A 57671-nucleotide genomic window follows, 5' to 3' on the forward strand; every position below is an offset into this window, starting at 1 on the left:
GCCTGTGATGACGATTCCGCTCCTAGTCTTGGCAGTGCTGAGCCTTATATCTGGCTTTGTATACACTCCTTTTGCGCCATGGCTGGAAGGATGGCTTGGGGTTGCCTCGTCAGAGGCACACGGTCCAGTCTGGATCATGATCGCGTCGACCCTGATGGGACTCATAGGTTTATTCATTGGATACTGGCGATACGGTCCCGCCCGCAAGCCGATCCCTACCTCTAGAACATGGGTGTATCGGATGCTTGAACGAAAGTATGGCGTGGATGAGTGCTATCGGTGGGTCATTATTCGTCCAGTTCATGCTGCAGCCAGCGTGTGTCTTGCACTGGACCGCTTCATCATATCTGGCTGCGTTCGGCTGCTTGAACGGGTGGTTATGCAGTTTGGCAGCGGGTGGCAGCGTATCCAGCAAGGACAGCTTCAAACGTATGGCGTTGTTTCCTTGTTTGGATTTGCCGTGCTTGCGGTGTTATTGTTCGCTTTGCGAAGGGGGTTCTGGTAAATGCTGCAGGAATGGTCGCAACTGCCGTGGTTGTCCCTCATCGTCTTCTCGCCAATCCTCGGTGTCATTGTATTGCTTCTTGTGCCGAAGGATAGACGTCGCTTCATTCAAGTCATTGGCGCAGGTACTGCTTTGATTTCGCTTTTGCTGTCTCTATTGGTCTATATCGGTACTCGTAATGCCGGTATGGTGCAGGCGTTGACTGAACGCTATGATTGGATATCCATTCCGCTTAATCTGGATCTTGCAAGGCCCCAGGGCATTGCTTCTTGGTCTTTTCAGATTCCGTATCATTTGGCGATAGATGGCTTGTCTCTGCCGCTGGTCCTGATGACGGCCATCATTGCCTTTGGAGCCGCATGTGCCTCTTGGAGCATTCGCCATCGCTTGAAGACATATATGATCTGCTTTTTGCTGCTGGAAGTAGGCATGCTCGGCGTGTTTATGGCTCGGGATTTGTTTTTATTCTTTATGTTCTTCGAGTGGACCCTCGTTCCGCTATTTTTCCTGATCGGAATCTGGGGAGGCATGAAGCGGGAGCAGGCGGCAAATCGCTTTCTAGTCTATAACGGCATAGGTTCTGCTTTGATGCTTGTTGCCTTTATGATCATTACAGCAACAGCAGGCTTTGGCATTGATCCTGCTGCATCTCACAAAGGGCAGTTTATCTACAGTGGGGAACTGCCTTTCTTGCTGCAGCAGCTTCAGCAGCAAGGCTCGCTTGCGATGATGCAGCTGCCAGACAATCCGTTCTACCTCTCTGAAGGCTGGAAGATGGGGGCATTTGTCCTGCTGCTCATCGCCTTTGGCATTAAGCTGCCGATGTTTCCTTTTCATACTTGGATGCTGCGTGTGCATGCGGAGGCCCCTGCTCCGATTGTCATGCTTCATTCAGGCGTACTGCTTAAAATGGGGGCTTATGGCTTGATTCAATTCGGCATGGTTTTGCTGCCAACACAGATGGCGGCATTCGCAAAGTTCATTGCGGTGCTGGGCGTTATCAACATTCTGTATGGAGCGCTCCTTGCGCTCGTTCAAAAGGAGTGGCGGCTTGTGCTCGCTTATTCCAGCATGAGCCACATGGGCTTTATCCTCTTTGGAGCAGCAGCCATGAATGAGATTGGGCTTCAAGGCGCGGTTCTGCAAATGGTATCCCATGGCTTCATATCCGCTCTATTCTTCCTGCTCATTGGCGCGCTGTATGAACGAACAAGCACGACTCGCCTTGGCGAGCTTGGGGGCTTGGTAGCTTCTGCGCCATGGCTAAGCGGTCTCTTGCTGCTGGCGGGTCTTGCTTCGCTCGGGCTTCCAGGCTTGTCGCAATTCCCTGCAGAACTGCTTGCTCTAATTGGCTTGTTCGACAGCATGCCGATCCCTGCGATCCTAGGAGCGCTCGGACTCGTCCTGAGTGCGGCATATGTTCTTCGCGCTGTCCTTCGCACGACATATGGAACGCCATCTCGGGGCAATGAGCGGCTCTATGATCTACGATCTATCGATGCGGTGCCAGCTGTCATGCTAGGAATCGGCATCATCATCCTTGGCATCTGGCCGGGACTCGTGCAGGCGCCTATCGAAGCAGGCATCGAGCAAGTCATACATGTACTAACGGTGAGGGGGTAAGGTTATGGACACCATCGTACAGCCGCTGCAGTGGTCGGATCTAGCTGTCCTTGCCCCTGAGCTGACTTTGGTCCTCGCAGCGATCATCATTACGTTGCTCGATCTGTTTGTACCGAAGAAATGGAATCGGGAATGGAGCGGGGTTCTGTCGCTGCTAAGCTTGGGTGCAGCCTTGGGGTTTGTCATCTGGACCATTGTGGATCGCATTGCTCTTGTACAGCAGGGCGGTACGCTAGAGACGATACAACTGCTTAATCATAGTTATCGTGTAGATGATTTTGCATTATGGATAAAGGTTCTGTTGCTGATAGGTGCAGCGCTTATCGTTCTCATGAGCCTCAAGGCTCCGGCAAACGCGAATCTCGGTCACCGCAGCGAATATTATTATTTGCTGCTCCCCGCTGTTCTTGGGGCAATGATGCTAGCGTCCGCTGGAGACCTCATTACATTGTTCATTGGGCTTGAACTGATAAGCATCACCACCTATATTCTAGTCGGCATCAAGAAGGACTCTCGGGGCTTAGAAGGGGCATTTAAATATCTGGTTCTTGGCGGAGCAGCATCAGCATTTATCTTATATGGCATGTCCTTCTTATATGGGATGAGCGGGAGCACCAATCTTATGGAGATTGGAAGAATGCTGAATCTGCATGCAGCAGCCTATGAGCCTCTCATCTATGTGAGCTTTGTGCTTCTCCTTGTGGGAATCGGATTTAAAATTGCATCCGCGCCTTTTCATATGTGGGCTCCTGAGGTATATGAAGCATCTCCTTCACCGATCGCCTCATTACTTGCAGTCATTGCTAAGGCAGCAAGTTTGGTGCTGCTGTTCCGATTGGCATTCAATGTATTCTTGCGTTTGACAGCTGCCGATGATCAAGCAAGCGATCAGCTTCTGTTTTTATATCAGGATCTATCCACGATTATGCTTGTCCTTGCAGCCGTATCGATGATCGTCGGTACGACGATGGCTCTGCGAGAGCATCGCGTGAAGCGCGTGTTGGCACTGTCTGGAATTGCAAATACGGGGTATCTGCTCGTACCAATTGCACTTAATATGCTAGGCGCGGGAACGCCGTATTCGGACAGCTTCGCTTCATTTTGGTATTATTTAGCTGCTTACTTGTTTGCGGTGATTGGCGCATTCGCCGTGTGGATCATCGTAGAGAGACAGTCTTCCATGAGAGAGCAGTCCACCTTTGCGGGTCTTTATCATCGCTCCCCTTGGCTGGCACTGGCAATGACCGTATTTATGCTGTCCTTGGCTGGCATTCCCATAACCGCAGGATTTGTTGGCAAGCTCTATATATTGCTCGGGGCTCTCGCAACGAAAGCGTTATGGATTGCGGTCGTGATGATGCTGACCAGCGCTGTCTCCTTCTATGTGTACTTTGGGTTTATGCGACAGATGTATATGCGTCAGGGAGAACGTGATAAGGTAGGCTTCGCTTTCCCACAGCAGGCTGTCGTTGTCTTGTGCCTGGCGGGCGTCATTGGACTCGGGCTGATTCCGAATCTACCGCTGAACTGGATTCATCTGGTCTTCTCTGTTCCAGCGGATATTTTTACGCAATAAGTACCAGTTGAAAAGGAAAAGATCGAACCGTAGTCCTAGTACTTCTGTGTTATAATATGACCGACTTATGAGCATCATTTGGAGGCTCGCGAGTCGGTCTGCTTTTTTTTGCGTATAACATGATGTACCATTAGGGGTGTGGCGATTGACTAATCTAAGAGATTAGACGATTGCAATACAGCTATGAATGAAAAGGCAATATGGAGTGAATGCGATGATAGCACGAGTGTCAAAAACGACTGCGAGTCTATTGATCGCCCTGCTCATCTGGACAACGACGGCGGGATGCAGTCCGCTGGGCTCTTCTTCTAACGTGCAGCCTCATGCTGAGGTAAGCATCGACGATGCGGCTAAGAAGGAAGAGCGGCCAGTGGAGCTCCTGACTTGGATTGTAAAATGGCGTAATCCTGATCAACCGGATCAAGAGATTCTAGATAAGAGTGTTATTGTGAATGAAATCCCAAAACTCGGGGTTACGGTCATGAAGCCTTCGAATCCTGATCAATGGGAACAATGGGTGGAAGAGCTGAGCGCTCATCCTGAGGTTGAATATGTGGAGCAAAACCAACAGGTCAATATTATGGCGAGCTCCGTTAAGCCAAATGATAAATTCGCGCCTCAGCAATCCTATCTGGAGACAACCGGTGTCGATAAGGCATGGAATCAAGTCACTAAAACGCCTGACATCACGATTGCGCTTGTTGATACTGGGGTGGATTTATCGCATCCTGACTTGGTCAGCAACCTTGTGAATGGCGTCAATTTGTTAGGCAGCGGCAAGCCACAGGATGATAATGGACATGGGACAAGTGTTGCTGGAGTGATCGCAGCAGCAGGCAATAACAAGCAAGGCATTGCCGGTATTACGTGGTCAGCGAAGCTGATGCCGATCAAGGCCCTTGATGCAAGAGGGTATGGAGATGAGGATAAGCTTGGAGCTGGCATCATGTACGCAGTAGATCATGGCGCAGATATTGTCGTCATGTCCGTAGGGTTGTATCGATATTCTAATTACATGCAGGACATTGTTGAATATGCAGAGAAAAAGGACGTGCTGCTCGTTGCAGCTACGGGGAATGACGGTGTGAGATTGCAGGATAAGGCAGAAGTCAAGTATCCTGCGGCTTATCCAAGCGTGCTTGCTGTTGGCGGAAGCACCGACCGTTTAAGTGTAGAGCCTGCTTCGAATAAAGGGCCTGAGGTGGATTTGGTAGCGCCATGGGATGTGTTTACTACCGCGCTTGGAGGCGGATATACGGTAGCCGAGGGCACTTCGTTGTCTGCTCCTCAGGTGGCGGGAATTGCCGCGCTGCTGTGGACCAAGTATCCGAAGCTTACACCGTATCAGATCCGCGCGCATCTTCAGGCCACCGCTCAAGACATTGGGCCTAAGGGTATAGATGCCTCAAGTGGATACGGTCTTGTCAGAGCAGACAAGGCGCTGTTGACTGAGCCGTCCTCTAATCCGTTTGGCAGTAATCGTACCCGGAGCGAAGCGCGTACATATCCGGTAAATACGATGGTTCACGGTATGCTTACTCAATCTAATGACGGCAGCTGGTATAAGGTGAATGTTCCGTATGATGGTGTGCTTGAACTGGCGCTTCATACGATCTCAGGCTCAGGCCAGCCGCATGTCGTAAGGTACGTTGGAGACGTGACTAAGGGAGAGAAGCTCTCTTTTAATAAGGGAAAAATGAAGCTTTCTGTTCGCAAAGGCGTCCATTATATTCATATTACAGGCGCGCAGGCTTCTGCAGCACATCCTTACAAGTATAAGCTCGCTTCACGATTCGTCTCTCAGCCAGATGCATTCGAGCCGAACGACAAGCAATATGAGGCTTATGCGCTGCCAGCTAATGTGAAGCAGGTGACAGGCACATTCAGCCATCGCCAAGATACGGATTGGTATCAGGTGGAGATGAAGCAAAAAGGAAGCTTGTCGGTCAAGCTGACGACCGATACAGCAAGGATTGATCCTAAGTTTGAGATTTATGGCAAGGAGCTGATTCGAAGTGTGGATAACCATTCGGAGGCTCATGCCGAGCAACTGGTGCTGTCTAATCTAGCACCGGGCAAGTATTATATTAAGGTGATGAATGCCGTCAATGATACTCCTGAGGCAGTAGCAGGTCACTATACGCTAACCGTTGAGACGACAATACCGCTTGTCGATGGGAATGAACCCAACGACAAGATGTATGAAGCTGTCACGATTGTGCCTGATGCGGATTATAATGGTGTATTCGATACAAACGCGGATAAGGACTGGTTCTCGCTTCAGGTCAGCGAAACGGCATATTATGATTTTGGCGTTAATTACATCCCAAGCAACCGAGTCGTGGATATGACGGTCTACAACAAGGAGAAGAAGCAGCTGCTTACAGGTTATAATGCCAAGGGGGCAACCGCCTTCAGCAAAGGACTCATTCTTAATCCGGGCACCTATTATATTCGCCTTGGAACAGATGAAGCCTTTGACAGCCAATATTATAAGCTTCGCGTGGAGCAGAAGCCGCTCGTGTCGGGGTATTATGATATTGGCGGACACTGGGCGAAGGATGCCATTATTCAAGCGACCAAGGCTGGATGGATGAGCGGTTATGGTCAGGGTGAATTTGCCCCGAATCGAACCATTACGCGTGCTGAGGCTGCTGCGGTGCTGGCAACCGCCTTTAAGCTTCCGCCTGCTCCTTCGCGCACGCCGATATTCAAGGATGTGCCCGCCACGCATTGGGCTCATCCATCGATTGCTCGAGTGTTTGAGGCAGGAATTGCCGCAGGCAAAGGCAAAGGAACCTTTGGACCGAGTCAGCCAGTTACACGCGCAGAGACGGCCGTCATGCTTGGCAATGCGCTGAAGCTGCAAGCATCGCCAATTTCCGTGCCGCCTTTTGCGGACGTATCGACTACCCACTGGGCAGCCCCCATGCTTACTGAGCTGAAGAGGCTTCATCTCATTGGCGGGTATCAAGACGGCACCTTTGCTCCACAGCGCAAGACGACAAGAGCAGAGTTTGTCGTGATGCTCGAAGCAGTGATGGCAGGCCAATAACAGCAAAGCAAGCTTGAAGGAGGCACAGCAGATTGGATATCGATCAGACATGGAATGATGTGACGCAAACGATCGGCTTGAGCGGATTGATGCAGATGTTGATAACGCTCGCCTGTATTGCGCTTGCATGGTGGTCTTTGCAGAATGTGAAGCTGGATCTGTTTATCAGGCATCCAAAGAGTGCCCAAGGAAGAATGCTGCAGCTCTTGCTCGCGATTATTGTAGGGCGAGCGATCTCAAGCTTTTTCCTGGACTACTGGGGCTGGTCCCAGTCCTTGATGCATTTATTTTAGATAGTGTTTGAGTATTGTCATAATCGGGTTATTGTAATGGGAAAGAAATGTAATAAAATCAGGGCAGATTATCGATTCATAAGGGATATGCGTCTATGTTGCCGAATAACATCGAATGAAGATGTCAACAATGGAAGATAGACCAAGGAAAATGTGGAATGATGCTGTCGAAATTAAACCTTGTCCATCGTTACAGAGGGATGGTATGATAAAGCTTGAGTGACCAAAAAACGTACCATTTTTTACAGTTTTTTAGTGGTTGATGGACGGAATAAAGGCGCGGAGGGAAACATGATGAGCAAATTTATCGTCCGCGGAGGCAAACGATTGTCGGGTACGGTACGCGTGAGCGGTGCCAAGAATGCAGTGCTTCCAATACTAGCAGCTTCGTTACTGGGGGAAGAAGGTTTCAGCGTCATTCATGATGCCCCTCCTCTTGAGGATGTTAAGACGATACACAATGTATTAGAACAATTAGGTGCAAAGGTAACCTATACCAACGAGACCGTACGCATTCAAGCGGAACAATTGAGTTCACATGAGGCTCCTTATGAGTTTGTTCGCAAGATGCGCGCGTCGTTCCTCGTGATGGGACCGCTGCTCGCTAGATTAGGTAAAGCACGCATTTCCTTGCCAGGTGGCTGTGCAATCGGCACACGCCCAATCGATCAGCATCTCAAAGGCTTTGAAGCAATGGGTGCTGAGATTGGTTTGGGTCAAGGGTATATTGAAGCTACGATTAATGGCCGATTAAAGGGCGCAAAGATTTATTTGGATGTAGCAAGCGTAGGCGCAACAGAGAATATCATGATGGCAGCAACGCTCGCCGAAGGTACTACGGTAATCGAAAATGCAGCACGTGAACCTGAGATTGTGGATCTCGCGAACTATCTGAATAAGATGGGAGCGAAGGTGCGCGGCGCAGGTACAGGTGTCATTCGCATCGAGGGCGTTGAACGACTTCATGGAACCGAGCATACGGTAATTCCTGACCGTGTTGAGGCAGGCACTTATATGGTGGCTGCAGCCATGACAGGTGGAGACGTATATGTTGAAGGCGCGATTGCTGACCATTTAGGTCCAGTCATTGCGAAGATGGAGGAGATGGGTGTAACCATCATTCCAGATGAGAATGGCCTTCGCGTAATTGCGGATAAGCCGCTTAAGGCAGTGGATGTGAAGACACTTCCTTATCCAGGCTTCCCAACTGATATGCAAGCTCAGATGATGGCTCTATTGCTTGCAGCAACAGGAACCTCTGTCGTTACAGAGACCGTGTTCGAGAACCGCTTTATGCACGTTGATGAGTTCAATCTTATGAACGCGAACATTAAAGTGGATGGTCGCGCGGCGATTGTATCGGGCAGTGCGAATCTGATTGGTGCTAAGGTATGTGCGACGGATCTTCGCGCAGGAGCTGCACTCATTTGTGCAGGGCTTGTGGCTGAAGGCACCACAGAAGTGGGCGGAACACAGCACATTGACCGCGGCTATGTTCATCTTGCAGAGAAGTTGTCCAATCTCGGCGCAGATATCTGGCGAGTAAATGCTGAACCTGCAGAGGCTGAGGAATCAGAAGAGACAGAATTGAACATCTTTAATGTACAACCAACTTGGGCATAACTCAAGACAGGTATTCGTTATAGCATAATCATGGCAAGGTCGTCTTCCTTAAGAAGGCGGCCTTTTTGTTGTTCCATGTGAAGATGCGTTAATGCCTGATATGTTGTCGAAGCAAGAATCATGGATCGTTCTATATCTCTTAATCTTGCATAAATTAAGAAGGAGAAGAGAAAGACTAGATATGAACATCAACGCACAAGGACGTTGAGCAACATATAAGTCTCAGTCTCATAAGCGGAATTACATGTTTAACTTTTAACCTTAAGGATTATTTAGGATTACAGCTTGAGCATCATTAATAGGTTGGAGATAGAGACGGGAGGGAGTAACATGCTGCTTGAATCGGCAAGGAGGCGAGCTCGAATCTTATCGATTCGATGGAAGCGGCGCAATCGCTCGCCTGGTGAACAAGGGATCTTGCGTGGAATGCTATGGACGGTGGGGTTGATGCTGCTAGCCCTGCTGCTGCCGCTCATTCTGGTTGGCAGGGAGGGAGCAGTGGAGGGGAGCCGCGCGAACAGCGAAGCTGCGCCGTCAACTCAGATTGCAAAAGCAGGAGGAGAGGTTGATCCCAAGCTGCTTCAGACCCCAGAAGCTGCTGAGCCCTACATTCATGTCTATCTTCATGCTGAGGGTAAGATCGAGCGAGTTTCTTTAGAGCAATATGTTCGAGGCGTGATTGCAGCAGAAATGCCAATTGAGTTTGAACTGGAGGCTTTAAAGGCTCAGGCCATCGCTTCAAGGACCTACATTGTTCGAAGATTGGAGCAGGGGCTGGCTGGGAAGGCCGAGCAAGGAGCAGATGTGAATGATACGATCTCCTATCAAGCCTATTTGTCGCAAAAAGAGCTTGCGAAGCGTGATGAAGTATCCATTCAGAAGCTGAATCGTGCTGTCAATGAAACGAGCGGTCAAATTCTTACCTATCAGGACAAGCCCATCGAAGCGCTGTTTTTTTCAACAAGCAATGGCTATACGGAAAATGCCGAGGATTACTGGAATCACGCCATTCCTTATCTTAAAAGTGTAGCGAGTCCGTGGGATCAAGCTTTGTCGCCGCGCTACAAGACAGTTATCACGATAAGTCCAAAAGAATTTGCAGCCAAACTAAATATACCAATGGATGCTGTTCCTGCTTTCAGCAAGATAGGAAGCAACCCATCTGGCGGAACCGAGCCTTCTTTGTCTGATGTGAAGATTATAGAGAAGACGAAGGGGAAACGAATTGGGGAGCTTAACATTGGCGGTTACACCTTTTCAGGACGGGAGTTTCGAGAGAAGCTGGGACTTCGATCGTCAGATGTGGAATGGAAATCGAAGGATGGCATGATAGAAATCACAACCTATGGATATGGGCACGGTGTGGGCATGAGCCAATATGGCGCTCAAGGCATGGCGCTCAAGGGAGCAGCAGCAGAGACGATATTGAAGCACTACTATCAAGGTGTAAAGCTATCAGCGTATAAGATGACAAAGTAATAGGCTAGTGGAAGCCAGCACCTCGTAATTGTCTACTGCGGACATGCAAACTCTTATTCTCAAAAATTAGTAATCTTGTGCGTATAAAAGTGAGAGGCCCGGTAACAATGGTTACTGAGGTGATCACAAATGAGTGAACAAAATCAAAACTCAAAAAACAACAAATCTACGACATCATCATCTACGAATAGTACGAACACGCCTGAAGCTCAAAAACTATCAGGGGCTCAAGCGGTTCAAACTTCGGGATGGAGAAAGCTGCTCGCTAAGAAATGGGTATTCCCAACGGTATATATTGCCGCAGCAGCTATCATTCTGACATTAGTATGGGTCTATCAAGGCACACAGCTCGACAAGCAAACCTCTACGACTGCCCATGAAACGGTCTCCGAATCTACTACGGATGTAACCAAAGAGACACAAGAGCAGGCGGAAGAGATGGTTGCGAACAATGAATCGCTGGGCTGGCCGGTCGAGGACGCGCAAGCCATCAATGTGGTAAAAGGTTTCTATGATGAGAAAGCCTCAGAAGAAGAGCGCATTGCAGCGACGGTAGAGTATAACCAGACGTTCTCTCCAAATACAGGCATTGATATTGCCCGCGAGGACAAGCAGGGCTTCGATGTGCTCGCAGCCATGACGGGTACCGTGACTCGCGCAGAACAGCATCCAATTATGGGAAGCGTTGTTGAGATTGAGCATCCTAATGGAATGAAGACGGTATACCAAAGTGTAGCAGATGTAACGGTGAAAAAAGGCGATGCCGTGAAGAAGGGCGAGAAGATCGCAACGGCTGGCCGCAGCGAGATGGAGAAGGACTTGGATGTGCATGTGCACTTCGAGCTCTATGAGAACAATCAGCTTGTGAATCCGACGAGCTACTTGTCCAAAAACTAAATTTGCATACATGATTTTGGCAGCGGAGGGAAACCTCCGCTTTTTTTTATTGCCCGGAAATCCTTGAAAAATCGGCTTGTTTTGAAAAATATCAGGTTCCTTGGGCTTGTCAGGCTTGGCTACAAAGCATAAGTGCCGAGACCCCTCATATAATGTACCAAACTAAACCGAGTAGGGGAGGCGGGAACGTGCACGATTACATCAAGGAACGAACCATTAAGATCGGCCGCTGCATCGTGGAGACGAAGCACACGGTGCGCACCATTGCCAAAGAGTTTGGCGTGTCCAAGAGCACCGTGCATAAGGATTTGACTGAGCGTCTTCCGGAGATCAACCCGGATCTCGCAGACCAAGTGAAGCACATTCTCGAATATCATAAATCTGTGCGGCACTTGAGAGGCGGTGAAGCGACGAAGATCAAGTATAAGAAGTCGAGCAGCAAGAAGCGGGAAGTACTGACCGCAGGCAAATCGTAGCTGCCTCTTAACGGGAAGGACATGGAAATAACTCTTCGTTCCGAAAAGTCGTATACGTTCTCAAAATCATTGAACCGAGAGCTCGTTCTATGCTATGTTTATTGACGAGTGACTTTTTTGCAGGAAATGGTCGGAATTCATCGCATTTTAGTCGAAATATGGATTATGGAGGCTCTCGAACCTATGTTTAGCAAGGATATCGGAATTGACTTGGGAACGGCGAATGTTCTCATCCATGTAAAAGGGAAGGGGGTAGTCCTGGATGAACCATCTGTAGTCGCTATAGAAAGCGATACGAAACGTGTGCTTGCTGTCGGTGAGGATGCGCGGAAGATGGTAGGACGTACCCCTGGCAATATTGTTCCTATTCGTCCCTTGAAGGATGGCGTTATAGCAGATTTTGAAATTACGGAAGCGATGTTGAAGTACTTTATTACAAGTGTCGGCGGCCGCAAATGGTACTCCCATCCGCGTATTCTTATTTGCGCCCCGACTAACATTACCTCTGTAGAGCAGAAGGCGATTCGAGAGGCGGCAGAACGCAGCGGCGCGAAGGAAGTCTTCCTTGAGGAAGAACCTAAAGCAGCCGCTATTGGTGCGGGAATGGATATCTTCCAGCCAAGCGGCAATATGGTCGTAGACATTGGCGGAGGAACCACGGATGTAGCTGTATTGTCAATGGGAGACATCGTTACCGCAACCTCGATTAAAGTTGCAGGGGACAAGTTTGATTCGGCCATTATGAAATATATTAAATCGAAGTACAAGCTATTGATTGGGGAACGCACGTCAGAAGACATCAAGATTAACATAGGTACCGTTCGCCCTGATTCCAGCGGACAACGGGAGATGGACATTCGCGGCCGCGATATGGTGTCCGGACTTCCATATACCATAACCATTACGAGCAGCGAGGTTCGTGAGGCCCTATGGGATCCTGTATCCTCCATTGTAGCAGCAGCGAAAAATGTGCTCGAACGCACGCCTCCTGAGCTGTCTGCGGATATTATCGACCGCGGCGTCATCTTGACAGGCGGTGGAGCACTCATGGACGGTCTGGACGAGCTGCTTGCCGAAGAACTTAAGGTCCCTGTCTTGATCGCCGAGGACCCCATGCATTGTGTCGTTAAGGGAACAGGCATTATGCTCGATAATTTGGACAAGGTCGTTAAGAAAAAGTTCGTTTGATCCGATAAACGATAATAGAGTGAATTTTATCGGTTAATCGGGAGGGTGCACCCATGCTAAGAGGATTATATACAGCGGCTTCGGGAATGATGACCCAGCAGCGCCGTCATGATACGGTAACGAACAATATTGCAAATATGAATACGCCTGGCTATAAGTCTGTGAACAGCGTACAGCGCTCATTTCCAGAGATGATGATTAAGCTCATGGGAAATGATGAAGCTTCGGGAAGTACGATTGGCAAGCTGCACACTGGCGTATTCGGAGAAGAAGCGCGGCTGATGTTTACGCAAGGAGACTTGATGCAGAGCAACCTGATGAGTGATTTTGCATTGGTGTCGGATATTCAGGTGCCAGGAATTCCATTTGACGCTTCGGGAAAGTATGTAGATGAGCAGGGCAATATTACGTATAAGCCGGAAGCTTTCTTTACGGTTCAAGCAGGCGAGGAGACACGCTACACGCGAGACGGCCACTTTCAACTGAATGCAAACGGAGAGCTGACGACGGCTGATGGTGCGTTGGTGCTTGGGACGAACAATCAAGCCATCGTTATTCCGAATCAACTGTCGATGTCGGACATCTATGCAGATGGTGCAGGACAGTTATATAACGTCAATACGGGAGCGCCTATTGGACAAGCGCTGCTCATAAGCCGGGTTGACAATCCGAATGACCTGCTCAAGACAGGCAATGGACAATATCGATTAAGCGAAAATGCCGCGCAGCCTGCAGCAGCAGGCGCACAGGACGCGCTCGTTAGGCAGGGGTACTTGGAGCGTTCCAATGTTGACCCGACTCAATCCATGGTCGAGATGAACATGGCCTTCCGTGCTTACGAGGCGAATCAGCGCGTGATCCAATATTACGATAAAACGTTGGAGAAAACGGTGAACGAGATCGGCCGCGTTTAAGCGGTGCGACTCGTTTTCCTGTTAAGGAGGAATAAGAGATGAATCAATCCATTATTACCGCATCGGTATCTATGAGCGGAATGCAGCGCAAGATCGATGTAATCTCCGACAACGTTGCGAATTTGGACACGTACGGATATAAGCGCAAGACGGCATCCTTTGCGGACGTATTGACGAATGTAACCGGACAGCATAACCATTTTGAACAGCCTGGACGGGCAACACCGCTTGGGTTCACCAATGCCTATGGCATGCGAATGACAGGCACGATGAGGGATTTCTCGATGGGAGAGATTAACCCAACGGATGTGCCAACAGACTTTGCCTTGATCGGTGAAGGATTGTTCGAGGTGGCCTCGCCTGAAGGTACTGCCTTTGTTCGCGAGGGGAACTTCCAGCTGATCCCTGCAGAGGGCGGGGAAGCCCTGTTGGCTACACAATTCGGCGCACCTGTTCAAGGTATGCTGGACGGTGCTCCTGTTGATTTTCGAATAGACGTTAAAAAAGGTTTTCAGATGCAAGTTGATGAACAAGGCCGTGTATTCGAAGTGAAGTCTTCAACTGGCGAGCAGTATTATTTAGGGTCACTGCGCATCGTTCGGCCAACGAAGCCTGAATTGCTGCTGCAGGTGGATGACAATCGTTATGTCATTCCTGAGGGCATTGACCGCAATAGTGTTGTGCAAGAATTGAACTTGACGGAAGCTGCGGCAGATGGTATTGTGCCTTTGAAGGTTCGTCAAGGCGCACTCGAAACGTCCAATGTGTCATTAATTGATGAGATGAGTGAATTGATTCAGGCGCAGCGTGCCTATCAGATGGCTTCTCGTGCACTTTCCTCTGCTGATCAGATGTGGGGGCTTGCGAACAGCATCAGGGGCTAAGCGAAGTAGGTGAGAGAGTTAGTGAGTGACAACGAACAGAAAGACCAAGCAAGATCTGGACAGCGTCTAAGTCGTGTAGAGACGAAGCGAACCCATGACGATGCAGCAGATGGCAAGAACGAACGTTCTAGCGAGAAGAAGGAGAAGCCTCCCAAATCTTCTGGTCGTGCAGGAAGATGGGTATTCCGCCTTGTCGGCATTCCTCTTCTTATTCTGTTGTTCTTGTATGGCGGCATGGTCGCAGGATTTGTGCTGCTGGGCAAAGCTCCTTTGTCTGAAGCGCTTGATCTTCAGACATGGACGCATATTGTGAAGCTCGTTTTTGAATAATACAGACGTCAGTCTATATCCTTTTGTGCTTCTATAACCATTACTTTTGCAGATCCTCAGATAGGTCATGCAATGTGTACCATAGCACTCCAGTGTCATTTCGCAGCACCATATGCGATTTAGGCATTGGAGTGTTTTTATTTTGATACAATAAGAAGATAAGGCTTTTTGCAGCTGATTTTGATGCAGTTTAATTTTTGAAGGCAGGCATGTATAATAGGTTGAGGTCATACTTCGACAATCCTTGATTGTTATACGTGAACTTTTGCGGGAATTGGAGGTATTAGGGTGAGTATCCCGAATCGTCTGACGGCGGTGCGCTTTTTGCTGATCCCCGTATTTGTCGCATTCTTTATGGCAGACAGGCGCGAGCTTGCTTTTGTTGTCTGGATGCTGGCAGGGGTAACGGATATCCTAGATGGCTACCTTGCACGCAAATGGAATCAGGTTACCGAAGTTGGCATGATGCTAGACCCATTGGCTGATAAGCTGATGATGATGACGGTTATTGTTTCTTTGTTTTTGGCAGGCGATTTGCCGTTATCCTGTGCGATTGTCATGTTTGTGCGGGATGCCGGTTTAATTCTCGGCGCCCTTTGGTTTCATGTCAGGGGGAAGAAGACAATTCCTGCAAGCTGGATGGGGAAGGCAACGACAGTGCTGTATTATGCGGCTGTGGTGAGCCTCTATTTTGGATGGGCCTACGCTGTTCCTTTTTTATGGCTGGTTATTGGCTTCTCATGTCTTACGCTCGTGCAGTACACGTATCAGATCATTAAAGTCAATCAGCGACATGCGTTTGACCCGCATGACCATACATAGACATGATGCAGGATGCGTTAGTGTGCATTTGTGAAGCGAGGGGATGTTCAATTAACGTCCTATTATGCAAAAAAGAGCTTGCCTAAGAGCATCAAAGTGAATGCCTATAGGAAAGCTCCTTATCTTAACCTTCTCGCCTGCAGTCGAGGAAGGATGTTCTTAGTGTCGCCATGATAGAGGACTTTTTATTCATGAAGGGAGAATGAACATGGAACTCAATACACAGCAAATCAAAGAAATTATTCCGCATCGCTATCCGTTCTTGCTTGTCGACCGCATTGTTGAGGTCGTGGAAGGGGAGCGCGCTGTAGGAATCAAGAATGTTACGATCAATGAGCCTTTCTTCCAAGGGCACTTCCCAGACTACCCGGTCATGCCTGGGGTATTGATCATGGAGGCGCTTGCTCAGGTAGGAGCATGCTCTATTCTAATGAAGGAAGAAAATAAAGGACGCATTGGATTTTTGGCTGGCATTGACAACGCTCGATTCCGTGGACAAGTATTTCCAGGCGACACATTAACGCTTGAAGTAAACATTACTCGTCTGAAAGGCTCGATTGGCAAAGGACAAGCTACTGCTAAAGTGGGCGATCGTGTCGTTGCAGAAGCGGAGATTATGTTTGCGCTGTCCAAGCCGGAATAAATTGATGAAACGTTAACATTTGGACATTCTATTAAGAAATGCCGTCTTACCTTCTTGCATATGGTAAGAGGTGCTGCCTCACTTTCCGCAAGTTGGCGCCTTGCAGGCGACAGTTGTGCAAAGTGAGGTTGTCTTTGAGGAGGGACAACCGTGTTTCAAACTTTAGAAACCATCAATCGACGTGCCAAATTATGGTTATGGCTTATTGTTATCGTCGGTGTGGTGGCTTCACTTGCTGTGGTTGTGCAGCGGGTGCAAACCGAACAAACGTCGAAGCAAGTGGAGCTTGTGTTTGATTATCGTGATCTTGTTGATATGTCCATATATCAGCCAAATCCAAGTCAGTATATTAAAGATCAGCTCGTGGTATTGAAGGATGCGGGCGTAGAATCGATGGCTATGTTCGAAAGTTCACTGCAGGAATTCAAATCTGCGAAGCGAATCTGGCTGTACAATTCCAACGAAGCGGCCTTGCTGCAAGGCAAGACGGCTAATTTGAATGAAAATTATACGTATTTGCTGTTTGCAGGCCCTGAAGAAGAACGTGCACTGCAGCCAATCATTGAAGAGACGTTTATGAATCTTGGCATTCATGTGAAGCTGTGGAGCTTTGATGGCAAAAACGGTCTTATTCTAGAGACGCCATATGAAAGTGCGGTAATGAAGTCGATGCCGCAGGATCCGATTGCGATGAAGCTGCTGCGTGATCAAGGCTTTACTATCGTGCCGCGCTTGTCAGATTCGATGCCCTATGATCCAGAGCAAGTGGAGGACTTGCTTGCGATGTATGAGCAAAATGGCGTGACTCGCATTTTGTTTGAAGGAGATGCTGTGAAGGGCTTCAATGATGACTTGAAGCAGAGCAGTCTGACTCATTTTGCAGAAACATTGAACAAACATGGCATTGGCCTTGCGGCCATTGAAGGGCTGAAGGCACCGCAGAAGGGTTTTTCCAAGCTGGCTTATTTGACTCATTATAATGTCGTTCGTATCCATTCGATTTCGGAGCAAGAATCGTTTAATGATCCTAAGGTGCTGGGGGATCGATTGTCCCTTGCGGTGAAGGATCGCAATATTCGTATGTTCTATTTAAATGCGATCGTTAAGCGTGACACGTCAAAGTCTGAAATTGTCGACTCTGTGGACAATATTGTGAAATCATTGGAGGAGCCAGGAAACGCTAAGGCTAAGATTGAGCATGACGGCTTTACCTTTGGTGAAGCGAAGCCATTTGAGGTAGTGGACTCCAGCTGGCAGCGTTACGCGAAGGGCGTAACGGTAATCGGCGGTGTGGCATTGATTGCACTGATGATCTCTTATTTTGTTCCTTATGTCATGATGGCTGCTTTTGTGGTGGGCTTGATTGGGGCAGGCGGACTGTTTGTCCTTCATTCCAAGCTGCTTGAGCAAGGGCTTGCGCTCGGCGTCGCGATTAGTGCGCCTACGATTGCTATGGTGCTTGCCGTTCGCCGAATTGATATGAGCTCCATTGATCTTTCATTTGGGCCTCGTTTGGGTCGGGCTGTTGCGTTGTTCTTGCGCACTTCGGTTCTGTCGCTGATTGCAGTTCCATATGTGATCGCGCTGATGAATAATATTACCTACAGCCTCGTGCTGGATCAATTCCGTGGAATCAGCTTATTGTTTATAGCCCCTGTCGGCCTGACTGCTCTTTACGTGTTCTTGTACAGAGGAGAATCCGTCTTCAAAGAAGCGAAAAGATGGCTTTCGATGCCGCTTACCTTGCTGTGGGTTGCTGCATTTGTTGTGGTGGCTGGTGCAGGTTATTATTATTTGTCTCGTTCAGGCAATGCCGGTTCGGTAAGCTCGATCGAGCTGATGTTCCGTTCGCTGCTTGAAAACACATTTGGCGTACGTCCACGCAATAAAGAATTCTTGCTTGCCCATCCGATCTTCTTGGTCGGTGCGTTTATCGCATTGCGCTATCGTTGGGGGCAGTTCATATTTATGATTGCAGCCGTTGGGCAGATGTCCATGGTAAATACCTTTACTCATCTCCATACGCCAGTCATTATTTCTTTGATTCGTACCGTTCTTGGCATGGGTCTTGGCTTGATTATTGGCATTATCGGAATTCTAGTATGGTCTATCATTGAAAGGTGTTGGGAATCTTGGCGTCTGAAGTTAAAACTGTAGCGCTATCCGGCTATTATGGATTTAACAATAGTGGAGATGAAGCGGTTCTCGTATCCATTCTCACGGCGCTTGAACGCGCTTCGAAGGATCATGGAGTGGCGATTGAGCCTGTTGTACTCTCTGGCGATCCCGAAACGACTACGAAGCTGTATGGCGTAAAGGCTGTCCATCGAATGAAGCCAGTAGATATCCTGCACACTCTGCGCTCAGCGGATGGCTTGATCAGCGGCGGCGGAAGCCTGTTGCAGGATGCAACAAGTGCTAAGACGATTCCTTATTATGTAGGTATTTTGAAGCTGGCTCAATGGCTGAGAAAGCCAACCTTCATCTATGCGCAGGGCGTGGGTCCGGTTCAGAAGGAGTTGTTTTATCCTCTGATCCGTCAAGCCTTCAACAAATCGGCTTATATTTCTGTTCGTGATACAGAATCCAAGCAATTGCTCGGCAGGATGGGACTCGATCAGCAGAAGGTGCAGGTGGTGCCTGATCCTGTTATGGGTCTTCGTCTGCCAGAGGATCGCAAGCATCAGTCGAATGTGGATGAACGCGGATTGCCGTATGTAGGGGTATCCGTGCGTTACTGGAACGACGATCGCTCAGATCTGAATCAGATTGCAGACATGCTGAAGGAGGTTGTGGCGAAGAAGCAGGTGCATCTTCGCTTCCTTCCTTTCCATGGCGGAGCAGATGAAGAGGCTTCTACGCTGCTCATGAAGCGGCTTGGCAATGTAAAGGCAGAGGGCTCTGCGATGAGCATCAGCCCAGCTTATGCCCATCCTGTTGATATGCTTGCAGAGGTGGCGCGCTGCCAGCTGATGATTGGGATGCGGCTGCATTCCTTAATCTACGCAGCTTCACAGCGAGTACCTGTGCTTGGCATATCATATGATCCTAAGATTGATCAATTCTTGAATCGATTGGACAGCCAAGCTATCGGCTCTACGAAGCAGCTTGATCCCGCTCTCGCCTCTGAGCAGATCGTTCGCGTGCTGGATCATTTGGGCGATTGGCGCATGCAACATCAAGATGCCATTGATCGTCTAATTGATGAGGCGGAGCGTCCAGCAGCAGAAGTGGTTCGCATCCTCAAATCTCGAACATAATGGTTCTCCGATAAGGATGTCTTTAACTTTTATAGAAGATCAAGGGTGAAGAGAATGAAACAGTCCAACAGCATACCAACAGTGCCCATCTATGGCATCCCCTTTTCCAACTTGACGATGCAGGAAACGGTTCAGTGGCTTACGGATGTGATTGAGAAGAAGCAGGAAACTCATGTTATTACGGCGAATCCCATTATGGTAATGGCCGCTTTGGACAATACTAGCTTCATGCAGGTCATGAATCAGGCTGACTTGATCGTGCCTGATGGCAGCGGTGTGGTCTGGGCAGCCAATGTCGGTGGACAGCCGCTTAAAGAGCGAGTAACGGGCTTTGATCTGCTTCATGAGCTGATGAAGGCAGGAGAGACGCGTGGTTATCGCGTGTATCTGCTGGGGGCTTCTCCAGATGTGATTCAAGCTGCACATGAGCGGTTACATGACATGTATCCAGGTGTGCAAATTGTGGGATCACGTGATGGATTTTTTGGGCCTGCTGAGGATGAAGCGGTGGTATCCGAGATTGCTCTTTTGGAGCCGGATATTTTATTCGTTGCCCGTGGTGCGGATACCCAGGAACCGTGGATTGCCAAGTACCGTCATCGCTTGAATAGTACGATCATGATGGGAGTCGGAGGCAGCTTCGATGTCATTAGCGGACGAACGAAGCGTGCGCCCAAATGGGTTCAGAATTTGAAATTGGAATGGTTCTACCGGCTGGTCAAAGAGCCAAAGCGATTCCTGCGGATGCTGGCACTCCCTAAATTTGCATGGAAAGTAATGCGAGACAAAGATAAGGTGACGAAAACGAAGATATAGCTTGTGTTTTCTTACAATATCGTAAGTTTTCAGCGGAGAATGGAGTTGGAAGTTCCATTTTGAACGGAGTATAATTCATTCCGGTGAACTCAAATGGAGGTAGATCGAATCCAATGGTACTTATATATATACTCGGTGGAGTATTAGCCCTGCTGCTTGCCACCGGCTTAACGCCTTTAGTTAAGAAGTTTGCAATAAAGGTGGGGGCGGTCGATGTGCCGAATGCCCGCAAAGTTCATACGCGCATAATGCCTAGAATGGGCGGTCTTGCTATCTATGCTGCCTTTGTCCTGACCTTGCTTGGATTTATGCTTGTGGCGCCAGATACATTATTTGGTTCTGCACGAAGCGCAAGCTTGGTAAAGTCTTTGCTCGCCGGCGGTACGATTATTGTGCTGATTGGCGCATTGGATGACCGTTTCGAATTATCGGCAAAAGTGAAGCTTGTCGGGCAGATCCTAGCTGCATGCGTTGTGGTCTTTGGCTTTGGACTGAAGGTAGACTTCATTAATGTTCCGTTCGGAGATCAGTACGTGAACTTTGATGCCTGGATTGCGATTCCTGTTACGATCTTCTGGATTGTCGGCGTAACCAATGCCATCAACCTCATTGATGGTTTGGATGGTCTTGCTGCCGGTGTATCGGGTATTTCCATTGCGACTCTGCTCGTTATGGCCGTCATTATGGGCAATCCTGCGGTCATTCTGCTGTGCTCGATCCTGCTTGGTTGTGTGATTGGATTCTTATTCTTCAACTTCCATCCGGCCCGCATCTTTATGGGCGATTCCGGTTCATTATTCTTAGGCTTTAGCTTGGCGGTTATCTCCTTGCTTGGATTCAAGCAGGTCGCCATCGTGTCCTTTATTACACCGCTTTTGATCATTGGTGTACCGTTGTCAGACACGTTCTTTGCTATTGTGCGCCGCGCGCTTCAGAAGAAGCCGATCTTTGCGCCTGACAAAGGACATCTGCATCATTGCCTGCGCGAACTAGGATTCAGCCATCGCCAGACAGTGCTGATCATTTACGGCATCGCTGCTTTCTTCGGAACTTTGGCTGTCGTTCAATCCATTGCTGCATCGCATGACGCGACATGGGTAACATTCGTCGTAATCTGCGTCCTGCTCGTTTCCTTGCAGCTTGGGGCTGAGGTGATTGGGATCGTCAGCAAGACGAAGCGTCCGATGCTCAATATGATCCATCGAATTCGAGTCAAGGTAAATGCCAACTCTCGATCGGAATAATTTATGCTCATGAGGCTTAAGTGTAATTGCTGCGGTTAGATCGTTTGGATTTATACTAATGATGAAGTCATAGTCCCTGTCTCTTAACTTGTAGAGAGATAGGGGCTTTTTTGCATTCCTTCCTATTCCTCTATTTTCTTAACCAAAACTTCCAGTGCGATATTCATTATTGTTACGAATCTTCCGATAGAAAGAGTAAGTGCTATGTTGTGGAAAACAGCGTAGGGAGGCTTGGCTGGTCTAGCGAACAAGGAGGTTTTTCAATTGAGGAAATTCATATCAATGATGCTCGTGATGGTGATTATTGTCGCCATGGTGCCGCTTCCTTTTGCGGGTCAAGCGTATGCAGACAGCGTCAAAGCAGGAAGCAATTTTGTATTTAATAATGAATCGACGAGCATCAGCAGCGCACGTGTAACCCGTGATGCTGTTACCAGCTTTACAGGGACATTGAACGGTGTAAGCGGCAGCAATATTTCTTACAGCGTATACAATGTAACGAACAACGACCGGGTTATTGATGATAACTATCGTGAGGGGATCACGAGCAATATTAATGCGAACGATGGCCGAATTACGGTTAATAATATTCAATTGTACCCAGGTCTGAACCGAATTGTATTTACAGGATATCAAGGGATTACAGTCATTCAGGAGACCTTTTATGTCGAGTATCGGAATGGCCCGACTCTGCATGATTTGGAGATTTCCTTGTCCGGGAATACGTTCCCGATCGCTGAGAATGAAGTGACAGTCGTGTATTCTTCCACGACCAAAGGCGCAACGGAAGCGAATGTAACCATTAAAGGTGTTGCTCCTAACTCTGACAAGGTGCAGGTAATCGTCAACGGCAACTCCAAGACATACAATGTCACGGAGTCAGCAGGCTGGCGGTTCTTCTCTTCCTCGACGAAGCTTATGCTAGGGAAGAACATTATTACGTTCAAAGTGTATAACGGCACTCAGGTTGTAGAAACAACGCGTGAAGTTGCTTTTTATAATCAGAAAGTCACTTACTTTGATGTATCCATGAAGGATCAGAACAACAACAAGGTCGATCTGTCTCAGAGCCCGACACTTGTTGCCAGCAGTCCAGAGGTTACAGGCCGCATCATTATGCCGATTGACAACACGGTAACGGTGCCTCCAACGGTTGATGTTAAGTACAAGCTCGATAATGGCACGGAAGCGCCGGTAACGGCCACTCGCAATGCATCGCTTGCCACGAGCCACTACGAGGTTTATGAATTTACGCTCAATCTAACAGGGACACAGTTTGATAAGCGACATGAGCTGGCGCTTAAGGTAGATCCGTTTATTCCAGACCCTGCAGATATTCGCCAAGGCGAGAAATCCTTTTATTTTACGTTGAAAAATGCAAGTGAGCCTTATATTTATCAAGCTCGCTATCTTCAAGGCTACTCTTCTGGCATGACGGTAGGCGAAGTGTTGAATTTGCAAGGGGTAACGCTTAATGGTTCCGATATTTACTCACTGCCAGCAGCCATTGAGTTCCTCGTTGTGAACGGTGACGTGAACAATGCAGCGAATCTGATTCAAATCGATTCGATTGTGGGGCTGCCGAGCACGACAGGTGCAGAGCTTACTTTCTTGAATGGCGCAGCGACAACAGAGCAGGTCATGGTTAATGGTGTGTCTATGAGCATGACCAAGGTGGTCTACACGCTGAACAAACTGCCGAAGACGGGCAAGCTTACGCTTAACCTGAAGGCAAATGGCTCGACCTCCCTATTCCCTGCAACGATTACACTGCTGTATGGACCTTATGTAAAGTTCAATGAAGTGTATGATGGGATGAAGATCTCCCAGTCGACGCCGGGACTTGATATGTTTACGGCAGCGAAGCAAATCGTAGAAGATCTCGATTTCTTCAATGGTGAGATTTACAACGTAGCGAATGAAAGCAACATCGTATACAGCGGTACAGGCCAAAATGTTTTCTTCTATATAAATAACAAGCAGATTCCTTTGAAGCCTGGAAGCCGCAACAGCCAATTCGGCTTGGATCAAGCGAATCAGAACATTATTGATGAAGCTGCTCGGGCGTTGACAATCGGCGGCGACAACAAAGTGAAGTTCGTGTACCGTACGGATAACCAGAGCTATGAAGCGACGATGACCTTTACAATCATTTCTTCTGGCGCACCGTCCATTCCTGCTGTAGATACAGATCCAATCTACCCGTATATCACGAAGCAGGAGCCGCATGATCCTGCTATTACGGAAAAAGGCGGTATCTACTATACATCGGAGACGTCCTTTAATGTCTTCGGTACCTTTGACTTTATCGATTTGGGCAAAGACCAAGGAACGGTAGAAGCAACCTTGTCCGGTATGAGTCCAGATGAGCTTGCGAGCTTCATGTTCCAGATTCGCATGCCGAATATGACTAAGCCGATTACATGGACGCTCGGCAATGACTTGTACCAGTGGAAAGGTTCAAGCGTCCCTTACAACGGTACGAACAACCCAGTTGACAATTTGAAAGTCTATTACGATGAAGAAAAGCAGTCCTTTATCTTTGTTATTGAGGATATCCAGCTTCCGGTTGACGGCACGCCGCTTAACATGAGATTCAAGGTGTCGAACAACGGGGGTATCACGGGTCCTGAGTATCCAATGCAGGTCATTCGTCTTGTTGATGTTTATAATCTGATCAAGCCGATCCCTGAGAAACGCGTTGTGAACCAAAACTTTGTGGAGATTGTTCTGCAGTCCGAGAATGCTGACAAAGTAACGATTAATAAGAAAGAAGTTCCGAAATCAACGTACAAGCCATTCTATGTGGATGATATTGTCTATGAGAATGCCTACCGTACAATTGTAACGGGATTGAAGGCAAACAAAGACACGAAGATCGATATTGTCATAAATGTCGGTAATGATGTCATCAAGGATACGATCATTGTGAAGTACGTGCCGACGATTATCCCAGGCGCAGTGAATATTGAAGATATGAGCAAATCCTTCAAATTGTTTGAAGGCAAACTGAATCTTAGCTTCGACAAAGGAACAAGCCTTGTTAGACGCAACTACAATGAGGCTGATCCATTGTACAATCAGATCTATGCGGATAATATGATCTATTTCGCGATTGCCAATCCGAAGGATGGCATTGTTGACCGCTTTGAATTCGAGGCGGTGCCAGCCAACTATGATGATGAAATGGCGGAAGCTGGTGTTATCTTCGACAGCTCCTTCCCTAAGCAGTATGTGAAGATGAGTGAAGTATTCTGGATGGACCCTGGTCTTGCCGATGATATTGGCACACCAACGGTATATGACCCAATTAAAGAAGGCCATAATCCCGTGCAGATGTCGAGCAATGAGAAGGGAATCGAATCCTATCATAAGCGGATGATTGATAGAGAGCTTGTTCCTTCCAAACGAGGCAAGTTGACGCTGGGTTATAACCCTAGCACGATTCAGGATACCGGCAGAATGATTACGGTGCTGCGCTTTAACCCTGAGATGGGCCAATGGGAGAACCTTGGCGGTGTTGTGGATCCGAAGAAGCACACCGTGACAGTTCCATTTGACCAATTCGGCTATTATGTTGTCGCGAAGCTCAGCTTCTCTTATGAAGATATCGTTGACCATAACTATGGACGCGACTTTATCGAGACGATCTATGCAAAAGGCGTCATGAATGCAAGTGTGCCAAACTCTTATTTTGGAACAGGTGAATATATCACACGTGGAGAGTTCACGCGTATTATTGTGAAGGGCATGGAGTTCAAGCTTAACTATGACGGCCAGCTGCACTTTGACGATCTGTACATTCCGCCGGTGATCGATGTGAATGCGACGTGGGATTACCGCTATATTGAGACTGCAGCTCGTCTTGGTATTGTTCGAGGAGTAGCACCGAACTACTTCGGCGGCGATCTCCAGATTACGAGACAGGATGCCGCTGTTATGGTCGCGAAGGCATTGAACCTGAAGCTGGAGACCGACCCTGACAAGGTGCTTAAAGGACTGCAGAAGTACTTCCGAGATGCTAGCAAGATCAACTACTATGCAAGACCGTCTGTTCTTGCGATTGCGAAGAAAGGGCTGCTTGCTGGTGTGCCGGTAGATCCGAATGATCCATCTCGTGGCGCGGTGTTTAATCCTGATGCGAATATGCTGCGTGGAGATGCAGCGATTCTCATGGCACGCGTGATGATCGACGCGAAGAAGCTGCCTAAGATGTGAGCAGTTGATTCGTTGGTGGAAATATAGGGTAATGGGCAGGAGGATGAGCTGACGACGCTCAGCTCTTTCCTGCATGCTGCATGCAAGAATGACACATCTTTTTGATAGAATTGCAATTCTTATTCAAATTATCCATATGCCTGAATTATTTACATCGATTGGTAACCTTTGTGAGGTGACGATCGCAGGGTTAACCGCTATACTTATGAGCGTGGATCACGGAAGCATACATAATGTATAGCAGACCGAATAGAGAGGTCATGTTATAAGCCAACAGCAGCGTACAGAAAAAAAGAAAATAATTTCAAAGCAAGCGCAACTTTTTCGAGCCTACTGCGTTTATAATCATGAAGCTGAAAAACAGTCGCCAAAATTCTTTATTGTTCCCTGTTTTTCACAAAAATATGCTTTACGCTAGACATTGTCCCATGTATAATGACTAGAGTGGCATAGATATCTCTATTATCCCGAACCATTCGTTTACAAGTTTCTGTAGCATTACCGTGTTGCAGACTTATTTTGAATACATTTCGCTCTACTCTTTGGAAGGGGGTGAACCGGCGAATGAGGGAAATGGGTTATCAGTCTTCAAAGAAAAATTCTCAACAACCGAAGGAATTTAGAGGAGGAGAAAAAAAGGTTATGAAGAAAAGATTAGCTTTGCTACTCTCCGTTGCTATGGCGTTCTCCATGTTCGCGAACGTAGCATTCGGTGCTAGCTCCGATTTGACAACAACACAAAAATACGATGCATTGGTTAAAGAAGGTATCTTCACAGGCATCGCAGGATCCAACGATCCACAATTGAACGCTACAACTACACGTGCTCAATTTGCTAAAGTATTGGCTTTGACTTTGGATCTTGCTCCAGTTAACACTGGCAACTCCTTCAAAGATCAAAACTACAGCAAACACTGGGCTAAGCCATATGTTGAAGCTCTTGTAAAAGAAAACTTGATCACTGGTTATGCTGATGGCAAGTTCCACTTCAACGACACTGTAACAGGTGAGCAAATGGCTAAAACTTTCGGTGCAGCTTTGGGTCTTGAAGAAGTTAAAGACGCAGCAGCAATCGAAGGCGTATCCAAGTGGGCTTACGGCTGGGTTCAAGCTGTTAAAGACGCTGGCTTCGACTGGTCCGAAAACGGCAAATGGAACGTTCCAGCTAAACGTGCTACTTTGGTAGAAGCTTCTTACGATGTTCGTGAGCAAACTTCTGTTCAAGTAGAGTCCGCTAAAGCAATCGACGAGAAAACAGTTGAAGTTAAATTCACTGACGGCGAAACTGAAAAAGTAACGCTTGACAAAGCTCTCGTTGAAGGTCAAGAAACTACAATTAAAGTTGAACATAAAGGTAAATCCTACGATGTTAAAGTAACCCTCAAAGCTCTTGCTGTTGAAGCAAAAGCAACAGGTGTTAAAAAAGTAGAAGCGACGTTGACTCGTGCGGTTGATACTACAAAAGCAAAAGTAGAAATCAAACGTGGTTCAAGCGCGATTACAACTAAAGAAGTGAAATTCTCCGATGACAACACAAGCATTCAAATCGAAACTGGTTCTAAAATGCTTGAGGGCGAATACACTTTGACAATTTCTGGTGCCTCCGAGAAAGCTGTATCTACAACTTTCAAGGTTGAAGCAGAAAAAGTAACGAAAATCGAATTGTTGAGTGATAAAGCTGCTGCAGACAAAACATTCGACAACTTGATGGTTGGTTACCGTGTTCTTAACCAATACGGCGATGATATGTCCAACACTGCTTCTATTAACTGGAATGCATCCAAAGGTAGCGTGTCAGCTAACAATGGACGTCTGACAATTAGCAATAGCATTAATGGTGCTACTGTTGGTAAATATGTGTTGGGTGAGACTATTGTTGTAACTGGTGTTGAAACAAACTCCACAACAACTGTAACAGCTAACCTGACTGTTAGCACTCAATCTATGCTTGATAAGATCGAGTTCAAAGGCTTGTACAATGCTGATAAGAAAGAGTTGAATACTGACTCTGACTTCTCTACTTACTATCTTCTGTTCGATGCTTACGATCAATATGGAAACAAAATGAGCAAAACAGAAGCTAGAGATGGTATGATCATCACTAGCAGCAACCCAACTATTGCTGATATCTCTGTTGTAGCAACAACTTATGGAGACCGTCCAAATGTTGTTGATAAAGTAGGACCTAACTTTGATAGCCTTGGTGTTGCTTTGAAAAACCCTGCAAATAACCAATTGAAATTTGACGGTAAAGTAACATTCCGTGCAATTACTACTGGTACTGGTAAGCAATATTCTTACGATGTAGATGTGAAGAAGGCGTCTACTGTAACGAAATTCACATTGCAAAATCCAGAAAACACAGTAGCATCTGGTGAAACAGTGAAAATTCCTTTCGCAGCATATGACCAAGAAGGAAACGAAATCACATCTCACAAAGCACTTAATGATAAAGTTACTGTATCCGTAACACAAGGAACTATTGCTTACAAAAAGGATGCTGCTACTGGCAAGTTTGTACTTGAGTACACTGCACCTACTACAACTGCAGATACTAAAGTTGCTTTGACATCTATTGTTAAAGCAAACGGCAATTCATCTCAAGTATTGTTCGATGTTAGAAAATCCAAATACCCTCAAGTTGTTAGTGGGCTTAAAGACTTCAACGCTAATGTTGGTGTGAATGGTGAAACTAAGTTGAACAATGATACAATTAAAATTCAAGACCAATATGGCCGTGAAATGTCCATGAATGATGCGATTGGTGCAGGTTACACATTGGAATTGAAAAACAACAATATTGACTATGTCGCTCACAGTGGACTTGCAATCACTGCTAAAGATGGTTCCATCACTCTTACAGGTAAAAAGAAAGGATTTGCATCCTTCGATCTTACACTTGTAAAAGACGGTGTTGCACAATCTAACTCTACTTATTCCTTCAACGTAAACGTTGTTGATAAAGCAGATATTTCTGACTATGTAGTAGAAGATATCGCAACAATTGCTGATCAATCTGTTGTTGATGCTACTTACAAAGACAAATATCAAGTTGGATTGAAAGTTTATGGTCAAAAATCAAATGGAGAAAGAGTAGTGTTGTCTCCATCTGAATACACAGTGGTATCTAACATTAATGGATTGGAATATAATTCCGCGAATAAACTGGTTGCTGAAAGTGTATCTTTCGGAGACAAAAATGAAGTTAAAGGTCTCGTAACTGTAACTATTAACGCTTCCGAAACTCCAAAAATTGTAAATAAAGAAGTTACAGTATCTAAAGCAGCTCCTAAAGCAGCTGAGATTAAAGTTGGAGATAAAGGTGGCGTAGTTACTGCAGTAGATGGCAATGTGTTTACTGTAAGCAGCATCACTAATGCTGGTCAATTGCTTCAAAACCTGAAAGTAAAAGACCAATATGGTGTAGAACTTCCTGCTACACAATATACAAGTCTTGTTACTGCTACTGTTACAAACTATGCAACTGATGTAGTAAGTGTGACTGGTAACGGTGGAGCAGCAACTGGTGTTCTGATTTCTGCTAAGCCAGAAAAGAATCTTAGCGGTCAAGAGTTCTCCATTGTCTTCACAATCAATGGTCAATCTCAAACTGTAAAAGTTGTAGTAGAATAATAATTGTATATTACAACAACAATCGATTGATGAAAGGATCTGCTCTTTGAGCAGATCCTTTTTATATTACAGAATGTGTGAGATTTATTAAATTATTTTAACTTCACTATTATCGGTCAAACGATTACCATTAGATTAAAGTATAAGAGAAGGAGCAACAATTACATGGCGGGTAAAAAGAAATGGATATCTGTATTACTATCGGTATCATTAATCTCTTCACTATGGACAGCTGTTGATGTGCCACTAGTATCAGCTCAAGCGAAGAATACAACAAATAACTCTCAGATGAATTATTCTTTACCAGTTTTGAAAAAAGTTTCGTTTAATTCAAATGCATATATTGAAGTAAATGATGCGCAATTCTACCATGTTGAAGGTGACAAGTATGTATACTTTACAGTAACTGTACATAATAATGGTAGCAGTAGCTTAAACTTGATGGATTATTGGTTTAATATTAAATCGAATACTGGTGAAAAATACTCTATTCAATTACAAGGTATATCAGAAAAGAAGGACAATCTAATTTCTCCAAAAACAAAAAAAACATTCAAAATTTACAGTAAAGTGAATCCAAAACTAAATCTATACAACTTATCTCTAAGTGTGATTAAATGGGATTTTTCACAGCCAGGATTCGAAAAAAATATCGGATCTATTCAAATTCCGAAAAATTACTCTAATGTTACACCTATAGGGAAGAATAGAACGCTTAATCTAGGCTCCAATTCCATCGTTACAACAGCTTCCGCATTACAGTTGGTTAAAACAGGCAATAACATAGAGGCGATGGTTTCGATGTATGTTCATAATACAGGAGAAAGTACAGCACAAATTGAAAATTATAAATATTACATTAAAACCAATACAAATCAATATTTTGAGTTAGAACCGGATGCAGGAGATATAAGTGTACAGCCAAACGAAAAGATTAAGGTAAACTTTTATGCGAAACTGCCAAATGATATCAAAGCAAGCCATTATCAACTATTTATTTCGGAAGAACAAGGGTCGGAAGTAAAATTAAAAATTCCAGTAGCTTCTTATGCATTGATGATTCGTGATGTAAAAAATACTGTTACTGCAGCAGGAAAGCCATATACACAAACAGTTGATAATCAACCGATTGAGATCACGACTACAGACATGCTAATCGATAGCAACTCAGAATATAACAATATAACCATTAATTTTACTATGCTCAATAAGGGGAAAAAGGCAGTTAAAATTCCTGATTTTCAGTATGAGTTATTAACAAACAACTTATCCTCATATCCCTTTGAAAAGGAGGAGACAACTGGAGAGCTACTTCCTGGAATAAAGCAGGAATTTACTCTGAAAGCGTCTATACCTTCAGACGCAAATCTTGATCAACTAAAGTTGGCGATTAGAAAAAAACCTGAAGAAAACAAGAGAAATGATTACTTATTAGCGCAGTTAAGTCTAAAAAATACAACTGAGATTTCTAAAGAACCAAAGACTACTTATATTAATAAGCAAGGAACTTATGAAATTAAAGTTGAGGATTTCGAACGAGTTCCTTGGGATACAAATGATATTGTCAATTCAACCATTACAGTGAAAAATACCGGAAGCAGCACACAGCCAATGCTTGATCTTGGCATAAGTACTTGGATGAATGGCATAAAGAATGATGAGAAAGATGTTCATATTTTAAAAGTTGAAGAAACATTAGCATTAAAGCCAGGAGAATCTGCAAAACTTGTTGTTACAACAAAAGTATCTAACCAAGCTAAATTTGACAAAATGAGAATGCAACTCACAGAGAAAATAGATGGAAAATCTAAGAATACAATTGCTAACTTTACATTGGATACACAAACCGCGGTATTGCCAACTTATGATCCATTATCAACGTCAGCTTACACATTGGACCAGCCTGGTGTAAAGGCTGAGCTTAAAGTACTGGAGACTAATACCTTTGTAGGGAACAATAATAACACTATTCAATCTTTGCTTGCGTACAAAAATATAGGCAATAGATATTCGATGTTGCCAAATGTTGTCGCATTTTATATGTCAGAAGCAGGGTTGCTAATACCGGCGAAAATTACTTTATCTGATACTCCTATTTCTCCGTCAGGAGTAAATCTGATTGCAGTTACAGCTGAAGTTCCAAGCTCAATTAAAGCAAAAGATTTGAAATTATTGGTTGGTCAAGGAATAGCAGAAGGGAAATACACACTTGGAACAGCAAAGGCCGATAGTATGGTCAACGCAGCAAAATTGGGATTGGCAGATGATCAAGATAAGTTAGCTTCCCTATTCGTGCCTTTAGAGCTAAGACCTTATACTTTTAAAATCAATTCAATAAACACGAAAACAAACAACAATGGGCAAGTTCAATTTAATTTTGAGTATAACCTATCTCAATATAATCCATTTAATGAGATATTAAATCAAAGAAAACTCGTTTTGGAAATAGAATATAATGGGAAGAAATTCGCCAAAACCTATAGCCTTGGAGAAGCTAATAATGGTTTAAATGTTGGTGAAAAAATAAAAGAGGTTATGGATATTAATGATCCTGCCATGAGTGACGTCATTTATAATGGATTTACATTTAATATTTACGAGGAAGTAAACAACGCTAAGAAGTTACTATTGACTCACTATGTCAGCAGTTTTCATGTCGAAGACTAAAAATGAAAGGTTAGAAAAATGAAGAAGAAAATTGTTAAGAAATTATCTGTAGCGTCTTTCTTTGTCGTTGTAGTGATAGGTTCATTCTACGTATCAAACAGTAGTGCCCAACCCGGTGACTCTCAAGACCCTTTGGTAACGAAGAGCTATGTCGATACACAGATCAAGAAGCTCGTGCAAGAGGAGATTGCGAAGCAGCAAGGTGGTACAGGTAGCGGAGGCAATAACTCGGGCTCAGGCAACACAGGAGGCAGCACTGGCGGTAGTGAAGGTGGGAGCTCAGCTGACACAGCTATGGAGATCGTGACGATCAAGCCAGGGCAGCAGCTTGTAGCTAAGGCGGGAGCTGAGTTCGTCATTCGAGCCGGCAAGGCAGCAATCTATAGCTCCGATGCGAATGGGGTGTCTGACCTGACAGCGGGAGCTGATCTGGCGAACGGCACAGATGCTCCGACCAACCACTTGCTGATGTTCCCTCGTGAAGGACGCGGCATTATAGCGAAAGATACGGTTAAAAACAGTGTTGTCGTTATGGTTCGCGGCGGTTATGAGATTCAGAAAACCAGTAAGTAAAATTCATGGCTCCTTTGTAAAGAATGCTTAGTCCATCACTACACTGCGTGCCTGATGTTTGAGGTTAGCTGTAACGTTACAAGCTGAAGCTGACAGTATGAACAAAGTGTGGACGCAAGATAACAATGGATAACAAAGTCAGTATTTATTGCTGTTAGGATGCTCGAATGAACGTGAGAGTATGCAACGAAAAAAGGGAAACACGACAAGTCTATTGATAAGTCAGAAGTAAGTATTGTAATGCAAAAGAAGCGGCCATATTAGGTCGCTTCTTCTTTTTGTCAGCATACACAGGATTTCCTTCGGGTGCGATTGAGCGACAGGAACATACTAAGTTCACCAGCATTTTTTATAAGGAGGAATGAAGTCATGGCGAATAATAAAAAGAAATTAGTTCCGGCGAGTAAGGATGCGCTTTATCAAATGAAATATGAGATTGCAGCAGAGTTGGGTTTACCGGTATCGCATCAGCGAGTAGGAACGGGATTTAGTGATACGGAATTTGGATCAGACTTCGGGGAGTATGCTTCAACTGCCTACTCATCTAAGGGGCATGACAGTTGGGGACATATGACTTCACGACAAACAGGATCGGTTGGCGGAGAAATTACTAAGCGTCTTATTGCCCAAGCCGAACAATCCTTTCATCGTGACACAGAATTGTAAAGAAAATGTGCAATCATTTTCCAGCATATTTTAGAATTCATTGATTGACACAGCTTGACAAATACAGTAATATGTTTTCTCGAAGGCTGGTATAACAACCTTTTCCAATAGGGAAAAGGTTCGTTTTTTGTCTAGACTTTCCATAGAGAGAGTCACATTATGGTATGGGAGGTTGAGTCCAATTGTCTATTAAAGGACGCCACTTGTTTACTTCCGAATCCGTCACTGAAGGACATCCAGATAAGATCTGTGACCAGATTTCAGATGCGGTATTGGACGCCTTTCTGGCAAATGACCCGAATGCACGGGTAGCGTGCGAGGTTTCCGTAGCAACAGGCCTAGTGCTTGTTATTGGTGAGATCAGCACCACAGCCGATTATGTTGATATTCCATCCATCGTTCGTAACACGATCAAAGAGATCGGTTATACACGTGCGAAATATGGATTCGACTATAACACTTGTGCGGTGTTAACATCTTTGAACGAACAATCACCAGATATCGCTCAAGGGGTTAATGAAGGGCTTGAAACCCGCACAGAAGAAGATATTAAGAATGAGAAGGAGAACATCGGCGCAGGTGACCAAGGTTTGATGTTTGGTTTTGCGACCAACGAGACACCTGAATTGATGCCGCTCCCGATCGCGTTATCTCACCGTATTTCTCGCCGCTTGGCAGAAGTGCGCAAAAACGGTACACTTGGCTACCTTCGTCCAGATGGCAAGACACAAGTTACCGTTGAATATCAGGATGGCAAGCCTGTTCGCATTGATACGATTGTTGTGTCGACACAGCATGCGGAAGAAGCAACACTGGAACAAATCCAAAAGGATATTCGTGAACATGTTATTGCTCCTGTTGTACCAGCAGAATGGCTGGATGAACAGACCAAATATTTCATTAACCCAACAGGCCGCTTTGTAATCGGTGGTCCTCAAGGGGATGCGGGTCTTACAGGCCGTAAGATTATCGTTGACACATATGGCGGCTATGCTCGTCATGGCGGCGGCGCTTTCTCCGGTAAGGATCCGACTAAGGTAGACCGTTCAGCAGCATACGCAGCTCGCTATGTAGCGAAGAACATCGTTGCAGCTGGCTTGGCAGACAAGTGCGAAATCCAATTGGCTTATGCCATTGGTGTAGCAAGCCCGGTATCCATCAACGTGGATACGTATGGTACAGGCAAAGTCGCAGAAGAGAAGCTCGTGGAGCTGATCAAAGAGAACTTTGACCTTCGCCCAGCAGGCATCATCAAGATGCTGGATCTTCGTCGCCCAATCTACAAGCAGACAGCAGCTTACGGACACTTTGGCCGTACAGATGTAGAGCTTCCTTGGGAGAATGTGGACAAGGCAGATGCCCTTCGTACACAAGCAGGTCTATAATTAAAGCGAAGCTATTATATAGGTGTCATTTACAACCCCTGTTTCCATCACGGAGCAGGGGTTTATCATTTGAATAGAGATAAGCAGACTACTAAATTCCCTCCAGGGACGTATTATCTCAAAGAGTAAAACCCTGCATATTGTGATTCATGTAAATTCAAGGAAAAGGAAAAACAGGTTTTCTATAAAAAAATAGGCTTATCCATCCGACAAATAAGAGTAAGTGTGTCTTAGAACGGAAGGGTGAATACAGATGAGATTCAAACAAGGAATAGCAGCATCCGTCGCCGCTCTGCTTATGATTCAGGGAGCTTGGACGGTGCCTGTGCTTGCCAAGGAATCTACAACAAGCATAGAATCGATAGCCACAACAAAGGATACAATTAAGGGTGCAGTTACCACTAGTGCAGCAGATACATCTGCTCCAGTACTGGAATCTATTTTTATGGCAAAAACCAATATGGTGGAGCTGCGTTATAACGAGCAGTTGGATCCGTCCAGCATTCCATCCAAGGATGACTTCAAGATAATTGTTAATAATGAGGAGCGTCCTTTAGTAGCAGCAGTAGTCGTAGGCAAGAATGTTCAGGTCTATCTTGAAAGCGGCGTTGCCATTGGCCAAGTGATAAAAGTGACGTATTATCCAGGAAGCAAGCCGATTAAGGACTTAAGCGGCAATCGCGCACCTGCGTTCTCTAACCGCGATGTATCGAATACGGTTGAAGACTTTATGAATAAAATTACAAGCTCATCGGTTACTGGAAAAGTCATTCAGATGACCTTCAGCGATGAAATGCTTCCAATGGACAATCGCGGCGTATCCCAGTTTACCGTTACGGTGGATGGCAATACTGCGCGCTTGAAAGAAGCGCTGGTCTCTGGCTTTAATATCGTGATCAACTTAGAGCAAGAGGTTACGGACGGACAAGTCATCAAAGTCCAATATAAGCCGGGCTCTTATCCGATTAGAGATCGGAACAATGCGCCCATTATAGGTTTTGGTCCTGTGTTTGTTCGTAATAGCGTGGATACGAAGCCTCCGATATTGGAGTCATCACGAGTAGGTGGTACAAAGCTAACCTTGTTCTACAACGAGGGCTTAAATGAGCACGAACTCTTTTTGCCGATGAAAAGTCACTATTCTGTACTCGTAAATGAAAAGGCAGTGTTCGTAAACAAAGTTGAAGTAAAAAGCAACATGGTGATTCTCACCTTAGCATCAAGCGTATCCAACTTAGCGGATAGGGTCACGGTATCCTATGTGCCTGGTCCTAAGCGAATTGTTGACTTGAACGGTAATCCAGCTGCAGGGTTTAGTCTTGTTGACGCAGGTGTTGTCAAGGATTCAGATCTGCCTTATGTAGACAAGGCTACATATAGAGACAATATCATAACATTAGATATGTCGAGATCAATGGATTACGGCTCTGTGCCGTCGAAAAACTATTTTAACGTTAAAGCAAATAACAGAACGCAAGCGATCTCCAATGTCCAAGTGAACAATACACAGGTTATCATCACACTGACTCAGAATATGGACTGGAACCAGACGGTAGTGATCTCCTATAGCGCCCCAGGATCAAAGGGGTTAATGGACACGACGGGGAACAAAGTCAAGAGTTTCTCCAATCAAAAGGTAGAGTATAGCAGCAGCTCAGGATCAGGTAGTGGCTCGTCATCTGGGGCCGTCTTGGATTATGTCCACGATGCGGATTGGCAAGACTTTCTGCAAGATGTACTGTTGGTCGACACGGTTGTTGCAAGCAAGCTAACCGATCGTTCGATTAGCGGACAATATGTGAACCGATACAACATCAATAGCGACGATTGGACTAAGGTTCTGGATTATGCAACAAAGGAATCTTCGGAAGTGGTGGCATTAGATCTGAGTGCTGATGAGAAAGCGGCCATGGTAGCCATCAACTTGAAGACGCTGGAGGACATGGTTCGTAAAAATGGAGATCTAAAAGTAGGCGTGCGCTACGGGGACTGGCTGTATTCCATTAAGCTGAACGATATTCCGTTCAACGATATTCGTCGTCAACTGCTCAGCGCAAGCAACAGCACAACGCTGTTATTCCAGATCGAGCGGCAGTCCTCGCGTGATGCATCTGGGCTGATGAATGGCATCCGCATGGTGAATGGTACCACGCTGGTAGAGCCCGTTATGTTCAACCTGACAGCTTATGCAGGCTCAGGCAAAGAAACAACCGTTACAGCGAAGACGCATATCAGCTATCAGACGGGACGTTCCATCTCAGGCAGCGACATTGCGGTCGTGCGTCAGAATCCAACGATTAATAGCAAGATTGCTTATGTTCCCACTCATGTAAAAAGTCAAAGCGGCTCACAGGTAGTGAACAGCGTGTTGACAGGCAGCAGTGCGATTGCGCTTGCCCGCAGCAGCCAGTATTTTACCGATATTAGCGGTCACTGGGGAATGAATGATATTCAAGCGTTATCCGGACGATTTATCGCCGATGCGCTGACAGGCTCTAGATTCGAGCCTAACAAGTCTATTACACGCGCAGACTTTGCTGTGCTGATTGCCAAAGGAATTGGCTTAGACGGCGATCTAGACGCCTCTAAGCGCTTTAAGGACGTATCCGCCAGCTCCACAGCGGCTCCATATATCGGAGCGGCAGTGAAGGCAGGCATTATTTCTGGCCACGCGGACGGAACGTTCAAGCCGAACAGCTTGATTACTCGAGAGCAAATTGCGCTGATGATGAATCGAACGCTTATTCATACCGGCAATAATATTCAGCTATCTCGTCCAGTCAGCCAATGGATGGCTAGCTTCACCGACCGCAATAAGATCAGCACCTCTTCCCAAGATGCTGTGGCGAAGTCGATGGAAGCTGGCATCATCCAGGGCCTTACGAACAACACCTTCGGGCCTCGACAGAATGCGACGCGAGCGCAAGCCGTAGTCATGGTCAAGCGTTTGCTTGAGTATGTGGAGTACATGTAGCTTCGAAGAAATAAAAGATTAGAATGACAGATAAACAAAGTGGTCGACAGAGCTGCTCTTGAGGATTCGCGCTTGCATAAGTGACGAGCCTGAGGTATGCACTGTCGGCCTTTTTACATTGCACTCATAGAAAAGAACGTAATCGCAGTGCAGTTGAACGGTGTTGAGAACCTCCATTTATAGGTGTGCCACGAGGAATCTTGAAAATGGAAAATAAAAAAGGATCTGCAAATAATTGAAGCCATTATCTTTTTACAGAATATTAGGAAAATCCCCGAAATAACGCGTACTTATTGTCGATTCCATAAATATACCAATATTTTCTATGGTATTTTTCCCTCGATCTACTAAACTATGGCTTCACAATATTCGTAAAAAGATATATTCTGGTTAATGTCCTCTAATGATCATCGCAGAGCGCATGTGAATAGAAGGTTTACAGGGTCAGTCTTAAAAGAATGACCACCATCTAGGAACGTCTCTTTGCTAATAAAATTTAAAATTTTAAATGTTTATGAAAGAACATTCAGCTCGATGCAAAGCTATTGTTTACGATGGTAGAGTCCTCGCCTATTGCCGCTTTCGTGCTCTAGCAACGCTTCTCTTCACGATAAAAAGTCTAAATCTCCATGAATTGTATTGGTATAAAGCGAAACTTTTCCCTATTAAAAAGAGTCTATACACATAGTGAATCTATCAGTCTATTATGTTTATGCGTTCATATGCATATGTGAGTCAGAGAGGGGACAGGGGGAATCTTGCTGTCCTGATGTTGTTTTCATTATGGAATTGTTGCTGCCTGACCAATAGGAGCAAACATCATGGGGAGTGAAGCAGAGGAAATGAAACAAATGAAATCATCAAGTGGATCCAAACGTGCTGCAGCAAAGCGGTCCAAGTGGCTGATCATGCTGTTGACGGGGACGATGCTCATGTCTCCTTTCTTTGGAATGGGACATGTTGTACATGCCGATGGCAAGCTTCTGTCAGCATCTGAGACTCGTGCAGCTACGGGCTTAGTCAAAGTAGGGGAAGAGATCATTACTTCTGGAGCCAAGCTCTTGAAGTATCAATATACGACAACGCGCAGCGGCAAGCAGGTCAAGGCCAATCTAAACATGGTTCAGGCTGATCTGCAAAATCCATACTTGAAGCTTGATACGATGACGGGGACTGGCGGCAAGCTAAATGCGCGTCAATCGGTTGGCGGCATGGCGAAAGAAACGGGTGCAGTGGCAGCCGTGAACGGGGACTATTTTGCAATGGATAAAGAAGGTGCGCCGCTCGGTCCGGAGATTTCCGGGGGAACGGTCATCTCCAGCCCTTCAGCCTTGAAGGGCATGTACGCATTTGGTGTAACCAAATCAAATCAGCCGGTTATTGATGAGTACCGTTTTCAAGGCAAGGTGACTTCCGAAGATGGGTCGAGCTTCGAACTGGCAGGAATCAATCAATCGGCTTATATGACAGAGCCAGACAAGCAATACAGTCATGTGAATGCGATGTATATTTATACCAGTTCATGGAAGAATCAAGATCGTCCTATCAACAGCTCGACGACGCCAACTGAGGTGCTTGTGCGCAATGGCGTGGTCGAGGAGTTTTCCGATAAGGCATCGATTAAGGCGTCTGCCCCAGAGGAGGGATATATCCTCCGCGGCCATGGAACTGCTGCTTCATACATGCGTGAGCATATGCAGGTGGGAATGCAAGTCAGCACAGATTATCGACTGGTGTCCCAAACATCGGGGAAACTGGTCGATCCAGACAGCTTCCAAATGATGATTGGCGGCCATACACTGCTCGTGGAGAATGGCAAAGCCTCAGGCTTTACACGGGATACAAACTCGATCAGTGGCAGCAGTGCCCGTGCGCGTACAGCCGTTGGCTATTCGAAGGACGGACGCTATGCCTACATCATCACCGTGGAGAAAAATGATTACAGTGCAGGCTTGACGCTGAAGGAGATGCAGCAGGCGCTTGTCCAGGCAGGCGTATGGAAGGCAGTCAACCTCGATGGCGGCGGTTCTACAACGATGGTGCATCGTCCGCTTGCCGAGACGAGTAATGTACTATCGTTTAACACGGAGTACGGAACGACACAGCGTCAAGTCGTCAATGGGCTTGGTGTGTATACTACGGCTCCGCAGGGTGCCGTAAAAGGCATGGTGCTATCCGGAAGCACCAAGCTGTATATTGGGCAGCAAGCGACCTATTCAACGAAGGCGTATGACGAGTACTACAACCCTGTAGACGCTGGAAACGTGAATATGAGCTGGAGCGCATCCAATGATGTATTAGCATGGAATGGCAGCAGCTTTGTTGCGAAGCGTGCAGGCTCCTCCCAAGTTATAGGCAAGTCGGGCAGTGCGACAGCAAAGAAAGAAGTCGAGGTAATCGGCGCTAGCCAGATCGATCAACTCTATATGAATGCAAGCTCGGCTCCCCTGACAGCAGGAGCAAGCGTGAAGCTCCAAGTGAAGGTGAAGCTGAAGGATGGATCAGTAGGCACATTGCCGAATGAATCGGTCAAATGGGAGCTGAAAGGGTTCGAGGGCAGTGTGAAGGATGGCACCTTGACCGTAAATTCCGTACCTGCTGGTGCATCGATTGGCTATGCCTTTGCAAGCTATGATGGCCTTCGTACGATGATCCCGCTTACCGTGAGTTCAGAACAGCTTGTTGAGGACTTCAACGGCACGGGCACAACGGTAGGATTTACTTCGTTGCCGAAGGATGTAACCAAGGGTCAAGCAGCCATTGTCGGCAATTATGACGGCAAGACGGCTCAGGACAAAGTTGTGAAGCTGAACTATGATATGACGGCCGGCAGCGACAACAAATTCGCCTATGCGCTGTTCAACAACGGCAAAGGCATTCCAATGGGCGGACTTCCAACCTCAGTGAAGCTGGATATTTATGGAGACAACAGCTTGAACTGGCTGAGAGCGGAGTTTATTGACGCAAATGGGAAGTCGCATGTCACCGATGTTGCCAAATATATCGATTGGTCAGGCTGGAAGACGCTTGAGATGGATACTTCCTCTCTTGGAGCGACAGGTTCGTTATCCTTGAAGCGCCTCTATGTGGTCAACCTTAAGGATGGCCAGGATGAGCGTGCAGCCAAAGGAGAAGTAGCCTTTGACCGCATTCGTGCTACGATGCCTGCGGGCGGAGCCGCGAATTTGCCGAAGGCGGATATGAAGCTTACGGTCAACAGCCGTGCTGCGGTCGTAAATGGAAAAGAGAAGCGCCTTGATGTTGCTCCAATTGTGCTGAATGGCTCGACTTACGTTCCCGTTCGAGTAATATTGGATGCCTTTGGCGGCGAGACAGCTTGGAATGGTCAGCAGAAAAAAGTAACCGTACTTCGCGGGGACCGATACTTGGAATTAACAGTGAACGCGAAGGAATATCTCAATAATGGGAAACGAGTCGCATCTGATGTGGCGCCGATCATCCGTTCGAATAGGACGTTGGTCCCACTTCGTTTGGTTTCCGAACAAATTGGACTAATTGTAAATTGGGATCAAAAGACGAAGTCCATAACAATCCGTTGATGTGGTATGATAAAGGGTAAAGAGTAAATTGTAAATTGTATCATCCTTTACGTACAAGGAGACGGACCATTCGTGGAGAATCAGCTTGTTGTCATTGATCGCGTGATTAAGAATGCGATCGAAGTGATGGAAGACAGCAAATATCAAATATTTGAGATCCTGGATTCCTCTCGCAATGAAGCGGCTACACTGCAGTATCAGATGCAGGAGCTTCATAAGGAGATGGAACAGATCATTGATAAGGTGGACGAGCTGGAGCGCAAGTTCCGATTGGCTCGTCTGCGTTTGACGGAAGTAAGCCGCGACTTCAACAAGTATTCCGAAGAAGACAGCAAACAGGCTTACGAGCGGGCGACACATATTCAAGTGGAGCTCATGATCTACCGGGAAAAGGAAAGTCATATGCGCTCTAGGCGCGATGATTTGCAGAAGCGCTTGAAGCATGTGGAGTTGTCGATCGAACGTGCCGAGACCATTGGTTCTCAGATGAATGTAGCGCTTGAATATTTGTCTGGGGACCTGTCTCAGGTCACACGCATTATAGAGTCTGCCAAGAATCGGCAGATGATTGGGCTCAAGATTATATTGGCGCAGGAAGAAGAACGCAAGCGCATTGCCAGAGAGATTCATGACGGCCCTGCCCAGTCGCTTGCGAATGTAGTGCTTCGAACAGAAATCATCGAACGCATGATGGCGAAGCAGGAATATGGAATGGTGCAGCATGAAGTCGTCGACTTGAAGTCGCAGGTAAGAACAGGACTTGAAGAGATTCGCAAAACCATCTTCAACCTTCGTCCGATGGCGCTTGACGATCTGGGGCTCATTCCAACTTTGCGCAAGTTTGTACAAGACTTTGAAGATAAGTTCAAGATCCGCTCGTCCTTGGAGATCAAGGGCATGGAACGAAGATTGCGGTCTGCGATGGAGACTGCCGTGTTCCGCTTGGTTCAAGAAGCATTTACGAATTCTGCGAAGCATGCGAATCCGACTTATGTGGCTTGCAGGCTTACATATGATCAAGACGAGATTCGTCTTGTTATTGAAGATAATGGTACTGGCTTCAATGTGAATTCACTTGAGCTAAAGGCGAAGGAACAGTCGCACTTTGGCTTGCTCGGCATGCGAGAGCGGGTTGATTTGCTTGAAGGCCAGATGGAGATCCACTCCAACGAGAATGAGGGTACACAAATTGTGATTCTTATTCCGACGAACGTGGACAGGAGAGAGGTGTTAACAGATGGAGAATCGTAAGACGGAGAAGAAGATCAGAGTGCTCCTAGCTGACGATCATCAGCTCTTTCGCGAGGGCTTAAAGCGTATATTGAATATGGAAGATGATCTGGAAGTTATCGGTGAATGCGGCGATGGCATACAGGTTCTGGAGTTCTGCAATTATGATGTCCCGGATGTTGTTCTGATGGACATTAATATGCCTGTTGAGAATGGCGTTATCGCTACAGAACGGATGAGAGATATCTTTCCAGATGTCAAAGTCCTCATTCTGTCCATTCATGATGATGAGAGCTACGTATTCGAGACTCTTCGCAAAGGGGCCTCTGGTTACTTGTTGAAAGATATGGAAGCGGAATCTTTGATCAATGCGATCCGTTCCGTTGTAGGCGGATACGCTTATATTCATCCAAAGGTGACAGGCAAGCTCATCACACAGCTGCGCCGTATGACCATCCTTGATGATAGAGGCACGATGGAGGAGCAATACGCAAGAGAGCAGTCTGGTGTTCGTCTGAATCCGACAGAAAGCCCGCTTACACGCCGCGAGGCTGAGGTGCTGCGCTTGATGGCCGAAGGGAAAAGCAACAAGATGATCGGCGAGTTTCTGTTTATCAGCGAGAAGACGGTGAAGAACCATGTCAGCAGCATCTTGCAGAAGATGGAAGTAGACGATCGTACCCAAGCCGTTATTAATTCGATCAAAAATGGATGGGTCACGCTGTAAGAAAAAAAGTTGAAATTTGACGACGCTTGTCCGTCACCGTAGCACATATTGCGGCATACACTTGGTAATAAGGAGGTGGGCCGCATGATCACAACGCTATTATGGATTGTGGGATGCTATGGGTTGGCGGTGGCGGCTGTTCATCTCATGCATCTGCTGCGAAGGACGTTATACAAGGATCAGCCTACGCCTTGGATGCATGTCGTGCTGGTCACGCACAATGATGAACGGCATATGGAATGGGTGATACGCGCCTATTGTTGGTTTGCCTGGCTGAAGGGGAGAAGGCTGCAGTTTACGATTGTGGATCGTCATTCTCGTGATGCAACCCTTCCAATCGTCATGCGAATGGCATCTGGATATGATGTGAATTGCAAGGTGCTGGACACGCATAGTGTGAAGGAGCAAGAGCAGGCTGTGATTGAGCTGCAGGAAGCCAAGCAGGCTGAGGAAACCGTCCTTGTGCTGCACTTGAGTGCACGGGATGATTGGCGCCGCATCCCCTATGTGGTGGGCGGCGCGATGTAAACGTCGCTGGCGGCGCTTTCGGCGCCGCAGGCATCGGTAACCGCGTATGCAGTTACTTAAGCGCTGTCTCTTTAACGCTGGAAGCTCTTATTTATGCAATCCCCATAAACGAAATATAGACATGAACATGTGAAGCACACATTTCGGGCTGCAACCTGAAGGTGTGTTTTTTTGTTTGTCTATATGTAAGGAAGGCTGTGTAAAAATATGAAAGTGTGGCTGTATGCCATCAGGCTGAATACCGGATGGGTCATGAACATCTCCTTGGCGCGAGAGTTGGATGCTCAATATTGGAAAGCGATTACATCTAATACGACGGCGGATTCACCGCACGATAGATGCCATCATGAGTTGCAAAGAAGGAATACTCACCGAAGGTGGCTAAGGCAAGCGTGGTTTGAGACGAAGGTAGGCTTCCAAGTAGGAATGGCTGTTGTTCGTTTGTTTGAAAAAGAATCTTCTGCTTTGCCGCTTGATCACTGGCAGGAAGAGGAGTGGGAACAAGCGATACTAGCGTGGATTCGTAAGGCTCAGCTGATGTTAGGACAGCAAGGCCATCGGTCAAGGAAACGAGTGGATATAGACCATGCGGCTATCCGCGTGTCAAGTAAGACAGAGCTCGACCTATTGGAAGCGGGTACTTGTTCAGATACTTTTGGACATCAATTCAAGAAGCGCAGCTGCAAGATTGCGATGTTCGACTGGCAAGAGGGAGCCAGTGGCGCCGTGCAGAGAGAGAACTCGTCCGAATGGCCTTCGAGTGAGCTTGATTGGGAGTGCAGCAGGCTTAGCCAACAGCTGTGTGGAAGGGCGCTATTCGAGAGCGAGCTCTTGTCCATGTTAAGCGGGAAGGGGGCAGCATGGTCAAAAGGCCAGCTGCATGCTGTCATTCAATGGGGGCTGTTAAATGGCAGCTTAACGGTTCACAGCGGCGTGACATGGCCGTTGCTCGAAGAAGGACAGGGATCAATGCGAAGGAATGCAGGGGATATACAAGCGCATGCCGATAGCGCTGGAAAGGATAAAGGGCAGATCCCAAGTGGAGCAGGGCGTAGAAGAGATATACACAGGCAAGGTTCATTTAAAAGGTCTTTTATACTTGTTCTTAGACAATGGGGGTTATCTCTGTTTGGCAGAGCTAGTTCGCTTACCTCCTTATGTAGATTAGTAACAAGTGGGGTGCTGCGATGGAGCCGCATGCTATGGAGGAGGGAGAAGCAGCAGCTTCCCTATTGCTTGCGATGTGGTGCGCTAGGGGATGAGCTTCAAGTGTCGGCTTGTGAGAGCTGTGGATCAAGCCGCTGCTATACGTGCATGGCATGCTTGCAGCTTGCCAGAAGCCGCTCATGCGCTCTGTTGGTAAGCAGCACCTGGGGAGAAAGGCGTCATCAAGGATTGAACGATGTGAGACATCGGCAAGTGTACCACTGGGACGATGTTAATAGCCTTTTCATATATGAGCTGGATACGCTCGATCTGGCTCAGCATCAGAAGGCAAGCGGATCGCCTGCTGAGAGCAGCGTGGAAGTTGAGGCGTTGCTTGAGCCTTATCATCTCGCGCCTGCCCAGTGGGACGCAAGCCGCGGTGCGCTGCAGTATTTGTCTTCAAGGCTCAGCAAGGAGCATTCAGATCAGGGGCAATTCTTGTTGTGGGCGGTGACAGGAGCGGGAAAGACAGAGATGATGTTTCCCATGACGGCGTTCATGCTCGCAAATAAGAAAAAGGTATGCATTGCTACACCGCGCAAGGATGTTGTGCTTGAGCTCATGCCGAGAATCAAGAAGGCATTTCCTGAGGCGAAGGTTGTCACCTTGTATGGGGGAAGCGAGGAACGTTTTGAGAGCGGGGAGATCACGCTCACCACAACGCATCAGCTGCTTCGCTTCCGCGATGCCTTTGATTTGATGGTTGTGGACGAGCTCGATGCGTTCCCGTACCACAACAATCCGATGCTCGAACGTGCCGCCAAGCTCGCCTGCAAGGGCGGGGGCACGTTCGTGTATTTGTCGGCCACGCCGCCAAGCGCGCTTGCGCGTGCAGCAAGGCGCGGCCAGCTCGCACAGGCCACCGTGCCTGTGCGCTATCATCGGCATCCGCTACCCGTGCCGAAGCGGCTGCCGATGCCTCCGGTCGCCCGCATGATTGCGAGCGGGCGACTGCCTTCACGCGTGGTAGGTGCCCTGCACCACGCGGTTTTGCGGGGCGCGCAGCTGTTCATCTTCGTTGCGCGCATCCGCCATATTGATGGCGCAGTGGCGCTGCTGCGGAAGAGCTTCCCGCAGCAGGCCATCGCAGGCACGTCCGCCGCCGACGCAAAGCGGGCGGAGAAGGTGCTGGCATTTCGCAGTGGCGAGATTCGCATCCTCGTGACGACAACGATTCTTGAACGCGGAGTAACCGTTCCGAAGAGCGATGTATTCATCTGGGATGCAGATAACAAGCTGTTCGATGAAGCGTCGCTTGTTCAGATGGCGGGCCGGGCTGGACGTTCCAAGGATGATCCAAATGGCAGCGTGTATTTTGGTTCCTCGCAGTGGACCAGATCCCAAAGCGCGGCCACGCGTCAGATTCGTAGAATGAATCGTCTAGCCAAGCGTGGAGGCTACTTGCTCGCGAAGTAGGAGAGGATACCCTCGCATTTTAGGAAGAGCGAATATGCTCTGCTCTACGTTGCGGCATAGGGTTGAATAACCCGACGGATACATAAAATTTAATTGGTTGTCGTCTTGCCGCAGATGGTTCATAATGAGAAGCGGGCAATGGCGATACAGGAATTGGAAAGGGGATTGACTATGCAGATGCAGTCTAGCTGGTATGAACGTATTGCTGCGCCACGGTCGAGCACATGCCTTGCCTGCAGCCGAACCATCCCCTATTATGGGGACCTTGAGGAACTGAAGGCAGAGCAATGGCGGCGTTCGTTATGCCCGAGCTGTGTGGAGCGCATTCCGTTTATTGAGGAAGTCGGGTGCTCCAGCTGCGGTCGTCACATCCGATGCGAGGACTGTCAGCGTCAGCCCTTGCAGCAGTACGGTCTTGCCTATAATCGAAGTGTTGTCCAGTATCAAGAGCATATGAAGGAATGGCTCGCGTTGTGCAAGTTCAAAGGCAATCAATCCATTGCCTTCGTAATGGCAGGAATGATGATAGAGCAATATATGCCATTGTCACTGACTGCCAAGGTGAACAAGCCTACACGTTCATCTAGTGATTGGTGGAGCATGTTGAAGGAATGGTGGAATCCGGAGTCCATCATTGAGTATCCGGATCTCGTCACCTACGTGCCATCTTCCTTGGAACGATTAGAGGAGAGAGGGTTCAACCAGGCAGAGCTGCTGGCAGGAACACTGGCGAAGGCTTGGGGCCGCCCATTATTAAACTGCCTTGATCGCACTAGAGATACAGGCAAGCAAAGCCAACAAAGCCGGGCTGGAAGAGAGCAAAGCCTAGAAGGCACCTTTACATGGAATCAGGCAGCATTTCAGGGCATTCGCTTCTACATGGCTCGGCAGCTGAAGCCCTATCTTCATATTTTGCTTGTTGATGATGTATACACAACGGGAAGCACGATTCGCGCCTGTGCACGCGCATTGCAGGATGGACTCCGCGAGCTTCACATTCAGGGAATGGTGAGCAGCTATACTTGGGCTAGAGCCTAGAAATAGGGCGAGGTTATCCATTCTCTGCTTCTAACGCTTCAGATGTATCCCTCTTAAGAATAGGTAGAATGACCCCTTCTACGCTTTATAGCAGCACTCCTTAAGAAAATCACTCGTAATCTGAATCGCGATACGCTATGATAAGGCTATTAGTACAATGCATGGAGGTGTGCTGGATGGATCTAGCCAACTGCTTACGATGCGGAAGGTTATTTGCTAAGGCATTTCGAGATATTTGTCCAGCCTGCATCAAGGAGATTGAGCAGGAATATACGAGATGTACGGATTATTTACGACACAACCGTCATGTCACGATGCATGAATTAAGCGAGGCGACAGACGTCAGTGTCCGTCAGATCACGAGCTTCATTCGTGAAGGACGTATCTCAATTGCGAGCCACGAGAATATAAGCTACAAATGCGAGGCCTGTGATACGAACATTCGAGAAGGGCATCTATGCGAGAACTGCCGAAGACGCTTGCAAAGCGATCTGAAAAACAGTGAGAGGGTGTCGCGTTCAACAGACGAGTCACAGCAGGGTTCTGTTACATATCGAATTACGGAATAATTGGCGAATTGAAGTGTGGGTGCTCTGATATAATACCGCGCCCACTATCAATGCCGGAGGCACGGTCGTTTTAGTGGTCGATATCTCAATGTACGCACAATAGTGTGTTATCGTAAGATAAGCGTGTCAAGGATAGAACAACAGTCGATAGTTGCTGAGTCGATATCCTTAGTAGTGGAAAAGTATAAATAGCAGCTTCTCGATGTACACGAAGTAATCGCCGTTCGCGCTTTTCCTTTTTAACATGCTGGCGTTAGGCTTCTTCGGTATTACGGTATCGGCGTGGAAATAATTGTGAAAGATTCTCTCTTTTTCAAAGAGAAAACTAAATAATCCTGTAGGCTTGGCCGATAATCTTAGTAAAGGTTATCGGTTTTTTTGTGCAAGAAGAGGGATATTAGAAGGAAGGGCTCTTCTAATAGCGGAACGAGGTGAAATGCAATGAAGATAAATGAAACACAACGACTGAGCGCAGTCTCGCAATATCAGACACAGCAGTCCATGCAGCGCACGGGAAAGGCACCGATGAAGAAGGATGAGGTCAGCATCTCAGCTGAAGCGAAGGAGATGTTGAATGCACAGCAATCTCAAGATCCAGCCCGCACAGAGCGAATCCAGGCTTTGAAGCATGCTGTATCTACAGGCACATACAAGGTGGAAGCCGACAAGATTGCAGAGAAGCTGATGCCTTATTTCCGTCCAAAAGCATAGCGCTAAGCAGACAGCAAGCAATTCGGATACGATGAACCGCAACGATGCCAAGTAAAGAAGGTGAGAAGATGAGTGTGCAGCCAATCATTGCTGCTTTGCATCAACTGGAGCAGTGCTATGAGCAGATGATGGAACAAGGCAATCGCAAGACGCAAATCATCATAAAAAATGATATTAATGAGCTCATGAAGATTATGATTGCGGAGAAAGGAATCATGCGTAAAGTTCAGGAGGCTGAAGATGCTCTATCCGAGCAGTCGCTTGCTTATATTCGCGGCAAAGGGATTAAGTCTCAGCTTAAGCTTACGGTTAGTGAGCTCTTGAAGTTAGTATTTAATGCAGAAGAGAAGCTAGCTTTGAAGGAATCACAGGAACGTTTGAACGACCTGCTGCATCGCATGAAGCAATTGAACGATCACAATCAGCTGTTATTGGAGCAATCCTTGCAGTTTGCCAACTATCAACTGGACCTATTGGTTGAGCACCCTGAGGACAACGCCTTCTACAAACGGCCGGATCAGCAGCGCGGCTCATACTATCCTGTAGGCAAGCTGGATGCGAGAGGCTGATTAACGAAATCACAGAGCGAAACATTAAGATAGAAGAAGATAGATTGCTGCACAATTCGATTTGCAGCTAACAGAAAAGGATGGGACAAGATGAGGTCTACCTTTCATGGATTAGAAACGAGCAGAAGGGCTCTATTTGTTCAGAATACAATGATGCAGACGCTTGGGCATAACATTGCCAATGCGTCAACCGAAGGCTACACACGTCAGCGTGTGCGCGCATCTGCAACCAATCCGCTGGAGATGCCAGGCATGTACACCTCTACTGCGCCGGGCCAGCTTGGAACAGGCGTCCAATATGACAGCATCACCCGCATTAGAGATTCATTTTTGGATATGCAATTCCGTCGCGAGAATCAAAGCTTAGGTTCATGGAGCATTCTCGACAACTCGATTCGTTCAATTGAGAGCTTCTTGAATGAGCCTTCCGAGAATGGCTTGGCTAGCGTAATGGATAAGTTCTGGGATTCCTGGGAAGTGCTTAATCGGGATCCGTCCCTGCTCAGCGCCCGCGTCGAAGTTATCGGTGCTGCTACCAACATGGCGGATATGATGAAGCACGTGGGACAATCCTTAACGAAGCTTGAAGACGATATTAACAATAACATTAATGTGAAGGTTAGCGAGGCCAATGATATTCTGAACAACATTGCCAATCTAACCGATATGATCAAGAAAGTGGAGGGCACGGGCGATAACGCGAATGATTTCCGCGATCAGCGAGATCTACTTATTGATCAGCTCTCTACCATTGTCGACATTCAGGTCGTAGAAGGCTTTAATGGAGAGATTACCATTAATGCTGCAGGTGGTCCTGTGCTGGATGATGCAGGGGTCACCCCGATTACGAATGCGACTGTGGATGCAGCAACGGCAGGCCAGTTTCATGGATACGCCATGTCCTTGGATCAAGTCACGAAGATGCGCGATCAGATGAATGCGATGCTTGATACTATGATCAACGGTGAAGTGGAAGTCGAGCTGCCAGCAGGTTATATCGCCTCTCAAGATTTGGTGCTTCCAAACGGGCAAGGAACCATTCCAGCGGGGACAACGCTGGCGAGCCCAACGAAGATCACCGTTAATGGACTTAATGGTTTGCATCAGCTGGGCTATACCTTGTCAGATCCATCGCAAACGGGTATTCCATTCTTTACAACTATGGATGGAACAACCAGCTTCACCCTTGATAACATTCAAGTCAATCCGGATATTGTGGCGGATACGAATATGATTGCAGCATCAGGACGATATGAGATTGTGAGCGGTACCAACACCACGGTAAAAGGCAACAGCGTAATCGCACATGCGCTTGCAACGCTGCGAGACACATCGTTCTCCTTCCCTTCTAATCTCACCTCGTTATCAACAGGTAAGATTGATGATTATTATCGAGCGCTGGTCGGGGAGCTTGGAACTGCGTCGGCCAATACCAACCGTAACGTTATGATTCAGACGGATATGGTGGACAATGTGATGATGAGAAGACAATCAGTCAGCGGAGTGTCTTTGGATGAAGAAATGGCCGATATGATTCGATTCCAGCATGCCTATAATGCAGCGGCTCGGAACATGACAACGGTAGATGAGATGCTTGATCGGGTTATTAATCAAATGGGCCTCGTGGGCAGATAACGTTTTGGAAGAAGGTGAGCTATCATGCGTGTAACAGGAATGATGCAGAATACGCAGCTGCTTAAAAATATGAGATATTTGAACACCAATCTAACGGATGGACAGAATAAGCTTGCGTCGGGACAGAAGATCCACCGTCCTGGGGACAGTCCTGTTGGCATCGGATATCAGATGCGCTACGATACGGAACTCAGTCGCAATGAGGAGTACGTGCAGAATGCATCCATGGGCACAGGGATGCTTCGCACCATGGATTCCTTGATGCAGCAAGCCAATGATGTGCTGAAGCGTGCTAGGACGCTTGCTCAGCAAGCCTCAACAGGGACAACTCCTGATGACGCAAGAAAGGCGATTGCGGCCGAGATGGAGCAATTGAAGGAGCAGTTGGTTATGATCGGCAATAGCACCTACAACGGACGATATTTGTTTAATGGGCAGAAGACGGATCAGCCCCCTTATACTGCTGCTACTGCAGCTAGCGATACAACGGATACGGGCGTGTATACACTTAATGTAAGTCCAGCAGTGTCTGTACCGGTAAGTATAACAGGGGAAATGATCTTTGGAACAGCAGGATCCGGCGATAATGTATTTAAGGTCATGGATGATATCTTGGACGGTCTTCAGACCAATAATATAGATAAGATTGCAGCCGGAATGAAGGGCATTGACGATTCTTCTGATCGTATATCTACCCAATGGGCTGAGATCGGTGCCCGAATGAATCGTTTCGAACTAATGGAAAATCGTCTTGCAGATGATAAGGTGAACATCAAAGAGCAGCGAGCTGAAGTGGCGGATGTGGACATGGCAGATGCTATTATTCAATTGAAACAGCAAGAGAACGTACTGCAAGCCGCATTGTCTACAGGTGCACGGATTATGCAAGTGTCATTGATTGATTTTATTCGCTAGTTATAACGCTAATTGTCTATACCCGTATTAAGTAGATCGGAGTGAGTCTAAATGATAGGCTCACTTCATTAATAAACGCTATTTTAGTTATAGCAGGTGATACCTATGATGATTGGGAGTATTCTACAACAAATGCGTCAAGCACCGACTTTTCAATATGAACCTGCAGAATTAGACATTAAGTGGCAGCCGGCCGAGATGGATGCAGATTGGGATGCCATATGGGAAGAAATTGGTGTACTCCCGTCTTCGGCTTTGACTAAAAGCCTTAGTGAAGAAGCTGTACGCAAAGGACTAGAAAGCATACAAACGAGAGCTCAAGAAGGGGATAGGGTCGGTAATATAGCGAAGGGCAGTGTAACACCAGGTCAAATTGCCTTTGAGCGTTATATGCGGGATGGCAAAAAAGAAGTTCAATTGGAAGCACTCCCTAGATTTGGAGTTTCAATTGATGTTCGCGTTTACCCGCCTGAGATTGAAGTTAAGACGAAAGGTGTTGTTCGAAGTTGAACATAACAAATGAGAAAAATCTCATGATTATAAGCTCCATTTATGGAGAGCTGATGCCTGAGCCACATCAGGTGTACCATTTTGTAAAAGGAATGGTCGGGTTTCAAGCTGTCCGGGATTTTGCATTGTTGCCATACGAGGACACACCTTTCTATATCCTTCATGGTACAGAAGGCCAAACGAGTTTCATTCTGTTGCCGGCTGAACAAGTGCAGCACTATTCCTTTGAAATAGACCGATCTACCGCAGAACTTCTTGAATTAACTAAGCCTGAGGATGCTGTGACGCTGCTTGTTGTTAATATGGATGAAGGGGAGATCAGTGTAAATTTGCGTGCACCAGTACTGCTTCATCCGGCATCTCAAAAAGGCTGCCAATATGTCATTCATGATCAAAGTGTACCTCTTCGTTATGTTCTGAACAAAGGAGGGGATCACGCTGCTCGTACTTAAGCGAAAAATTGGAGAAAAAGTGATGATAGGCGATGATGTAGAAGTTGTCGTGCTCGGTGTTGAAGGTGATTTTGTAAAGCTCGGTTTCAATGCGCCAAAGGAAGTTCAAATTATGAGACAAGAGCTGCATCAAGTCATAGCAGAGCAAAATGCCGGTGCCATTCATGTGGACAAAATACAGCTTGATCAACTCTTGAAAAATTTCAAAAATTAACCATTTAAATTCTTGATTGAGGTGGAACTGGTGAGAGAGGTTCAGCGGCTGCAGCCTAATGGTCTTGATGTGCATCTTAATAGAAACAGTATGATTCTGCCGAAGAATCTGCATGCAGGCAATATCGCCACGATGTTGCCCCGACTTGGCTCTATGGATATGAGCCAAGTCACCGAGATGGAACAAAGGCAACTAGACTTTGCAATGGATCAATTAAACCAAACCATAAAAACATCTGGTACAGAGATCCGACTCAAGTATCATAATAAAGCAGAGCAAATCATTGTCGAGCTGCTTGATCGTGCATCCAGAGAGGTGGTCGCGACTTCGCCGCCTGAGTATTTGCTGGAGCTGTCTGTGAAAATGAAAGAGATGGTCGGTATGTTTCTCGATGAAAAAGTATAATTCATATACGCATTGATTAGTGAAAAATAATAAGGGTGGTGCAGCAAATGGGATTTAGTTTATCTGGTCTTGCATCTGGTCTTAATACGGATACGATGGTTAGCCAGCTAATGCAACTTGAGAGAATACCATACAACAATCTTGAGACGAAGAAAAAAGCGCTTGGAGATAATCAAGCTTTCTTTCGCAGTCTTAATACCAAATTAAATACACTTAAGACAGCATCTCAAGATCTCACAGTAGGTGCGAATTTCAACTTATCTGGTGTTAAGAGTTCTGATGAAACTGCTGTAAAGGTATCAGGTACGTCTACGGCTTCTACAGGGAACTATAATGTTGTAGTTAACAATTTGGCAAAGAGCCATGTTGTTAAATCTTTTGCGTTTACGAATGATGGATCGGGTCAACAGCTTACAGCTGGATCAAAGGTAACCGTAGATGGTCAAGAAGTTGAGTTGAAAGGTAGCTCAAATTTTGAAATTCTTGAAAATCTAAAGAATGATATAAATAAGAATTCGAAGAATGTATCTGCGTCTGTAGTGGAAACAAAAGCAGGTGAGAAGACGCTGGTTCTTACCTCCACTCGCACAGGAACGGATCATGCAATTAATGCTACTAGTGGTCCAAAGCTTAGTGGCTTTGAAGCGGCAGGTATTTGGAATAACCTATCTGATCCATCCCATCAGGTGCAGGCTGCTGAGAATGCCCAAGTTTCCGTTAATGGACTCGATATAGAGAGTGCCTCAAACGAAATAAAGGGTGTTATCGAAGGCGTAACCATTACAGCGCTCAAAGAAGGCTCTTCTTCTATGGTTACAGTTGCTAAGGACTCGGATAAAGTTGTTGAACAGGTCAAAAAGTTTGTAGACGCCTTCAATGAAGTTCGAAAAATGATTAGGGACAACACAGGGAAAGAAAAAGCGCTTCAAGGGGACTCTACCCTTCGCTCATTGGATATGGAATTGTCTGATTGGGTTTCAGGTATGATTGGTGATAAAGGCTCCGCGGCAGTACTTGCTGAGTTCGGCATTGAGATGGATAAGGGAAAAAAAGGTTCTGAGATGACAGGGCAGTTAACTTTGGACGAGAAAGTATTTAAGGAGAAACTCGAGAAGGATCCTGACCGCTTAATGGCGGTGTTTAATTATGAGGGGACAAACGGCAATAAAGGGATTGCCCACACCATTGTTGAAAAGTCTCAAGTGTGGACTAGCACGACAAATGGGGTACTCAATTCAAGAATTAAGGGTTTTGATTCGGAGATATCGTTTGTTACGACAGCAATGGAAAACATGGAAGTGCGTTTGCAAAACAAAGAAAAGCAGTTGAAAAGCCAATTTGTATCTATGGAAGTTGCAATGGGAAAGCTTCAAAATCAGTCTAATTGGTTATCCAGTCAACTAGCAAGTCTCAATGGATCGAAAAAATAGGGAGATGATCTCGTGAATCCTACTGCAGCAAAAGGGTATCAGGCCTATCAAAAAAACAAATATGAGACGGCATCTCCTCATCGTTTGATCTTAATGCTCTATCATGGGGCTATTCGGTTTGTGAAGCAGGCTAAGAATTCTTTGGATGAGGGCGATTCCCAACAAGGGCATCAACATTTGCTTAAAGCACAAGATATTGTGTATGAACTGATCTCCTCATTAAATGAACAGCAAGGTGGCGAAATTGCATCCAATCTTAAAAACTTATATCTGTACATGATTGATCAGATGATGCAGGCCAATATGAAAAAAACTTCTGAGCCTCTAACGATAGTTCTTGAAATGCTAGAATCTATTAAAGAGGCGTGGGAGCAAATCGGAAAAGAACTAAATGCAGGTCATGCCTATGCATGAGATACCTGTATCAAACCGTGGCAAATATTACGAGGTTTTGTTAGAACTGACTCGACAGCAGTTGATGATGGTGGAACACTCTCAAGAGTGGGATGAAGAAGCTTTTCAACAATATGTATATCAATGGTCATGTATTGAAAGTGTTATTGGTAAGATAGATGACACTACTGAAAAACCGAACAAGCAGGACGTAGAAAGCTTACAGAAATTAATAAGCATGCATCACCGTTTAATGGAAGTGGTTGATTCTAAACGTTCAACTACTTCAAAAGAAGTAGTTGAAGTAAGACAAAGCCAAGCTGTAATGAACGCTTATTACGGAATGGGACGTTCGGATCAGGTTGCTTATTATTTTGATGAAAAAAAATAAATATTTTCGAAGATCACTATAAAGTTTTGAAGGTGATCTTTCGATAAATATAATAGGTCGCAAGGACGTGACCTAGAACTTTTATATCATGGAGGATGAATATTATGTCAATGTTTATTAACACAAACGTAGGCGCTATCAACGCTCACCGCAACTTAGGTATGAACAACTCTGCAATGAGCAAAACAATGGAGAAATTGTCTTCCGGTTTCCGTATCAACCGTGCAGCGGATGATGCAGCTGGTCTTGCAATCTCCGAAAAAATGCGTTTCCAAATGAATGGTATGAACCAAGCGATGCGTAATGCGCAAGATGGTATTTCCATGATTCAAACAGCTGAGGGTGCTTTGACTGAAGTACACTCCATGCTTCAACGTTTGAACACACTTGCTAACCAATCCGCTACTGGTACTTATGATGACAAAGACCGTGCGAACATCCAAAAAGAGGTTGACGCTCTTGTAGCTGAAATCGACAACATTGCGAAGTCTACTAACTTCAATGGCATTCAATTGCTTGGTAGCGGTGGTGCTAGTGCTCCTGCATTCGGTTCTTCCGTAACATTCCAAATTGGAGTTGATGGCGGAAACGAATTGACTGCTGACTTGAAAGCAATGAATGCTAATGAGTTGTCATTGTCAGGTCTCTCTTTGAGTTCTGCAACTGATGCAAGTGCTGCTATTAAGACAATTGAAGCTGCAATTAATACAGTTTCAGAACAACGCGCATCTTTCGGTGCTGTTCAAAACCGTCTTGAGCACACGATCAATAATCTTGGAGTTACTGCTGAGAACTTGTCTGCTTCTGAATCCCGTATCCGCAATGCTGATATGGCAAAAGAAATGACAGACTTTACTCGTAACCAAATTTTGGTTCAAGCAGGTACATCTATGCTGGCACAAGCAAACTCGATGCCACAAAACGTCTTGAAATTGCTTGGATAATTAGTGAATGTCAAGAAGTCCTGAAGGTATTTCCTTTAGGGCTTCTTTTATTTGTGTTTAACTTATTCATTCATAGTGTACTCAATATTCAAATAGATATAACCGATAAATAAGGTAAATGAAAAAGAGGAGACAGCACTATGAATATTATTATAAATGGCTTATCTACATACTATGATGTTAAATCTTCTGAGAACATGACTAATATCTGGTTGGATGTAACAAAGAACATTAGTGAACATCATGAATTCATTCAATCCATTGAGATCGACGGAAATCTGTATGATAATGGACACTTTGATATTCTGATAAAGCAATTTGATGTTATTCATACAGTTAAAATAGTTACTATTTCTGGTGAAAAAAGCTTCTATACTATCCTTGAGGATCTACATGAATATGCAGTTAAAGTACTGGAGGAAATGGAAAACTACATAAAGCCATTATACAGTGGTAGTAATCAAAATTGCGATGAACTTCCTATAATTGTCGAATCTATAGAATGGATAATTACTTCTACAACTTATCTTCAGTATACTTCAGGGTTGGCTTCGCTAAAGCAGGAGCTATGTAAACAAATTGATGATATCGTTAATAAATATAGTAAAATTTTAGAGATGCTGACAAGCGAGTTGGAATGGGGAAATTTGATTGGCTTTGCAGATATCGTCCAATATGAGTTTATTCCTCTATTAGAAGAATTCTATCATGCAACAAGGGAGGTTGGTCGTTCTGAAAGAGACATTTTACAGTAATACAAATATAATAAAAAATAAATACCCCAAATTAATGAATAAAATCTCTTGTGCAGGGGAGAAAAAAAAGGAATATTCTATTTCTAGTAATGCTAATTCGGAGATGAATTTGCAAATAACAAAAGATACGCACATTCATTATCTATATAGTAAGTATTCTATTGAAAGAGAAATGAAACAATGGATCGAAAATGCATCTGAACAACTTGAAGACTCTCAGTATATATTATTAATAGGTTGGGGATTAGGATATCATATTCGAAAATTGATTCAAACATATCCAAATAAAAAGTATTTTGTATATGAGCCAGACCATAATACTTTTTCTC

Annotated in this window: 47 protein-coding genes (2 of these 47 cut by a window edge); all 47 read left to right on the forward strand. The window is 46.1% G+C overall.

The window, feature by feature from the left end:
• Positions 1-505, forward strand: partial view of an NADH-quinone oxidoreductase subunit L gene (gene nuoL / locus B9Y93_RS13465; RefSeq protein ID WP_085494929.1) — the end only. 1385 nt of this gene lie to the left of the window's left edge; the window shows 505 of its 1890 coding nt (coding positions 1386-1890); its start codon lies beyond the left edge, outside the window; its stop codon occupies positions 503-505.
• On the forward strand, positions 506-2128 hold the full coding sequence (locus tag B9Y93_RS13470; protein ID WP_085494930.1) for a complex I subunit 4 family protein: 1623 nt from the start codon (positions 506-508) through the stop codon (positions 2126-2128).
• Positions 2129-2132: 4 nt separating this feature from the next.
• The gene (locus B9Y93_RS13475) at positions 2133-3704 is read left to right on the forward strand and encodes an NADH-quinone oxidoreductase subunit N (RefSeq protein ID WP_085494931.1); all 1572 of its coding nucleotides are present in this window, start codon (positions 2133-2135) and stop codon (positions 3702-3704) included.
• 214 nt (positions 3705-3918) lie between these two features.
• Entirely contained in the window at positions 3919-6759 is a 2841-nt protein-coding gene (locus B9Y93_RS13480; protein WP_176228926.1) for a S8 family peptidase, read from the forward strand.
• Positions 6760-6848: 89 nt separating this feature from the next.
• On the forward strand, positions 6849-7052 hold the full coding sequence (locus tag B9Y93_RS13485) for a DUF1146 family protein (RefSeq protein ID WP_085495157.1): 204 nt from the start codon (positions 6849-6851) through the stop codon (positions 7050-7052).
• 294 nt (positions 7053-7346) lie between these two features.
• Entirely contained in the window at positions 7347-8675 is a 1329-nt protein-coding gene (gene murA, locus B9Y93_RS13490; RefSeq protein WP_176228931.1) for a UDP-N-acetylglucosamine 1-carboxyvinyltransferase, read from the forward strand.
• A 330-nt stretch (positions 8676-9005) separates the two neighbouring features.
• Positions 9006-10154, forward strand: coding sequence for a stage II sporulation protein D (spoIID, locus tag B9Y93_RS13495; RefSeq protein ID WP_085494934.1), 1149 nt, complete (start codon positions 9006-9008; stop codon positions 10152-10154).
• A 129-nt stretch (positions 10155-10283) separates the two neighbouring features.
• On the forward strand, positions 10284-11051 hold the full coding sequence (locus B9Y93_RS13500; protein WP_085494935.1) for a M23 family metallopeptidase: 768 nt from the start codon (positions 10284-10286) through the stop codon (positions 11049-11051).
• Positions 11052-11239: 188 nt separating this feature from the next.
• The gene (spoIIID, locus tag B9Y93_RS13505) at positions 11240-11527 is read left to right on the forward strand and encodes a sporulation transcriptional regulator SpoIIID (protein WP_085494936.1); all 288 of its coding nucleotides are present in this window, start codon (positions 11240-11242) and stop codon (positions 11525-11527) included.
• A gap of 183 nt (positions 11528-11710) precedes the next feature.
• Positions 11711-12715 carry a rod shape-determining protein gene (gene mreB, locus B9Y93_RS13510; protein WP_085494937.1) on the forward strand — a complete coding sequence of 335 codons (1005 nt, stop codon included), beginning with the start codon at positions 11711-11713 and terminating at the stop codon, positions 12713-12715.
• Positions 12716-12768: 53 nt separating this feature from the next.
• Positions 12769-13629 carry a flagellar hook-basal body protein gene (locus B9Y93_RS13515; RefSeq protein WP_085494938.1) on the forward strand — a complete coding sequence of 287 codons (861 nt, stop codon included), beginning with the start codon at positions 12769-12771 and terminating at the stop codon, positions 13627-13629.
• 38 nt (positions 13630-13667) lie between these two features.
• On the forward strand, positions 13668-14513 hold the full coding sequence (locus B9Y93_RS13520) for a flagellar hook-basal body protein (RefSeq protein WP_085494939.1): 846 nt from the start codon (positions 13668-13670) through the stop codon (positions 14511-14513).
• 21 nt (positions 14514-14534) lie between these two features.
• Positions 14535-14843 (forward strand): DNA-directed RNA polymerase subunit beta, encoded by a 309-nt coding sequence (locus B9Y93_RS13525; RefSeq protein ID WP_085494940.1) that lies wholly within the window; start codon positions 14535-14537, stop codon positions 14841-14843.
• Positions 14844-15131: 288 nt separating this feature from the next.
• Positions 15132-15665 (forward strand): CDP-alcohol phosphatidyltransferase family protein, encoded by a 534-nt coding sequence (locus tag B9Y93_RS13530; RefSeq protein ID WP_085494941.1) that lies wholly within the window; start codon positions 15132-15134, stop codon positions 15663-15665.
• A 208-nt stretch (positions 15666-15873) separates the two neighbouring features.
• Entirely contained in the window at positions 15874-16308 is a 435-nt protein-coding gene (fabZ, locus tag B9Y93_RS13535) for a 3-hydroxyacyl-ACP dehydratase FabZ (protein WP_085494942.1), read from the forward strand.
• 150 nt (positions 16309-16458) lie between these two features.
• The gene (locus B9Y93_RS13540) at positions 16459-18465 is read left to right on the forward strand and encodes a DUF5693 family protein (RefSeq protein ID WP_085494943.1); all 2007 of its coding nucleotides are present in this window, start codon (positions 16459-16461) and stop codon (positions 18463-18465) included.
• On the forward strand, positions 18441-19568 hold the full coding sequence (gene csaB, locus B9Y93_RS13545; protein ID WP_085494944.1) for a polysaccharide pyruvyl transferase CsaB: 1128 nt from the start codon (positions 18441-18443) through the stop codon (positions 19566-19568). The genes B9Y93_RS13540 and csaB overlap by 25 nt, the downstream gene beginning before the upstream one ends.
• A 54-nt stretch (positions 19569-19622) precedes the next feature.
• On the forward strand, positions 19623-20384 hold the full coding sequence (locus B9Y93_RS13550; protein WP_085494945.1) for a WecB/TagA/CpsF family glycosyltransferase: 762 nt from the start codon (positions 19623-19625) through the stop codon (positions 20382-20384).
• A 113-nt stretch (positions 20385-20497) separates the two neighbouring features.
• On the forward strand, positions 20498-21628 hold the full coding sequence (locus tag B9Y93_RS13555; protein ID WP_085494946.1) for an MraY family glycosyltransferase: 1131 nt from the start codon (positions 20498-20500) through the stop codon (positions 21626-21628).
• A gap of 264 nt (positions 21629-21892) precedes the next feature.
• Positions 21893-25846: an S-layer homology domain-containing protein gene (locus B9Y93_RS13560; protein WP_139829172.1), complete on the forward strand. Its 3954-nt coding sequence runs from the start codon at positions 21893-21895 to the stop codon at positions 25844-25846.
• Between the two features lie 564 nt (positions 25847-26410).
• On the forward strand, positions 26411-29479 hold the full coding sequence (locus B9Y93_RS13565) for an S-layer homology domain-containing protein (protein WP_085494948.1): 3069 nt from the start codon (positions 26411-26413) through the stop codon (positions 29477-29479).
• A 165-nt stretch (positions 29480-29644) separates the two neighbouring features.
• A complete protein-coding gene (locus tag B9Y93_RS13570; protein ID WP_085494949.1) occupies positions 29645-32146 on the forward strand; it encodes a COG1361 family protein in 2502 nt (833 codons plus the stop codon).
• An 18-nt stretch (positions 32147-32164) separates the two neighbouring features.
• Entirely contained in the window at positions 32165-32719 is a 555-nt protein-coding gene (locus B9Y93_RS13575; RefSeq protein ID WP_085494950.1) for a hypothetical protein, read from the forward strand.
• A gap of 369 nt (positions 32720-33088) precedes the next feature.
• Complete coding sequence (locus B9Y93_RS13580; protein WP_085494951.1) at positions 33089-33385, forward strand: alpha/beta-type small acid-soluble spore protein; 297 nt, start codon at positions 33089-33091, stop codon at positions 33383-33385.
• A 182-nt stretch (positions 33386-33567) separates the two neighbouring features.
• A complete protein-coding gene (gene metK / locus B9Y93_RS13585; RefSeq protein ID WP_085494952.1) occupies positions 33568-34770 on the forward strand; it encodes a methionine adenosyltransferase in 1203 nt (400 codons plus the stop codon).
• A gap of 253 nt (positions 34771-35023) precedes the next feature.
• Positions 35024-37744: a SwmB domain-containing protein gene (locus B9Y93_RS13590; protein ID WP_085494953.1), complete on the forward strand. Its 2721-nt coding sequence runs from the start codon at positions 35024-35026 to the stop codon at positions 37742-37744.
• Positions 37745-38565: 821 nt separating this feature from the next.
• On the forward strand, positions 38566-41304 hold the full coding sequence (locus B9Y93_RS13595) for a stalk domain-containing protein (protein ID WP_085494954.1): 2739 nt from the start codon (positions 38566-38568) through the stop codon (positions 41302-41304).
• A gap of 72 nt (positions 41305-41376) precedes the next feature.
• Complete coding sequence (locus tag B9Y93_RS13600) at positions 41377-42555, forward strand: sensor histidine kinase (protein ID WP_085494955.1); 1179 nt, start codon at positions 41377-41379, stop codon at positions 42553-42555.
• Positions 42542-43261 (forward strand): response regulator, encoded by a 720-nt coding sequence (locus B9Y93_RS13605; RefSeq protein ID WP_085494956.1) that lies wholly within the window; start codon positions 42542-42544, stop codon positions 43259-43261. Before B9Y93_RS13600 ends, B9Y93_RS13605 begins: the two co-directional genes overlap by 14 nt.
• Positions 43262-43345: 84 nt before the next feature.
• A complete protein-coding gene (locus B9Y93_RS13610; RefSeq protein ID WP_085494957.1) occupies positions 43346-43789 on the forward strand; it encodes a glycosyltransferase in 444 nt (147 codons plus the stop codon).
• Positions 43790-43996: 207 nt separating this feature from the next.
• Positions 43997-46411 carry a helicase-related protein gene (locus tag B9Y93_RS13615; RefSeq protein WP_244903400.1) on the forward strand — a complete coding sequence of 805 codons (2415 nt, stop codon included), beginning with the start codon at positions 43997-43999 and terminating at the stop codon, positions 46409-46411.
• Between the two features lie 171 nt (positions 46412-46582).
• A complete protein-coding gene (locus B9Y93_RS13620; RefSeq protein WP_085494958.1) occupies positions 46583-47449 on the forward strand; it encodes a ComFC family protein in 867 nt (288 codons plus the stop codon).
• Between the two features lie 176 nt (positions 47450-47625).
• On the forward strand, positions 47626-48018 hold the full coding sequence (locus tag B9Y93_RS13625) for a TIGR03826 family flagellar region protein (RefSeq protein ID WP_085494959.1): 393 nt from the start codon (positions 47626-47628) through the stop codon (positions 48016-48018).
• Between the two features lie 441 nt (positions 48019-48459).
• Entirely contained in the window at positions 48460-48729 is a 270-nt protein-coding gene (gene flgM, locus B9Y93_RS13630) for a flagellar biosynthesis anti-sigma factor FlgM (protein ID WP_085494960.1), read from the forward strand.
• A 68-nt stretch (positions 48730-48797) separates the two neighbouring features.
• Positions 48798-49298 carry a flagellar protein FlgN gene (locus B9Y93_RS13635; RefSeq protein WP_170936510.1) on the forward strand — a complete coding sequence of 167 codons (501 nt, stop codon included), beginning with the start codon at positions 48798-48800 and terminating at the stop codon, positions 49296-49298.
• 90 nt (positions 49299-49388) lie between these two features.
• On the forward strand, positions 49389-50933 hold the full coding sequence (flgK, locus tag B9Y93_RS13640) for a flagellar hook-associated protein FlgK (protein ID WP_085494962.1): 1545 nt from the start codon (positions 49389-49391) through the stop codon (positions 50931-50933).
• A 24-nt stretch (positions 50934-50957) separates the two neighbouring features.
• Positions 50958-51848, forward strand: coding sequence for a flagellar hook-associated protein FlgL (gene flgL / locus B9Y93_RS13645; RefSeq protein ID WP_085494963.1), 891 nt, complete (start codon positions 50958-50960; stop codon positions 51846-51848).
• A gap of 105 nt (positions 51849-51953) precedes the next feature.
• On the forward strand, positions 51954-52358 hold the full coding sequence (locus B9Y93_RS13650; RefSeq protein ID WP_085494964.1) for a DUF6470 family protein: 405 nt from the start codon (positions 51954-51956) through the stop codon (positions 52356-52358).
• A gap of 23 nt (positions 52359-52381) precedes the next feature.
• Entirely contained in the window at positions 52382-52810 is a 429-nt protein-coding gene (gene fliW / locus B9Y93_RS13655; RefSeq protein ID WP_085494965.1) for a flagellar assembly protein FliW, read from the forward strand.
• Positions 52811-52832: 22 nt separating this feature from the next.
• Positions 52833-53024 carry a carbon storage regulator gene (locus tag B9Y93_RS13660; protein ID WP_342351862.1) on the forward strand — a complete coding sequence of 64 codons (192 nt, stop codon included), beginning with the start codon at positions 52833-52835 and terminating at the stop codon, positions 53022-53024.
• Positions 53025-53054: 30 nt separating this feature from the next.
• Positions 53055-53429 (forward strand): flagellar protein FlaG, encoded by a 375-nt coding sequence (locus B9Y93_RS13665; RefSeq protein WP_085494967.1) that lies wholly within the window; start codon positions 53055-53057, stop codon positions 53427-53429.
• A gap of 47 nt (positions 53430-53476) precedes the next feature.
• The gene (gene fliD, locus B9Y93_RS13670; protein WP_085494968.1) at positions 53477-54859 is read left to right on the forward strand and encodes a flagellar filament capping protein FliD; all 1383 of its coding nucleotides are present in this window, start codon (positions 53477-53479) and stop codon (positions 54857-54859) included.
• Positions 54860-54871: 12 nt separating this feature from the next.
• A complete protein-coding gene (gene fliS, locus B9Y93_RS13675) occupies positions 54872-55273 on the forward strand; it encodes a flagellar export chaperone FliS (RefSeq protein ID WP_085494969.1) in 402 nt (133 codons plus the stop codon).
• Positions 55266-55643: a hypothetical protein gene (locus B9Y93_RS13680; protein WP_085494970.1), complete on the forward strand. Its 378-nt coding sequence runs from the start codon at positions 55266-55268 to the stop codon at positions 55641-55643. Before fliS ends, B9Y93_RS13680 begins: the two co-directional genes overlap by 8 nt.
• A 104-nt stretch (positions 55644-55747) precedes the next feature.
• Positions 55748-56587: a flagellin N-terminal helical domain-containing protein gene (locus B9Y93_RS13685; RefSeq protein WP_085494971.1), complete on the forward strand. Its 840-nt coding sequence runs from the start codon at positions 55748-55750 to the stop codon at positions 56585-56587.
• A 140-nt stretch (positions 56588-56727) separates the two neighbouring features.
• Positions 56728-57342 carry a hypothetical protein gene (locus B9Y93_RS13690; RefSeq protein ID WP_085494972.1) on the forward strand — a complete coding sequence of 205 codons (615 nt, stop codon included), beginning with the start codon at positions 56728-56730 and terminating at the stop codon, positions 57340-57342.
• Positions 57296-57671, forward strand: the beginning of a protein-coding gene (locus B9Y93_RS13695) for a motility associated factor glycosyltransferase family protein (protein WP_085494973.1). 1484 nt of this gene lie beyond the right edge of the window; the window shows 376 of its 1860 coding nt (coding positions 1-376); the start codon lies at positions 57296-57298; its stop codon lies off the right edge, out of view. Before B9Y93_RS13690 ends, B9Y93_RS13695 begins: the two co-directional genes overlap by 47 nt.

It is taken from the genome of Paenibacillus aquistagni (genome assembly GCF_900177815.1).
GTDB classification, from domain to species: Bacteria; Bacillota; Bacilli; order Paenibacillales; family Paenibacillaceae; genus Paenibacillus_B; species Paenibacillus_B aquistagni.

Coding starts and splice junctions, on each gene's coding strand:
- B9Y93_RS13470 (WP_085494930.1), top strand. CDS start 506: ATGCTGCAGGAATGGTCGCAACTGCCGTGGTTGTCCCTCATCGTCTTC.
- B9Y93_RS13475 (WP_085494931.1), top strand. CDS start 2,133: ATGGACACCATCGTACAGCCGCTGCAGTGGTCGGATCTAGCTGTCCTT.
- B9Y93_RS13480 (WP_176228926.1), top strand. CDS start 3,919: ATGATAGCACGAGTGTCAAAAACGACTGCGAGTCTATTGATCGCCCTG.
- B9Y93_RS13485 (WP_085495157.1), top strand. CDS start 6,849: ATGCAGATGTTGATAACGCTCGCCTGTATTGCGCTTGCATGGTGGTCT.
- murA (WP_176228931.1), top strand. CDS start 7,347: ATGAGCAAATTTATCGTCCGCGGAGGCAAACGATTGTCGGGTACGGTA.
- spoIID (WP_085494934.1), top strand. CDS start 9,006: ATGCTGCTTGAATCGGCAAGGAGGCGAGCTCGAATCTTATCGATTCGA.
- B9Y93_RS13500 (WP_085494935.1), top strand. CDS start 10,284: ATGAGTGAACAAAATCAAAACTCAAAAAACAACAAATCTACGACATCA.
- mreB (WP_085494937.1), top strand. CDS start 11,711: ATGTTTAGCAAGGATATCGGAATTGACTTGGGAACGGCGAATGTTCTC.
- B9Y93_RS13515 (WP_085494938.1), top strand. CDS start 12,769: ATGCTAAGAGGATTATATACAGCGGCTTCGGGAATGATGACCCAGCAG.
- B9Y93_RS13520 (WP_085494939.1), top strand. CDS start 13,668: ATGAATCAATCCATTATTACCGCATCGGTATCTATGAGCGGAATGCAG.
- fabZ (WP_085494942.1), top strand. CDS start 15,874: ATGGAACTCAATACACAGCAAATCAAAGAAATTATTCCGCATCGCTAT.
- B9Y93_RS13550 (WP_085494945.1), top strand. CDS start 19,623: ATGAAACAGTCCAACAGCATACCAACAGTGCCCATCTATGGCATCCCC.
- B9Y93_RS13555 (WP_085494946.1), top strand. CDS start 20,498: ATGGTACTTATATATATACTCGGTGGAGTATTAGCCCTGCTGCTTGCC.
- B9Y93_RS13565 (WP_085494948.1), top strand. CDS start 26,411: ATGAGGGAAATGGGTTATCAGTCTTCAAAGAAAAATTCTCAACAACCG.
- B9Y93_RS13570 (WP_085494949.1), top strand. CDS start 29,645: ATGGCGGGTAAAAAGAAATGGATATCTGTATTACTATCGGTATCATTA.
- B9Y93_RS13575 (WP_085494950.1), top strand. CDS start 32,165: ATGAAGAAGAAAATTGTTAAGAAATTATCTGTAGCGTCTTTCTTTGTC.
- B9Y93_RS13580 (WP_085494951.1), top strand. CDS start 33,089: ATGGCGAATAATAAAAAGAAATTAGTTCCGGCGAGTAAGGATGCGCTT.
- B9Y93_RS13590 (WP_085494953.1), top strand. CDS start 35,024: ATGAGATTCAAACAAGGAATAGCAGCATCCGTCGCCGCTCTGCTTATG.
- B9Y93_RS13595 (WP_085494954.1), top strand. CDS start 38,566: ATGGGGAGTGAAGCAGAGGAAATGAAACAAATGAAATCATCAAGTGGA.
- B9Y93_RS13605 (WP_085494956.1), top strand. CDS start 42,542: ATGGAGAATCGTAAGACGGAGAAGAAGATCAGAGTGCTCCTAGCTGAC.
- B9Y93_RS13610 (WP_085494957.1), top strand. CDS start 43,346: ATGATCACAACGCTATTATGGATTGTGGGATGCTATGGGTTGGCGGTG.
- B9Y93_RS13615 (WP_244903400.1), top strand. CDS start 43,997: ATGAAAGTGTGGCTGTATGCCATCAGGCTGAATACCGGATGGGTCATG.
- B9Y93_RS13620 (WP_085494958.1), top strand. CDS start 46,583: ATGCAGATGCAGTCTAGCTGGTATGAACGTATTGCTGCGCCACGGTCG.
- B9Y93_RS13625 (WP_085494959.1), top strand. CDS start 47,626: ATGGATCTAGCCAACTGCTTACGATGCGGAAGGTTATTTGCTAAGGCA.
- flgM (WP_085494960.1), top strand. CDS start 48,460: ATGAAGATAAATGAAACACAACGACTGAGCGCAGTCTCGCAATATCAG.
- B9Y93_RS13635 (WP_170936510.1), top strand. CDS start 48,798: ATGAGTGTGCAGCCAATCATTGCTGCTTTGCATCAACTGGAGCAGTGC.
- flgK (WP_085494962.1), top strand. CDS start 49,389: ATGAGGTCTACCTTTCATGGATTAGAAACGAGCAGAAGGGCTCTATTT.
- flgL (WP_085494963.1), top strand. CDS start 50,958: ATGCGTGTAACAGGAATGATGCAGAATACGCAGCTGCTTAAAAATATG.
- B9Y93_RS13650 (WP_085494964.1), top strand. CDS start 51,954: ATGATGATTGGGAGTATTCTACAACAAATGCGTCAAGCACCGACTTTT.
- fliW (WP_085494965.1), top strand. CDS start 52,382: ATGATTATAAGCTCCATTTATGGAGAGCTGATGCCTGAGCCACATCAG.
- B9Y93_RS13660 (WP_342351862.1), top strand. CDS start 52,833: ATGATAGGCGATGATGTAGAAGTTGTCGTGCTCGGTGTTGAAGGTGAT.
- fliD (WP_085494968.1), top strand. CDS start 53,477: ATGGGATTTAGTTTATCTGGTCTTGCATCTGGTCTTAATACGGATACG.
- B9Y93_RS13680 (WP_085494970.1), top strand. CDS start 55,266: ATGCATGAGATACCTGTATCAAACCGTGGCAAATATTACGAGGTTTTG.
- B9Y93_RS13685 (WP_085494971.1), top strand. CDS start 55,748: ATGTCAATGTTTATTAACACAAACGTAGGCGCTATCAACGCTCACCGC.
- B9Y93_RS13690 (WP_085494972.1), top strand. CDS start 56,728: ATGAATATTATTATAAATGGCTTATCTACATACTATGATGTTAAATCT.